Annotated in this window: 54 protein-coding genes, 1 tRNA gene and 1 riboswitch (1 of these 56 cut by a window edge); of the genes, 24 read left to right on the forward strand and 31 right to left on the reverse strand. The window is 63.1% G+C overall.

The genetic code is table 11. The features are described 5' to 3' along the window. Nucleotides 1–120: 120 nt before the first annotated feature. The 17 genes from nuoI to ACTJK6_RS13505 form a co-directional block, all read right to left on the reverse strand. Nucleotides 121–612: an NADH-quinone oxidoreductase subunit NuoI gene (gene nuoI, locus ACTJK6_RS13425; protein WP_003261939.1), complete on the reverse strand. Its 492-nt coding sequence runs from the start codon at nt 610–612 to the stop codon at nt 121–123. Nucleotides 613–632: 20 nt separating this feature from the next. Then, a complete protein-coding gene (nuoH, locus tag ACTJK6_RS13430; RefSeq protein WP_440839353.1) occupies nt 633–1,697 on the reverse strand; it encodes an NADH-quinone oxidoreductase subunit NuoH in 1,065 nt (354 codons plus the stop codon). Nucleotides 1,698–1,705: 8 nt separating this feature from the next. Further along, nucleotides 1,706–4,057: an NADH-quinone oxidoreductase subunit NuoG gene (nuoG, locus tag ACTJK6_RS13435; RefSeq protein WP_440839354.1), complete on the reverse strand. Its 2,352-nt coding sequence runs from the start codon at nt 4,055–4,057 to the stop codon at nt 1,706–1,708. A gap of 12 nt (nt 4,058–4,069) precedes the next feature. Next, entirely contained in the window at nt 4,070–5,365 is a 1,296-nt protein-coding gene (gene nuoF, locus ACTJK6_RS13440) for an NADH-quinone oxidoreductase subunit NuoF (protein WP_004630799.1), read from the reverse strand. Beyond that, nucleotides 5,366–5,869 carry an NADH-quinone oxidoreductase subunit NuoE gene (nuoE, locus tag ACTJK6_RS13445; protein ID WP_045206189.1) on the reverse strand — a complete coding sequence of 168 codons (504 nt, stop codon included), beginning with the start codon at nt 5,867–5,869 and terminating at the stop codon, nt 5,366–5,368. 113 nt (nt 5,870–5,982) lie between these two features. Next, entirely contained in the window at nt 5,983–7,236 is a 1,254-nt protein-coding gene (locus ACTJK6_RS13450) for an NADH-quinone oxidoreductase subunit D (protein WP_260801833.1), read from the reverse strand. Between the two features lie 22 nt (nt 7,237–7,258). Next, nucleotides 7,259–7,861: an NADH-quinone oxidoreductase subunit C gene (locus ACTJK6_RS13455; protein WP_232040464.1), complete on the reverse strand. Its 603-nt coding sequence runs from the start codon at nt 7,859–7,861 to the stop codon at nt 7,259–7,261. 1 nt (nt 7,862) lies between these two features. Next, complete coding sequence (locus tag ACTJK6_RS13460) at nt 7,863–8,345, reverse strand: NuoB/complex I 20 kDa subunit family protein (protein WP_004630808.1); 483 nt, start codon at nt 8,343–8,345, stop codon at nt 7,863–7,865. A gap of 6 nt (nt 8,346–8,351) precedes the next feature. Further along, nucleotides 8,352–8,711: an NADH-quinone oxidoreductase subunit A gene (locus ACTJK6_RS13465; RefSeq protein WP_440839355.1), complete on the reverse strand. Its 360-nt coding sequence runs from the start codon at nt 8,709–8,711 to the stop codon at nt 8,352–8,354. 163 nt (nt 8,712–8,874) lie between these two features. Continuing rightward, nucleotides 8,875–8,959 (reverse strand) — tRNA-Leu (locus tag ACTJK6_RS13470). Nucleotides 8,960–9,138: 179 nt separating this feature from the next. Next, a complete protein-coding gene (gene secG / locus ACTJK6_RS13475; protein WP_045206187.1) occupies nt 9,139–9,501 on the reverse strand; it encodes a preprotein translocase subunit SecG in 363 nt (120 codons plus the stop codon). Nucleotides 9,502–9,563: 62 nt separating this feature from the next. After that, complete coding sequence (gene tpiA / locus ACTJK6_RS13480) at nt 9,564–10,310, reverse strand: triose-phosphate isomerase (protein WP_440819145.1); 747 nt, start codon at nt 10,308–10,310, stop codon at nt 9,564–9,566. A gap of 79 nt (nt 10,311–10,389) precedes the next feature. Next, a complete protein-coding gene (locus ACTJK6_RS13485) occupies nt 10,390–11,394 on the reverse strand; it encodes an NAD(P)H-quinone oxidoreductase (RefSeq protein ID WP_440839356.1) in 1,005 nt (334 codons plus the stop codon). 39 nt (nt 11,395–11,433) lie between these two features. Further along, on the reverse strand, nt 11,434–12,387 hold the full coding sequence (locus tag ACTJK6_RS13490) for an HAD family hydrolase (RefSeq protein ID WP_440839357.1): 954 nt from the start codon (nt 12,385–12,387) through the stop codon (nt 11,434–11,436). A gap of 100 nt (nt 12,388–12,487) precedes the next feature. Then, the gene (gene pnp, locus ACTJK6_RS13495; RefSeq protein ID WP_232040469.1) at nt 12,488–14,656 is read right to left on the reverse strand and encodes a polyribonucleotide nucleotidyltransferase; all 2,169 of its coding nucleotides are present in this window, start codon (nt 14,654–14,656) and stop codon (nt 12,488–12,490) included. 329 nt (nt 14,657–14,985) lie between these two features. Then, nucleotides 14,986–15,255, reverse strand: a complete 270-nt coding sequence (gene rpsO, locus ACTJK6_RS13500; RefSeq protein WP_012436069.1) for a 30S ribosomal protein S15 — start codon at nt 15,253–15,255, stop codon at nt 14,986–14,988. 159 nt (nt 15,256–15,414) lie between these two features. Continuing rightward, nucleotides 15,415–16,674 carry a branched-chain amino acid ABC transporter substrate-binding protein gene (locus tag ACTJK6_RS13505; RefSeq protein ID WP_440839358.1) on the reverse strand — a complete coding sequence of 420 codons (1,260 nt, stop codon included), beginning with the start codon at nt 16,672–16,674 and terminating at the stop codon, nt 15,415–15,417. Between the two features lie 160 nt (nt 16,675–16,834). Between ACTJK6_RS13505 and ACTJK6_RS13510 the strand changes: the two genes are divergently transcribed. Further along, nucleotides 16,835–17,302 (forward strand): hypothetical protein, encoded by a 468-nt coding sequence (locus ACTJK6_RS13510; protein ID WP_440839620.1) that lies wholly within the window; start codon nt 16,835–16,837, stop codon nt 17,300–17,302. 244 nt (nt 17,303–17,546) lie between these two features. On the opposite strand, the gene ACTJK6_RS13515 is transcribed toward ACTJK6_RS13510, so the two are convergent. The 6 genes from ACTJK6_RS13515 to ACTJK6_RS13540 form a co-directional block, all read right to left on the reverse strand. Further along, nucleotides 17,547–19,088 carry a 2-isopropylmalate synthase gene (locus ACTJK6_RS13515; RefSeq protein ID WP_232040472.1) on the reverse strand — a complete coding sequence of 514 codons (1,542 nt, stop codon included), beginning with the start codon at nt 19,086–19,088 and terminating at the stop codon, nt 17,547–17,549. A gap of 318 nt (nt 19,089–19,406) precedes the next feature. Then, nucleotides 19,407–20,279 carry a CDP-diacylglycerol--serine O-phosphatidyltransferase gene (gene pssA / locus ACTJK6_RS13520; RefSeq protein WP_260801841.1) on the reverse strand — a complete coding sequence of 291 codons (873 nt, stop codon included), beginning with the start codon at nt 20,277–20,279 and terminating at the stop codon, nt 19,407–19,409. A 13-nt stretch (nt 20,280–20,292) separates the two neighbouring features. After that, entirely contained in the window at nt 20,293–20,940 is a 648-nt protein-coding gene (locus ACTJK6_RS13525; RefSeq protein ID WP_092969549.1) for a phosphatidylserine decarboxylase, read from the reverse strand. A 148-nt stretch (nt 20,941–21,088) separates the two neighbouring features. Continuing rightward, nucleotides 21,089–22,105 (reverse strand): ketol-acid reductoisomerase, encoded by a 1,017-nt coding sequence (gene ilvC / locus ACTJK6_RS13530; protein ID WP_004630832.1) that lies wholly within the window; start codon nt 22,103–22,105, stop codon nt 21,089–21,091. Nucleotides 22,106–22,180: 75 nt separating this feature from the next. Further along, entirely contained in the window at nt 22,181–22,672 is a 492-nt protein-coding gene (ilvN, locus tag ACTJK6_RS13535) for an acetolactate synthase small subunit (protein WP_004630835.1), read from the reverse strand. Beyond that, a complete protein-coding gene (locus tag ACTJK6_RS13540; RefSeq protein ID WP_045206179.1) occupies nt 22,672–24,429 on the reverse strand; it encodes an acetolactate synthase 3 catalytic subunit in 1,758 nt (585 codons plus the stop codon). Before ACTJK6_RS13540 ends, ilvN begins: the two co-directional genes overlap by 1 nt. Nucleotides 24,430–24,788: 359 nt before the next feature. Here ACTJK6_RS13540 and ACTJK6_RS13545 point away from each other — a divergent pair, with 359 nt between their 5' ends. The 10 genes from ACTJK6_RS13545 to ACTJK6_RS13590 all read left to right on the forward strand — a co-directional run bounded on the left by ACTJK6_RS13545 (nt 24,789) and on the right by ACTJK6_RS13590 (nt 32,553). Continuing rightward, complete coding sequence (locus tag ACTJK6_RS13545; RefSeq protein ID WP_232040474.1) at nt 24,789–25,355, forward strand: RNA polymerase sigma factor; 567 nt, start codon at nt 24,789–24,791, stop codon at nt 25,353–25,355. Next, on the forward strand, nt 25,352–25,792 hold the full coding sequence (locus ACTJK6_RS13550; RefSeq protein WP_232040475.1) for a DUF3619 family protein: 441 nt from the start codon (nt 25,352–25,354) through the stop codon (nt 25,790–25,792). The genes ACTJK6_RS13545 and ACTJK6_RS13550 overlap by 4 nt, the downstream gene beginning before the upstream one ends. A gap of 11 nt (nt 25,793–25,803) precedes the next feature. Next, nucleotides 25,804–26,643 (forward strand): DUF3106 domain-containing protein, encoded by an 840-nt coding sequence (locus ACTJK6_RS13555; protein ID WP_440839359.1) that lies wholly within the window; start codon nt 25,804–25,806, stop codon nt 26,641–26,643. Nucleotides 26,644–26,743: 100 nt separating this feature from the next. Further along, the gene (locus tag ACTJK6_RS13560; protein WP_433864768.1) at nt 26,744–27,268 is read left to right on the forward strand and encodes an RDD family protein; all 525 of its coding nucleotides are present in this window, start codon (nt 26,744–26,746) and stop codon (nt 27,266–27,268) included. A 30-nt stretch (nt 27,269–27,298) separates the two neighbouring features. Next, complete coding sequence (locus ACTJK6_RS13565; protein WP_440819141.1) at nt 27,299–28,315, forward strand: esterase/lipase family protein; 1,017 nt, start codon at nt 27,299–27,301, stop codon at nt 28,313–28,315. Nucleotides 28,316–28,558: 243 nt separating this feature from the next. Beyond that, nucleotides 28,559–29,509, forward strand: a complete 951-nt coding sequence (locus tag ACTJK6_RS13570) for a UDP-2,3-diacylglucosamine diphosphatase (RefSeq protein ID WP_232040479.1) — start codon at nt 28,559–28,561, stop codon at nt 29,507–29,509. A gap of 86 nt (nt 29,510–29,595) precedes the next feature. After that, a complete protein-coding gene (locus ACTJK6_RS13575; protein ID WP_232043025.1) occupies nt 29,596–30,639 on the forward strand; it encodes a glycosyltransferase family 4 protein in 1,044 nt (347 codons plus the stop codon). A gap of 12 nt (nt 30,640–30,651) precedes the next feature. Continuing rightward, nucleotides 30,652–31,116, forward strand: a complete 465-nt coding sequence (locus tag ACTJK6_RS13580) for a diacylglycerol kinase (RefSeq protein WP_232040480.1) — start codon at nt 30,652–30,654, stop codon at nt 31,114–31,116. A gap of 136 nt (nt 31,117–31,252) precedes the next feature. Beyond that, nucleotides 31,253–31,972 (forward strand): TetR/AcrR family transcriptional regulator, encoded by a 720-nt coding sequence (locus ACTJK6_RS13585; protein WP_232040481.1) that lies wholly within the window; start codon nt 31,253–31,255, stop codon nt 31,970–31,972. Then, nucleotides 31,969–32,553, forward strand: coding sequence for a TIGR00730 family Rossman fold protein (locus ACTJK6_RS13590; RefSeq protein WP_012762323.1), 585 nt, complete (start codon nt 31,969–31,971; stop codon nt 32,551–32,553). The genes ACTJK6_RS13585 and ACTJK6_RS13590 overlap by 4 nt, the downstream gene beginning before the upstream one ends. 12 nt (nt 32,554–32,565) lie before the next feature. Here ACTJK6_RS13590 and ACTJK6_RS13595 read toward each other — a convergent pair whose 3' ends face one another. From ACTJK6_RS13595 to ACTJK6_RS13610, 4 genes are read right to left on the reverse strand one after another with little or no spacing between them, the layout of a single operon-like run. After that, entirely contained in the window at nt 32,566–33,144 is a 579-nt protein-coding gene (locus tag ACTJK6_RS13595; RefSeq protein WP_260801845.1) for a DUF924 family protein, read from the reverse strand. A gap of 50 nt (nt 33,145–33,194) precedes the next feature. Continuing rightward, nucleotides 33,195–33,599, reverse strand: coding sequence for a group II truncated hemoglobin (locus ACTJK6_RS13600; protein ID WP_147214697.1), 405 nt, complete (start codon nt 33,597–33,599; stop codon nt 33,195–33,197). Between the two features lie 34 nt (nt 33,600–33,633). Then, the gene (locus tag ACTJK6_RS13605) at nt 33,634–36,168 is read right to left on the reverse strand and encodes an ABC transporter permease (protein WP_440839360.1); all 2,535 of its coding nucleotides are present in this window, start codon (nt 36,166–36,168) and stop codon (nt 33,634–33,636) included. Between the two features lie 56 nt (nt 36,169–36,224). Beyond that, nucleotides 36,225–37,325, reverse strand: coding sequence for a substrate-binding domain-containing protein (locus ACTJK6_RS13610; protein WP_260801847.1), 1,101 nt, complete (start codon nt 37,323–37,325; stop codon nt 36,225–36,227). A gap of 158 nt (nt 37,326–37,483) precedes the next feature. Between ACTJK6_RS13610 and ACTJK6_RS13615 the strand changes: the two genes are divergently transcribed. Next, nucleotides 37,484–38,332, forward strand: a complete 849-nt coding sequence (locus ACTJK6_RS13615; RefSeq protein ID WP_440839361.1) for a substrate-binding domain-containing protein — start codon at nt 37,484–37,486, stop codon at nt 38,330–38,332. Between the two features lie 39 nt (nt 38,333–38,371). Here ACTJK6_RS13615 and ACTJK6_RS13620 read toward each other — a convergent pair whose 3' ends face one another. After that, complete coding sequence (locus tag ACTJK6_RS13620) at nt 38,372–39,319, reverse strand: LysR substrate-binding domain-containing protein (protein WP_065858913.1); 948 nt, start codon at nt 39,317–39,319, stop codon at nt 38,372–38,374. 213 nt (nt 39,320–39,532) lie between these two features. On the opposite strand from ACTJK6_RS13620, the gene xdhA reads away from it, so the two are divergent. The 6 genes from xdhA to ACTJK6_RS13650 all read left to right on the forward strand — a co-directional run bounded on the left by xdhA (nt 39,533) and on the right by ACTJK6_RS13650 (nt 47,668). Then, nucleotides 39,533–41,047 (forward strand): xanthine dehydrogenase small subunit, encoded by a 1,515-nt coding sequence (gene xdhA / locus ACTJK6_RS13625; protein ID WP_440839362.1) that lies wholly within the window; start codon nt 39,533–39,535, stop codon nt 41,045–41,047. 4 nt (nt 41,048–41,051) lie between these two features. Continuing rightward, complete coding sequence (xdhB, locus tag ACTJK6_RS13630; RefSeq protein WP_440839363.1) at nt 41,052–43,418, forward strand: xanthine dehydrogenase molybdopterin binding subunit; 2,367 nt, start codon at nt 41,052–41,054, stop codon at nt 43,416–43,418. A gap of 13 nt (nt 43,419–43,431) precedes the next feature. After that, nucleotides 43,432–44,466, forward strand: a complete 1,035-nt coding sequence (gene xdhC, locus ACTJK6_RS13635; RefSeq protein ID WP_440839364.1) for a xanthine dehydrogenase accessory protein XdhC — start codon at nt 43,432–43,434, stop codon at nt 44,464–44,466. 2 nt (nt 44,467–44,468) lie between these two features. Beyond that, nucleotides 44,469–45,506 (forward strand): adenosine deaminase, encoded by a 1,038-nt coding sequence (locus ACTJK6_RS13640; RefSeq protein WP_440839365.1) that lies wholly within the window; start codon nt 44,469–44,471, stop codon nt 45,504–45,506. Nucleotides 45,507–45,523: 17 nt separating this feature from the next. After that, complete coding sequence (guaD, locus tag ACTJK6_RS13645; RefSeq protein ID WP_322017287.1) at nt 45,524–46,858, forward strand: guanine deaminase; 1,335 nt, start codon at nt 45,524–45,526, stop codon at nt 46,856–46,858. Between the two features lie 13 nt (nt 46,859–46,871). After that, nucleotides 46,872–47,041: riboswitch (yybP-ykoY riboswitch) on the forward strand. A gap of 54 nt (nt 47,042–47,095) precedes the next feature. After that, nucleotides 47,096–47,668, forward strand: coding sequence for a TMEM165/GDT1 family protein (locus ACTJK6_RS13650; protein ID WP_260801854.1), 573 nt, complete (start codon nt 47,096–47,098; stop codon nt 47,666–47,668). A 216-nt stretch (nt 47,669–47,884) separates the two neighbouring features. On the opposite strand, the gene ACTJK6_RS13655 is transcribed toward ACTJK6_RS13650, so the two are convergent. Both ACTJK6_RS13655 and uraH read right to left on the reverse strand, forming a co-directional pair. Further along, complete coding sequence (locus ACTJK6_RS13655; RefSeq protein ID WP_440839367.1) at nt 47,885–49,132, reverse strand: urate hydroxylase PuuD; 1,248 nt, start codon at nt 49,130–49,132, stop codon at nt 47,885–47,887. 14 nt (nt 49,133–49,146) lie between these two features. Next, the gene (gene uraH / locus ACTJK6_RS13660) at nt 49,147–49,500 is read right to left on the reverse strand and encodes a hydroxyisourate hydrolase (protein WP_232040494.1); all 354 of its coding nucleotides are present in this window, start codon (nt 49,498–49,500) and stop codon (nt 49,147–49,149) included. Between the two features lie 376 nt (nt 49,501–49,876). Here uraH and ACTJK6_RS13665 point away from each other — a divergent pair, with 376 nt between their 5' ends. The 6 genes from ACTJK6_RS13665 to ACTJK6_RS13690 all read left to right on the forward strand — a co-directional run bounded on the left by ACTJK6_RS13665 (nt 49,877) and on the right by ACTJK6_RS13690 (nt 56,377). Continuing rightward, the gene (locus ACTJK6_RS13665; RefSeq protein WP_232040495.1) at nt 49,877–50,635 is read left to right on the forward strand and encodes a GntR family transcriptional regulator; all 759 of its coding nucleotides are present in this window, start codon (nt 49,877–49,879) and stop codon (nt 50,633–50,635) included. A 92-nt stretch (nt 50,636–50,727) separates the two neighbouring features. Then, nucleotides 50,728–52,137 carry a nucleobase:cation symporter-2 family protein gene (locus ACTJK6_RS13670; RefSeq protein WP_260801855.1) on the forward strand — a complete coding sequence of 470 codons (1,410 nt, stop codon included), beginning with the start codon at nt 50,728–50,730 and terminating at the stop codon, nt 52,135–52,137. 4 nt (nt 52,138–52,141) lie between these two features. Beyond that, the gene (locus ACTJK6_RS13675) at nt 52,142–53,560 is read left to right on the forward strand and encodes an 8-oxoguanine deaminase (RefSeq protein ID WP_440839368.1); all 1,419 of its coding nucleotides are present in this window, start codon (nt 52,142–52,144) and stop codon (nt 53,558–53,560) included. A 111-nt stretch (nt 53,561–53,671) separates the two neighbouring features. After that, on the forward strand, nt 53,672–54,634 hold the full coding sequence (gene puuE, locus ACTJK6_RS13680; RefSeq protein WP_440839369.1) for an allantoinase PuuE: 963 nt from the start codon (nt 53,672–53,674) through the stop codon (nt 54,632–54,634). Then, nucleotides 54,631–55,155, forward strand: coding sequence for a 2-oxo-4-hydroxy-4-carboxy-5-ureidoimidazoline decarboxylase (uraD, locus tag ACTJK6_RS13685; protein ID WP_232040499.1), 525 nt, complete (start codon nt 54,631–54,633; stop codon nt 55,153–55,155). The genes puuE and uraD overlap by 4 nt, the downstream gene beginning before the upstream one ends. Nucleotides 55,156–55,306: 151 nt before the next feature. After that, nucleotides 55,307–56,377: a porin gene (locus ACTJK6_RS13690; protein WP_322017294.1), complete on the forward strand. Its 1,071-nt coding sequence runs from the start codon at nt 55,307–55,309 to the stop codon at nt 56,375–56,377. 98 nt (nt 56,378–56,475) lie between these two features. On the opposite strand, the gene ACTJK6_RS13695 is transcribed toward ACTJK6_RS13690, so the two are convergent. Continuing rightward, on the reverse strand, nt 56,476–56,730 hold the final stretch of the coding sequence (locus ACTJK6_RS13695) for an NADP-dependent malic enzyme (RefSeq protein ID WP_316878981.1). It continues 2,067 nt past the right edge of the window; only the last 255 of its 2,322 coding nucleotides appear in the window; the start codon falls outside the window, past its right edge; the stop codon is at nt 56,476–56,478.

The following is a 56,730-nucleotide window of genomic DNA, read 5'->3' on the forward strand; positions in this document are numbered from 1 at the left end:
ACGCGCTTGTCCAAAGCCGCGATGGCGTACCGCCACCGCAACTGGTTGGCTCTCAAAGAGCCGTTGTCCAACCGGGATGTCAACTGCACCGCCCGCCAACCGCACGGCGGACGTTCTGAATCAGCGGTACTTTGCGTCGGCCGCCTTATTGGCCGCAATTTCCGGCTCGAAGCGATCACCCACGGCCAGCAGCATGTCTTTGGTGAAATACAGGTCGCCGCGCTTTTCACCGTGGTATTCCAGGATGTGCGTCTCGACGATGGCGTCCACCGGGCAAGCCTCTTCGCAGAAGCCGCAGAAAATACACTTGGTCAGGTCGATGTCGTAGCGCGTGGTGCGGCGAGTGCCGTCGTCGCGCTGGTCTGACTCGATCGTGATGGCCAGAGCCGGGCATACGGCCTCGCACAGCTTGCAAGCGATGCAACGCTCCTCGCCGTTCGGATAGCGACGCAGTGCATGCAAACCGCGGAAGCGCGGCGACAGCGGCGTCTTCTCTTCCGGAAAGAGAACAGTGATCTTGCGCGCAAACAGGTAGCGCCCGGTCAGCGCCAGCCCCTTGAAGAGTTCCTTCAGGAGCAGGCTGTTAAAGAATTCCTTGATGGCAAGCAACATGGTGCCTTCCTATTGTCCCGTTACTTCCAGATGTTCCACGGCGACACCAACCAGATGGCGACGACGACAAGCCAGCCCACAGTGAGCGGAATGAAGACCTTCCAGCCCAGACGCATGATCTGGTCATAGCGATAACGCGGGAACGATGCACGCAGCCAGATGAACACCGACAGCAGCAGGAAAACCTTGATGAGCAGCCAGAAGAAGCCCGGAATCCAGTTGAGAACCGGTGCATCAATCGGCGAGGCCCAGCCGCCCAGGAACAGCGTTGCCGTCAGCGCTGAGATCACGATCATGTTGATGTACTCGGCCAGGAAGAACAGCGCGAACGCCATGCCCGAGTATTCGATCATGTGGCCAGCCACGATTTCCGATTCGCCTTCCACCACGTCGAACGGGTGGCGGTTGGTTTCTGCCACACCCGAGATGAAGTAGACGCCAAACATCGGCAGCAGCGGCAACCAGTTCCACGAGAGGATATTGATGCCGTGGCCAGCAAAGAAACCGCGGTTCTGCGAGTTGACGATGTCCGACAGATTCAGGCTGCCCGTCACCATCAGCACCGTCACGAGCGCGAAGCCCATGGCGATTTCGTACGAAATCATCTGCGCCGAGGCACGCATCGCACCCAGGAATGCGTACTTGGAGTTCGAAGCCCAGCCGGCCAGGATCACGCCGTACACGCCCACCGAGCTGATCGCCATCACGTACAGCAGGCCGGCGTTGATGTTCGACACCATGGCTTCGGCCTGGAACGGAATCACCGCCCAGATCGCCACGGCGGGCATCAGCACCATCAGCGGCGCGATGATGTACATGCCGCGGCTGACCGCGCTCGGCACCATGACTTCCTTGAGCAGCAGCTTGAGCACGTCGGCAATCGGCTGCAGCAGACCCATCGGGCCAACGCGGTTCGGGCCCAGACGCACGTGCATCCAGCCGATGAGCTTGCGCTCCCACAAGATCAGGTAGGCCACGCACAGCAGCAGCGGCAGAATGATGCAGACCGCGCGGACCAGCGTCCAGATCAGCGGCCACCACCCACCGAAGGTGGCGGTACCGAAAGAAGTAATCGACTCGATCATGTTGACCCTTACACCGTAGCCGCCAGCGCGGACGATTCAACCTTCTCAACGCTTACCGCGCCGAACATGGCACCCAGTTGTGCCGAAGCCTCGGTGGCGGCGGACACGCGGATCACACCGGAAGCCAGCGACTTGTCCAGCACGGCCGGCAGCACCACACTGCGCTGCCCCTGCGTCACGCGCACGGCGTCACCATCGACAAGGCCGAGTTGCGCATAGAGGTCAGCCGGCAAGCCAGCGCGCATTGCTGCGCGTGCTGCGGCCGTCAGCTGCAGCGAACCAGCGCGGCGTACGATCGGATCGGCGTGATAAATCGGCACATCGGCCAGACGTTCGATGCCGGCAGCGGAGGCAGCGGGAACGGCGGTCTGCGCGATCGTCGTATTCGACAGACGATCGGTGACCGGCTTGGTCAGCACTTCGTCGCGCACCACTTCCGAGCTGTCGTATTCGAAGCCCGACACGTTCAGCAGGTTGCCCAGCACGCGCAGGACCTTCCACGCCGGGCGCGAATCACCCAGGCTGCGCACAACGCCGTTGAAGCTTTGCGGCAGGCCTTCGCAGTTGACGAAGGTGCCCGAAGTTTCCGTGAACGGCGCGGTCGGCAGCAGCACATCGGCGTATTCGAGTGCAGCGCGAGAGGCAAACGGCGCCAACACGATCACCGTGTCAGCCTGATCCAGTGCCGCACGAGCCTGCACGGGATTCGCGCTATCGAATTCAGGTTCGGCGCCCAGGAGCACGTAAGCACGGCGCGGCTGCGCCAGCATAGCGGCGGCATCGAGGCCATTGCCTTGCGGCAGCGCACCAGCAATGTAGCCACCGACGGTGTTGGCCGCTTCCGTCAGGAAGCCCAGCGTCGCACCGGTCTGCTGCGCAACCCACTGAGCCAGCGCATGCAATTGCGAGAATTGCGGATGCGCTACAGCAGCGTTGCCGAGGAACACCGCCTTGCGTTCGCCCGAAGCGAGGCTTGCGGCGATGCGCTTAGCAACGTCACCGACTTCGATGCCATCCGTACCGCCCGGACGTGCAACGTTGTTGGCAGCAGCCACGGCCACCGCCACTTGCGACAGCAGCGACAGCCATTGCGACGGCGCGCCCAACAGTTGCGTGGCGGGCATCAGAAGGTCTTCGCCGCCGGCGCCGATCACATTCAGCTGACCACCCTTCTTGCCTGCCTGCCGCAGGCGCGCGGCCAGCAACGGATGATCCTTGCGCAGGAACGCGCCCACCACCAGCGTGCGCTGCAGCAGCGACACGTCGGCGATCGGCATGCCGAGCCACGGAGCGCCGGTCGGCTTGACCGAGAAATCGGATTGACGCAGACGGAAATCGACGTTGTCGCTGCCAATGCCACGCACCAGCTTTTGCAGCAAGAACAGCTCTTCCAGCGTGCTGTGGGGGCTGGCCAATGCACCGATCTGCTCAGCGCCATGGTCACGCTTGATTTCGTTCAGGCCGTTGGCAACGTATTCCAGTGCCGTGGTCCAGTCGACAGCTTTCCACTGACCGCCTTGCTTGAGCATCGGCTGCGTCAGACGATCGTCGCTGTTCACGCCTTCATAGGCGAAGCGGTCCTTGTCGGACAGCCAGCATTCATTGATGGCTTCGTTGTCCAGCGGCAGAACACGCATCACGCGCTGGTTCTTGGTCTGGACAATCACGTTGGCGCCGAGGCCATCGTGCGGCGACACCGACTTGCGGCGTGCCAGCTCCCACGTACGGGCCGAATAGCGGAACGGCTTGCTGGTCAGCGCGCCAACGGGGCACAGATCGATCATGTTGCCCGACAATTCGGAATCAACAGTCTGACCGACGAACGTCGTGATCTCGGAATGCTCGCCACGATTGAGCATGCCCAGTTCCATCACGCCGGCAATTTCCTGACCGAAGCGGACGCAACGCGTGCAGTGAATGCAGCGCGTCATCTCTTCCATGGAGATCAGCGGGCCCACGTTCTTGTGGAACACCACACGCTTTTCTTCCTGGTAGCGCGATTCCGACTTGCCGTAGCCCACAGCCAAGTCCTGCAACTGGCACTCGCCACCCTGATCGCAGATCGGGCAATCTAACGGGTGGTTGATCAGCAGGAATTCCATCACGGACTTCTGGGCCTTCACCGCCTTCTCGGAGTTGGTGAAGACCTTCATACCCGCGGTGACGGGCGTGGCGCAGGCCGGCAGCGCCTTGGGCGCCTTCTCGACCTCGACCAGGCACATCCGGCAGTTGGCCGCGACCGACAGTTTGCGGTGATAGCAGAAGTGAGGAATGTAGGTGCCCGTCTGGCGAGCAGCCTCCATCACCAGGCTGCCTTCGGCAACCTCAACCTTCTTGCCATCGATTTCGATTTCAACCATGTTCTGCCACGCTTAAATGTAGGTGGGCACCATGCACTGCTTGTGTTCGACGTGATACGCGAACTCATCCCAGTAGTGCTTGAGCATGCCGCGGACCGGCATCGCAGCGGCATCGCCGAGCGCGCAGATGGTCCGGCCCATGATGTTTTCTGCCACGTTGTTCAGCAGGTCCAGGTCTTCCTGGCGGCCCTTGCCGTGCTCGATGCGGTCGACCACGCGATACAGCCAGCCGGTGCCCTCACGGCACGGCGTGCACTGGCCGCACGACTCTTCGAAATAGAAGTACGAAAGGCGCAGCAGCGACTTCACCATGCAGCGCGTTTCGTCCATCACGATCACAGCGCCCGAGCCCAGCATCGAGCCCGCCTTGGCGATCGAGTCGTAGTCCATGTCGGAAGCCATCATCAGGTCGGCCGGCACCACCGGCGCCGACGAGCCACCCGGGATGACCGCCTTGAGTTTCTTGCCGCCGCGCATGCCGCCGGCCAGCTCCAACAGTTTGGAGAACGGCGTGCCGAGCGGAATCTCATAGTTGCCCGGACGCTCCACGTCGCCAGACACCGAGAAGATCTTTGAGCCGCCGTTGTTCGGCTTGCCCATCTTCAGATAATTGTCCGGACCGATGGCCAGCAGGAACGGCACAGCGGCAAAGGTTTCGGTGTTGTTGATGGTGGTCGGCTTGCCGTACAGGCCAAAGCTCGCCGGGAACGGCGGCTTGAAGCGCGGCTGGCCCTTCTTGCCTTCCAGCGACTCGAGCAGCGCGGTCTCTTCGCCGCAGATGTACGCGCCATAGCCATGGTGCGCATGCAGCTGGAAGTTGAAGCCGGAACCCAGAATGTTGTCACCGAGGAAGCCCGCAGCCCGAGCCTCTTCAAGCGCCTGCTCAAAAATCTTGTATTCGTTCCAGATCTCGCCGTGGATGTAGTTGTAGCCCACGGTAATGCCCATCGCGTAGCCGCCGATGGCCATGCCTTCGATCAGCGCGTGCGGGTTGTAACGGATGATGTCGCGATCTTTGAACGTACCCGGTTCGCCTTCGTCCGTGTTGCAGACCAGATACTTCTGGCCCGGAAACTGGCGCGGCATGAAGCTCCACTTCAAGCCGGTCGGGAAGCCTGCACCGCCACGGCCGCGCAGGCCTGACGCTTTCACGTCAGCAATGACCTGTTCGGGGGTGATCTTCTCGGTGAGGATGCGCTTGAGCTGTTGATAGCCGCCGCGCTTGACGTAATCTTCGAGGTGCCAGTTGTCGCCGTTCAAGCCGGCGAGAATCAACGGCTGGATATGTCGATCGTGCAGAGAGGTCATTTACTTGCCTGCTCCGGTGGTCGGCGCCTTCGACTGGAGGTCAGCGATCAGCGCGTCGAGCTTCTCGTTGCTCATGAAGCTGCACATGTGGGTGTTGTTGACGATCATGACCGGCGCATCACCGCACGCGCCCATGCACTCGCCTTCTTTCAGCGTGAAGTTGCCGTCGGCCGTGGTTTCGTTGAAACCGATGCCGAGCTTCTTTTTCAGGTAATCGGCCGCGCGCTCGCCACCCGACAACGCGCACGGCAAGTTCGTGCACACCGACAGCTTGAAGCGGCCCACCGGCTTGGTGTCGTACATGTTGTAGAACGTCGCCACTTCCTCGACCCACACCGGCGGCATTTCGAGGTACTCGGCCACGAACTGCATGACTTCGGGCGAGACCCAGCCTTTCTCGCTCTGCGCGACCGCCAGCGCCGCCATCACGGCGGACTGCTTCTGGTCGGCGGGATATTTTGCGACCGCCCGGTCGATTTCCTTGAGAGCTTCTGCTGATAGCATGTTCGTTGCGATTGGTGCGGGACGCGGGGCGTGCTACCTAGCAGCCATACCCCGGCGTGCGTCCTCGTTTCACAGCCGCGCTTGCCTGCGCGTCAAACCGTCGTTTCTTGGGTTCAGCGGTCGATCTCGCCAAACACAATGTCTTGCGTACCGATGATCGTCACCGCATCGGCAATCATGTGACCCTTCGCCATTTCGTCGAGCGCGGCCAGATGAACGAAGCCCGGCGCGCGGATCTTCAGACGGTACGGCTTGTTGGCGCCGTCGGAGATTGCATAGATGCCGAACTCGCCCTTTGGGTGCTCAACGGCGGCATACGCTTCGCCTTCGGGCACGTGCATACCTTCCGTGAAGAGCTTGAAGTGGTGAATCAGCTCTTCCATGTTGGTCTTCATGTCCACGCGCGACGGCGGCGCGACCTTGTGGTTATCCGTGATCACCGGACCCGGGTTTTTGCGCAGCCACTCGATGCACTGACGAATGATGCGATTGCTTTGGCGCATTTCTTCCACGCGCACCAGATAACGGTCGTAGCAATCGCCGTTCACGCCAACCGGAATGTCGAAATCGACGCGGTCGTACACTTCGTACGGCTGCTTCTTGCGCACATCCCATTCGATGCCCGAACCGCGCAGCATCGCACCGGAGAAGCCTTTGTTAAGGGCACGCTCGGGGGTCACCACGCCGATACCGACCAGGCGCTGCTTCCAAATCCGGTTGTCGGTCAGCAGCGTTTCGTACTCATCAACATACTTCGGGAAGCGGTTGGTGAAGTCTTCAATGAAGTCCAGCAACGAACCCGAACGCGTTTCGTTCAGGGCGGCCAGGGCCTTCTCGTTGCGCACCTTGGATGCCTTGTATTGCGGCATCGTGTCAGGCAGGTCGCGGTAGACGCCGCCTGGACGGTAGTAGGCTGCGTGCATGCGCGCGCCCGACACCGCCTCGTACATATCGAACAGGTCTTCACGTTCGCGGAAGGCGTACAGGAACACCGCCATGGCGCCCACGTCCAGCGCGTGCGAACCGATCCACATCAGGTGGTTCATGATCCGCGTAATTTCGTCGAACATGACGCGGATGTACTGCGCACGCAGCGGCACTTCCAGACCAAGCAGGCGCTCGATTGCCATCACGTAGGCGTGCTCATTGACCATCATCGACACGTAGTCGAGGCGGTCCATGTACGGCACGCTCTGAATCCAGGTCTTCTGCTCTGCGAGCTTTTCAGTCGCGCGGTGCAGCAGGCCGATGTGCGGGTCGGCACGTTGAATGACTTCGCCGTCCAGCTCGAGCACCAGGCGCAGCACGCCGTGTGCGGCCGGGTGTTGCGGACCGAAGTTCAGGGTGTAGTTTTTGATATCTGCCATAGTCGGGCGCCCTTCAGTGCCGTCAGTGCTTTAAGCCACCGTATTGATCCTCTCGGATCACACGCGGCGTAATCTCGCGCGGCTCGATGGTTACCGGCTGGTAGACCACGCGGCGCTGCACCGGGTCGTAGCGCATTTCAACGTAACCCGACACCGGGAAGTCTTTGCGGAACGGGTGGCCGATGAAGCCGTAGTCGGTCAGAATGCGGCGCAGGTCCGGGTGACCCTCGAACACCAGGCCGAACAGGTCGAATGCTTCGCGCTCGAACCAGTCAGCCGAATTCCAGATGGTCGTCACAGACGAGACCACCGGCAGGTCGTCGTCCGGCGCGAATACGCGGACGCGGACACGCCAGTTGTGCGTAATCGACAGCAGATGCGACACAGCGGCAAAACGCGGGCCGTTCCAGGCACCGTCGCCATAGTCGGCATAGTCGACGCCGCACAAATCGATCAGTTGTTCGAACTTGAGCGACGCGTCGTCGCGCAGCGTGCGCATGACGTCGAGATAATCGGCGGCCTTCACCACGAGGGTGAGCTCACCGACCGATTCGGTCAGGCTTTGAACACGATTACCCAGCGCCTTTTCCAGCGCGGCCTTCAGGGTGGCAAGCTTGTCGGTCATGTCAGGCCTTGCGCGCGATGGTGTTGGTGCGGCGGATCTTGGCCTGCAGCTGGATGATGCCGTAGATCAGCGCTTCAGCCGTTGGCGGGCAGCCCGGCACGTACACGTCGACCGGCACGATGCGATCACAGCCGCGCACGACAGAATATGAGTAGTGGTAGTAACCGCCACCGTTCGCGCACGAACCCATCGAAATGACCCAGCGAGGCTCGGCCATCTGGTCATACACCTTGCGCAGCGCGGGTGCCATCTTGTTGCACAGCGTGCCAGCCACGATCATCACGTCAGACTGACGCGGCGACGGGCGAAACACCACGCCGAAACGGTCCAGGTCATAACGCGATGCGCCGGCGTGCATCATTTCGACAGCACAGCAGGCCAAGCCGAATGTCATCGGCCAGAGTGACCCAGTACGGGTCCAGTTGATCAGCTTGTCAGCGGTGGTCGTGACAAAGCCTTCATTGAGTACGCCTTCGATCGCCATTTCACATCACTCCCAATCGAGCGCGCCTTTTTTCCAGATGTAGACGAAGCCCACGAGAAACTCGAGAAGAAACACACCCATCGCGAAGAACCCAGGCCAGCCGATCTCACGCAGCGCCACGCCCCAGGGGAAAAGGAACGCAGTCTCCAGATCGAACAGAATGAACAGGATGGCGATGAGGTAATAGCGCACGTCGAACTTCATGCGCGCGTCTTCGAATGCTTCGAAGCCGCACTCGTACGGCGAGAGCTTGTCAGGATCGGGATTGTTCGGACCGAGGACTCGGCCGATGGTCATCAGAGCAAGGCCAAGGCCAAGGCCGACAACGATGAACAACAGTACGGGGAAATAGGCTTCGAGGTTCAAGGGACGCCCGCCTTTTTGAATGGTTGCAACAGCACTGCCCGCAGGCGGCGCCTTGTCGCCCCATCGAAGGCGCCGGGTCCGCAGCCTTACGACGCTTCAACTGCGCGTCGTCTTGCGGAGGGGCCTGCGCGGAACATCCCGTTGAACAGACCCCGAATTTGATTGGTGCCGACGGCGAGACTCGAACTCGCACAGCTTTCGCCACTACCCCCTCAAGATAGCGTGTCTACCAATTTCACCACGTCGGCTGGGGGAAGAAACTTTATCAGGAAGCCGGTTGAGACTTAACGTCCTTGCCGTTCCCCGCGTTGTTTCAAGCCTTGCATTCTACCGCAAAGCAACGCTTTTGTTCAATGCACAAACAAAAATCTTATGCCTCGCGACACGCCGGAAAACCTCAACGGCACGCCGCGGTCATTACATCAAATTACTTGGGCACAGCCGGGGCCGAAGCAGCGCCCGGAGCGGCAGCAGGAGCCGAAGCGGCCGGGGCCGAGGCCGTGGACGTAACAGGCGCGACCGAACCCATCACACCTGCCGACACGCTGCCCTTGTTGGTGCCGATCAGCGTCAGCGCCAGCGTGGCAATAAAGAACACGGTGGCCAGCACGGCCGTCGTGCGCGACAGGAAGTTTGCCGAGCCGGTGGCCCCAAACAGGCTACCCGATGCGCCGGAGCCAAACGCCGCCCCCACGTCCGCACCCTTGCCGTGCTGCAAAAGCACCAGGCCGATCACGCCGAGCGCGCTCAGAATTTGCGCCACCAGCAGCAGAGTCTTCAGAATTGCCATTTCGTTTCTCTCAATAATATGTTGCAGTCGCACATGCGTAACATGGCGACTCGATCCGTCGTTTATGCGCGACCAATCGCCAGGAAATCTTCTGCCTTCAGCGATGCGCCGCCGATCAGGCCGCCATCGATGTCCGCCATTGCAAACAACTCGCCGGCATTGTCCGGCTTGACGCTGCCGCCGTACAGAATCGCCAGGCGCTGCGCCACACCTGCGTCGCGAGCAGCAACACGGGCGCGCAGGAATGCGTGCACAGCCTGCGCCTGCTCGCTGGTTGCCGTCTTGCCCGTGCCGATTGCCCAAACCGGCTCATACGCCACGACGATACGACCCAGTTGCTCAACCGACAGCGCTTCCAGCACCGCATCCAGCTGGCGGGCGACCACGTGCTCGGTCTCACCAGCTTCGCGCTGCGCGAGCGTTTCGCCCACACAGACGATCGGGGTGATGCCATGTTCCAGTGCCCGCAGCGCCTTGGTCGCCACTTGCACGTCGGTTTCGCCGTGGTACGAGCGACGCTCTGAGTGACCGACAATCACGTAGCCGCAGCCGAATTCTGACAACATCGACGCCGCCACCTCGCCGGTAAAGGCGCCTCGCGTTTCGGCCGACACATCCTGTGCACCCCAGCCCACCGCTGAACCGGCGAGCAAGGACTGGCACTGCGCCAGGTACGGGAATGGCGCACATACGGCCAGCGTGGCGTTGGTTTTGCCTGCCGCCTTGATCTGTTCAAGCAGCGCGGCGTTCGCGCTCAGGCTGCCATGCAGCTTCCAGTTGCCCACCACCAGCTTCGGTCTTGCGTTCACGTTTTGCCCGGTCGACTGTCAAATAAACCCGGCATTCTACCGTGGCGGCAAAAACAGGGTCAATTTTGACGTCTTGGAATCAATCCCAAACCAACATGATCTTGCCGATATGGGCGCTCGATTCCATCAACGCGTGCGCCTGCGCCGCTTGCGCGGCTGGCATGACCTCGTGGATGACCGGCTTGATGCGCCCCGAGGCCAGCAACGGCCAGACCGTTTCATACAGATTGGCCGCGATGGCCGCTTTGAATGCAACCGGACGCGGGCGCAACGTCGAGCCGGTCAGCGTAATGCGGCGGCGCAGGATATCACCCAGGGGCACCTCGGCTTTGGCGCCCCCGAGCAACGCGATCAATACGATGCGGCCGTCATCGGCGGTGCAGGCAATCTCGCGCCCAACATAGCTGCCGCCGACCATGTCGAGCACCACATCGGCGCCGCGCCCTGTCTCGGCCTTGACGATCTCGACGAAATCTTCGGTCTTGTAGTTGATGGCGCGCGTGGCCCCGAGGTCGATACAGGCCTTGCACTTGTCGGCGCTGCCCGCGGTGGCGAACACGCGGTGACCCAATGCAGAGGCGATCTGAATCGCGGTCGTGCCGATGCCGCTGGAGCCGCCCTGCACGAGCAGCGTTTCATCGGCGCCATGCGCGCCCTTCCCCAGCAAGCCGCGGTCGAACACATTCGACCACACGGTGAAATAGTTTTCGGGCAATGCAGCGGCTTCGACATCGGACAAGCCGGCCGGCACAGGCAGCACTTGGCCCAGCGGCGCTGTGCAGAACTCCGCATAGCCGCCGCCTTGCACCAGCGCGCAGACGCGATCGCCCACCTTCAAGCCGTAGCGATTATCGGCGTGCGCCAGATCGCCACTGACGATCTCACCAGCAACTTCAAGCCCTGGAATATCGGAGGCACCCGGCGGCACCGGATAGTTTCCCGTGCGCTGGAACACATCGGGCCGGTTCACGCCCGCTGCACGCACACGGATCAGCACCTCGCCGGACTTTGCCTCCGGCATTGGGCGCTCGCCAAGCTTCAGGACTTCAGGGCCACCGTATTGGGTGATTTCAATCGCTTTCATGGGAATCGGATCGATGAGGGTTACGACGCTGCGCGCGCGTTACGAGACGCTACGCTTCGGTTCGACAAAGTGCTGCGGAATGCCGCGCGTGGTTTCGCGCATGATTTCTTGTTTGCCGTGAACGATGCCATCGGCGATCTTGCCGATATGCAACTTCAGCCACATCTCCGTCGGCGAGCCGACCCGATAGTCGGCCGGGCCCAGCATGTCGACGCGATCATCGGCACGCAAGTTGTCGGCCTGCTCGAACGAGCGAGGGCTCTCGGGGTTGTAGACCGCATAGGTGCGGCCACCACCCTTGCGCGCGACAGAAAACGCCGGAATATCACTTGGCCCATCAGCCACGTAGATCATGTTGGCGAACGGCACGCGGCGCTCGTCCTCGGCAATCGACGAATTCACACTCACCGCTTCCGGGTGCTTGTTGACACCCTTGTTGATCTCGAACAGCGCGCGCGTCTTGGTGGTGTTGTCGATGGCGTAGATGACTTCCGAGATGACCCGCCGGCCGTCCGCGCTTCTGTCAGGCGCTTCCAGGAATTCGCAGCCCCACACGCCATCGATGTATGGAGCGATGGGCGAGCCCTTGATCATCTCCGTCAGGCCCGTGCTGACGATGTAGTGTTCGAGCTTGATGTCGAACGCCTGGTAGGCAGCGTTGTCGCGCACCCACGCTTTGCTGCGCTCGAAGAAATCGGTCACACCGGGAAAGAATTCGAGTTCGGCGCCCAGTTCGCGCAGCGTGGCGTTGTCGAGACCGCCCATGCGGCCGTCGCGCACATGGCGCAGCAGCACATTGAGGTAGAACGTTTCGTGGTTGACCTTCTGGCCGCGCGATTCGATTTCGCGCGAGCCCGCGGCCACTTCGTCCCAGAAAGCCTGCTCGGCGATGTTGAAGCGATCGAACAGCGGCACTTGCATGTAGCGCGGGATCAGTGTCTTGTCGAAATCCCAGACGATAGCGATGCGGTTTTGCTCGAACAGGCGGCTCATGATGGGGCGCGGAAGGGCAACGGGAGGAACTCGCGACGCAGTGTAAACAAAAAAACGGCTGGACATCGTCCAGCCGTTTTTCTTGGCGAAAACCGCTCGCTTACTGCTGTTGTTGCTGCTGCTGTTGCGAGGCAGCGTCGCCAGCACCCGGTGCTTGCGGTGCCGCAGCCGGCACGTCGCCTTCCTCAGCCTTGGCAGCCTTGATCGACAGACGCATGCGGCCCTTCTCGTCGGTGCTCAGCAGCTTCACGCGCACAGCCTGGCCTTCCTTCACATAGTCGGAAACCTGGTTCACGCGCTCGTTGGCGATTTCCGAGATGTGCAGCAGACCGTCCTTGCCCGGCAGGATGTTCACGATCGCGCCGAAGTCCAGCAGCTTGAGCACGGTGCCGTTGTAGATCTTGCCCACTTCGGCTTCTGCCGTGATGCCTTCGATGCGGCGCTTGGCTTCGGCCATGCCTTCCGACGACGTCGACGCGATGGTGATCGTGCCGTCTTCTTGGATGTCGATCGTGCAGCCGGTTTCCTTGGTCAGCGCCTGGATGGTCGAACCGCCCTTGCCGATCACGTCGCGGATCTTCTCCGGATTGATCTTGACGGTGATCATGCGCGGAGCGTGCTCCGACAGCTCGGTGCGTGCGCCGCCCATGGCAGCCTGCATCTTGCCCAGGATGTGCAGACGGCCTTCCTTGGCTTGCGCCAGTGCCACCTGCATGATTTCCTTGGTGATGCCCTGCACCTTGATGTCCATCTGCAGCGCGGTGATACCAGCGTCGGTACCAGCAACCTTGAAGTCCATGTCACCCAGGTGATCTTCGTCACCCAGGATGTCGGTCAGCACGGCGAACTTGTTGCCTTCCAGGATCAGGCCCATGGCCACGCCGGCCACGTGCGCCTTGATGGGCACGCCAGCGTCCATCAGCGACAGCGAGCCGCCGCACACCGAAGCCATCGACGACGAACCGTTCGACTCGGTGATTTCCGACACCAGACGAATCGTGTAAGCGAATTCATCGTCCTTCGGCAGCACCGGAATCAGCGCACGCTTGGCCAGACGGCCGTGGCCCACTTCGCGGCGCTTCGGGCTGCCCACGCGGCCGGTTTCACCCGTGGCAAACGGCGGCATGTTGTAGTGAAGCATGAAGCGGTCACGATACTCGCCTTGCAGCGCGTCGATGATCTGCTCGTCGCTCTTGGTGCCCAGGGTGGCCACCACCAGCGCTTGCGTTTCACCGCGCGTAAACAGGGCCGAGCCGTGCGCACGCGGCAGCACCGACGAACGGATCTCAATCGGGCGAACCGTACGGGTATCACGGCCGTCGATACGCGGTTCGCCGTTCAGGATCTGGCCGCGCACGATCTTCGCTTCCAACTCAAACAGGATATTGTCGATTTCCACGCCGTCGGCTTCCACGCCGGCTTCTGCCAGCTTGGCAGCAACCGACTTGTAGACTTCCTTCAGCTTCTGGCTGCGGGCCGACTTCTGGCGAAGTTGGTAAGCGGCTTGCAGATCGGCCAGGGCCAGCTCGGAAACCTTGGCGGTCAGCGTTTCGTTCTTCGGAGCCGCTTGCCAATCCCACTCAGGTTTGCCGCCGTCGCGCACCAGCTCGTGGATCGCGTTGATGGCGATCTGCATTTGCTCGTGGCCGTACACGACGGCGCCCAGCATGACTTCTTCCGACAGTTGCTGCGCTTCGGATTCGACCATCAGCACGGCACGCTCGGTACCGGCCACAACCAGGTCCAGATCCGAATGCGCGAGTTGGGCACGATTCGGGTTCAGCAGGTACTGGCCATCCTTGTAACCCACGCGGGCAGCGCCCACCGGGCCGTTGAACGGCAGACCCGACACAGCCAGCGCAGCCGAAGCTGCGACCAGCGCAGGGATATCGGCCGGCACTTCCGGGTTGATCGACAGCACGTGGATGACGACCTGAACTTCGTTGTAGAAGCCTTCCGGGAACAGCGGACGCAGCGGGCGATCGATCAGGCGCGAGGTCAGCGTTTCGTTTTCCGACGGACGGCCTTCACGCTTGAAGAAGCCACCCGGAATCTTGCCGGCAGCGTAGGTCTTCTCAAGGTAATCGACGGTCAGCGGGAAGAAGTCTTGACCCGGCTTCGGGTTCTTGGCACCCACAACGGTAGCGAGCACGACGGTGTCGTCCATGTCGAGCAACACAGCGCCGCTCGCCTGGCGGGCGATCTCACCCGTTTCCATGCGGACCTTATGGCCGCCCCATTGGAATTCTTTGACGATCTTGTTGAACATGTTTTCTCCTGTTCGGTATTCGCGGCACCGACGATTCAAAGTCGATTTCATTACGCCGCGACAAACACGTTCCGGAAGACGGTGCGGTTGCAGAGGTGTGTTTTATGCCATTCCAGTGCAACGCTGGCATCAACGCCGCGCTGGAATGACACAAGGTCCTGCTTCCTGCCGCCTCCGGTCCATGACAGCCGCTTCATTTTGAACTGGCCGGCTGCCATCAGTCGCCGGTTGCCCGGCGCGGCCACAAACGCGGCCGCCAAAAACAAAATGCCTGCATCAGCACGCTGACGCAGGCACTTTTCATCACGCGCAGTGCGTGATACCCACCATTACTTACGCAGACCCAGCTTCGCCACCAGCGCGGTGTAACGGTCAGCGTCCTTGCTCTTGAGGTAGTCCAGCAGACGGCGACGACGGCTCACCATGCGGAGCAGACCGCGACGGCTGTGGTGATCCTTCATGTGCGCCTTGAAGTGCGGCTGCAGTTCGTTGATGCGGGCGGTCAGCAGTGCAACTTGCACTTCCGGGCTACCCGTGTCGTTGGCGCTGCGGCCGTTATCTTTGACGATGTCTTGCTTCTTGATGTCAGCGACGGACATTTTGATTCCTTTGACTTGCGGACACTGCAGCGCCTGAATAGCCGCCGTTGGTGCCGTGTTGAACAATGATCTTACCGCCCCATCCGAAACCGGTCCGGACAGCAAGACCGCGATTATAGCCCAGAACGCCGCCCGGACGACAGTTCTGTGTCATCCCGCTCAATAGCGCACCATTTTGCAGATCGTAGGCAAAGCGGTTTGCGAAGCAGGAATCACTTTAAGCGTACGAAAACCGTAGTCGGAGCCCTCAATATCGAAGGGCACACCAAGCGTACCCGCTCGCTCCATCTGCGTGACGATAAGCGGTTGGATTGCCTGGTGATCCTCCGCCCGCAGCGTGATGCGATGGAAGCCGTTGTCGAGTGATGCGCCTTCCAGCGCACGTGCCACCGCGGTAGCTTCCGTGGTACCCGCCCGCTCTATGGCCGCGGCCAGCATGTCGACCATCATCTGGTCGCGCAGCAGCGGGTAATCGTCGGCGGGCGACGGGTAACGGGCGCGGAAGGCCTTGTAGAACGCATCGGACTTGGCGCCACCCAGGTTCGGGTGCCACTCCGCCACCGCCACTACACGACCGACACCTGCTTCGCCCATCGCGCCGGGTGCGCCGAGCGAGTTGCCGTAGAACGTAAAGAAGCGCGCCTTGAGCCCGGCATCCCGGGCGGCCTTGACCAGCAAGGTCAGATCGTTACCCCAGTTGCCGGTGATGACCGTATCCGCACCCGACGCGGCAATGCGCGCCACATACGGCGCAAAGTCCTTCACCTTGCCGATCGGGTGCAGAACCTCGCCAACGATCGTCACGTCCGGCCGCTTTTCGCTCAACTGCTGACGCGCCGATTGCGCCACTTGGCGACCGAACGTGTAGTCCTGCCCAATCAGGTAGACCTTTTTGATGGCCTTGTCCGTGCGGATCACTTCCGTCAGCGCGTGCATGCGCATGTCGGCCGACGCATCGAAGCGGAAATGCCAGAAGCTGCATGCCTCGTTGGTCAGCGCCGGATCGACGGCGGCGTAGTTCAGAAACAGCACCCGCGCGCCTGGATGACGGTCGTTGTAGCGCGAAATCGACGTCGACAATGCTGCCGCGGCCGCCGAACTGTTGCCCTGCAGAACGAAATGGATACCCGCATCCGTGGCAGCCTGCAATTGCAGCAACGATTCGTCGACGGTGTTCTTGCTATCGAATCGCACGAGAGCGAGCGGATGGCGGCCATCGGGCAACTTCACACCGCCGCGCGCATTCACATCCTCAATGGCCATGCGCAGATTGCGATCCACTGCCTCGCCCGCATTGGCAAACGGGCCCGACAACCCTTCAATCAGCGCCAACCGGATCGGTGCGGCTTCAGGCTGGGCAGTTGCCACGCCACACAACCCCACAGCCGCCAGCGCGGCCACAAACCAACGAAACACCATGGAAAATCTCCGTGAAGCGCGGATGGTAAAGCGCCGTTGCATGTCGACACAAGCCAGCACCACTCGCACGGGCTCCTACACTGAAAACCTCGGGAGAATCATTGTGAACATTCGATCGACGTGGCGGAGCGCTGCGCTTCTCGCTGTAACGCTGATATCAATGTGCGCGTGCACCGTGCTGGCGCCCGTGCAAACAGGCGAAGCACTGCTCGGCCAACCCGCTTCTGCCGTGGAGGCACGCTTTGGCAAACCACCCGAGCGATATCCGCATGCGGATGGCGGCATGCGCTGGCTATATCCGACGCAGCCCTATGGTCAATTCACGTATGCCGCGGACTTCGATGCGAGTGGCAAGCTCGTCTCGTTCCGGCAAATTCTGACCACGATGGACTTTGCGCAGATCCGTGTCGGCACGGCGACGCGGAATGATGTACTGCAAACCTTCGGCAAGCCCGAGGAAACCGCCTATTTCCGGCTGATGGATCGGCAGGTGTGGTCCTACCGCTTCAGGCACGAGGGTGTGTGGCCTTCGTTGATGAACTTCTATTTCGACCGCGACGGTATCGTGCGGCTCACGCAAGTCAGCCCGGACCCGATGTACGACCGCGATCACGATTCGAGCCGGTAAGCCAGCGCTCAACGCCAGAACAGCAACATCCACGCGAGGCGCGTCGCCTGGCGTGGACATTCGGGTCGGCCATGTCGTGGATCACACAGACATCGCTCTCAAAGACGGCTGGCATGGCGCACGCTCCTGACGTGTCCGGTGCCGCTGCACCCGCTTCGCGTTCCGGTGGATAACCGGTTGCGCGCTCAGTAGTGATCGTGTTGGGGTCTGGGCTGACTCCTGCGTGTGTTGGTAGTGCCCGAGATCAGATCTGCGGGTTGAGTTTTTCGCTGCTCTTGTCCTGCAACTTGTTCAGCGCGGCAAGGTAAGCCTTGGCCGAAGCCGCGACGATGTCGGGATCGGTACCCACACCGTTGACGATGCGGCCGGACTTGGACAGCCGCACCGTCACTTCACCCTGTGCCTGCGTGCCTGTCGTGATGGCGTTAACCGAATACAGCAGCTGTTCTGCACCACTCGCGACCTTGCTCTCAATCGCATTCAGCGTGGCGTCAACCGGGCCATTGCCCTCCGCCTCGCCCGTCACTTCCTTGCCGTCCGCAACGAAGACGACGCGCGCGTGCGGACGCTCGCCGGTTTCCGAACGCTGGGCCAGCGACACAAAACGGAAGTGCTCGCCCTCGCTGTGCTGTGCTTCGTTCGAAACGATGGCGACGATGTCCTCGTCGAAGATCTCGGCTTTCTGATCGGCCAGCTCCTTGAAGCGGGTGAAGGCAGCGTTCAGTTCGGCTTCCGAATCCAGCTCGATGCCCAATTCCTGCAGACGCTGCTTGAACGCATTGCGACCCGAGAGTTTGCCCAGAACGATCTTGTTGGCCGTCCAGCCCACGTCTTCGGCGCGCATGATTTCGTACGTGTCGCGCGCCTTGAGCACGCCATCCTGGTGGATGCCCGAAGCGTGCGCGAACGCATTGGCGCCCACGACAGCTTTGTTCGGCTGAACGACGAAACCGGTGATCTGCGAGACCAGCTTGGACGCCGGCACGATCTGCGTGGTATCAACACCAACGTCGAGGTTGAAGTAGTCGCGACGCGTCTTCACGGCCATCACCACCTCTTCGAGGCTGGTGTTGCCGGCACGCTCGCCCAGGCCGTTGATCGTGCATTCGATCTGGCGCGCGCCGCCCAGTTTGACAGCGGCCAGGGAGTTGGCGACCGCCATGCCCAGGTCGTTATGGCAATGCACCGACCAGACCGCCTTGTCGGAATTCGGAATGCGCTCGCGCACCGAGCGGATCAGCGCGGCGTAACCTTCCGGCACCGCGTAGCCCACCGTATCCGGCAGGTTGATGGTGGTTGCACCTTCGGCGATCACGCCTTCCAGCACGCGGCACAGGAAATCCATGTCGGAGCGGCTGCCATCTTCCGGCGAGAACTCAATGTCGTCGGTGAACTGGCGCGCGAAGCGCACCGCCAGGCGTGCCTGCTCGTACACCTGATCCGGCGACATGCGCAGCTTCTTCTCCATGTGCAACGCCGATGTGGCGATGAACGTATGGATACGGAACTGGCCGGCAGGCTTGAGCGCCTCGGCAGCGCGCGAGATATCGCGGTCGTTCGCACGGGCCAGCGAGCAAATGCGCGAATCCTTAACCGACTGCGCAATCGCGCGAATCGCTTCAAAGTCACCATTGGAGCTGGCCGCGAAGCCGGCTTCGATCACGTCCACCTTGAGTCGCTCAAGCTGCTTGGCAATGCGGATCTTCTCTTCCTTGGTCATCGACGCCCCAGGCGACTGCTCGCCGTCGCGCAAGGTGGTATCGAAAATGATGAGTTTGTCGCTCATGGCGGCTCCTTGGTGGGGGTGACGTTTTTGGCGTCGGTCTTAGTGGATGTCTCGAATGGTTTTTTTGCGGCGCAGAATGCAAAACGCCCCGGCGTGCATGGTTGCAGGCCGGGGCGCTGTGAATCCTGGTTCGCGAAAACTTGGCGGTTTCTGCTTGCCTTGTCTTGCGATTTCCTATGCGCGTGTCCCGACCTGACGACCTAGTAGGCCATCAATCGAGACTAGCGTAATCAGAATGGAAATCGGGCGCGAAAGCATGCGAACGACTATAGACGAATTCAAAAATCGGCGCAAGCGCACATTGGTGCAGCGCATCGGTCACTCATGCGAGTCACCCGATGCCTGTTTCGGCAAGCGCGGGCTGCCCTGTTGCCCGTGCAGCGCACGCCAGCCCCACAGCAGATAGCCCGATACCGCGTAACCAACAAACAGGCCAAACAGCGCGACCGGCGGATCGCTCGATATCACGACAAACAACACGAGCACGAGCACCATCACGCCAAATGGCACGCGGTGACGAACGTCGAGCGCCTTGCCACTGTAGAACGGCGCGTTCGACACCATCGACAGCCCTGCATACAGCGTCAGCCCGAAGGCCACCCACGGCATCCACAGCTCCTTGACCGGCAGCTTGTTGTCGATCGCCAGCCAGACAAAACCCGCGATGAGCGCTGCGGCTGCCGGGCTCGGCATGCCCTGGAAGAAGCGCTTGTCAACTGACCCGATGTTCGTATTGAAGCGCGCGAGACGCAATGCCGCGCCAGCGCAATACACGAACGCCGCGAGCCAGCCCCACTTGCCCAGGTCGCGCAGGATCCACTCGTACATGACCAACGCCGGTGCGACGCCGAACGACACCATGTCGGACAGCGAATCGTATTGCTCGCCGAACGCGCTTTGCGTGTTGGTGATGCGAGCGACGCGCCCATCCATGCCGTCAAGCACCATCGCCGCGAAAATGGCAATGGCAGCCGTCTCAAAGTTTAGGTTCATCGCCTGCACAATGGCGAAGAAGCCTGCGAACAGTGCGGCCGTCGTGAACGCGTTGGGCAGCAGGTAGATGCCGCGGCGGCGTGGACGTACGATCTCAAGGTCGTCGTCATCCGCACGTGGCTGGTTATGCCGCAGCGGACGCAGGTGCGTCACATTACCGGCGGTAAAGCGCTTCTTGCGTCGGTTGAACGCGGGCATGGTGACCTCCGGATCAGTCCAGCTCAGCAAGCACCGTAAGCGTGGCGGACACTTTCTCGCCAATGGTCACGCGCGGGCGTGCCGTCAGCGGCAGGTACACATCAACGCGGGAGCCAAAGCGGATGAAGCCGTAGCGTTGACCACGCGTGAGCGCTTCGCCTGCCTTGGTATAGCAAAGGATGCGCCGCGCGATCAAACCCGCTACCTGCACAGAAGTGACGAGCTGGCCATCAGCACGGCGCAGCACGATGGCGTTGCGCTCGTTCTCGAGCGACGCCTTGTCCAGGTCCGCATTGACGAACTTGCCTGGAAAGTACTGCACCTGTTGCACCGTGCCGTCGACCGGCGCGCGGTTCGAGTGCACGTTGAACACGTTCATGAACACGCTGATCTTCAGCGAGTCGCGATCGGCGTACGGGTCACGCACTTGCTCGACGGCGACGATGCGACCATCGGCCGGGGACAGAATCGCATTGGCCTGCGTGGGCACGACGCGCGCCGGATCGCGGAAAAACTGCAGCACAAACAGCGTCAGCACCCAGAACGGCCAAGCCCAGCCGAAGCCGGCGGCAGCCTGCACGATGAGCGTGACGATGAAAATCCCGCCCAGGTACGGCCAGCCCTCGCGGGCGATGATGGGATGCGGATACGTGTTGTTCAAATCAGACCTCGACAGCGTCTTGAAGGAAATGCGGCATTCTAGCCGACACGGGGCCGCGCCAGCACTTGAAACAATGGTTGGCGCCCCGGATTCAGCATAAAAAAAGCCAGCCCGGAGGCTGGCTTCTTCTCGCACAAGGCGCGAACAATCAGTTCTTCGTCTGGTCAACCAGCTTGTTCTTGGCGATCCACGGCATCATCGCACGCAGCTTGGCGCCCACTTGCTCGATCTGGTGCTCTTCGGTCAGGCGACGACGCGAGATCAGCGTCGGCTGGCCTGCCTTGTACTCCAGCAGGAAGCTCTTAGCGTATTCGCCGGTCTGGATGTCCTTCAGGCATTGCTTCATGGCCTTCTTGGTCTCTTCCGTCACGACGCGCGGGCCAGTGACGTACTCCCCGTATTCGGCGTTGTTCGAGATCGAGTAGTTCATGTTGGCGATGCCGCCTTCATAGATCAGGTCGACGATCAGCTTCAGTTCGTGCAGGCACTCGAAGTAGGCCATTTCCGGAGCGTAACCAGCCTCCACCAGCGTCTCGAAACCAGCCTTGATCAGTTCGACGGTACCGCCGCACAGCACGGCTTGCTCGCCGAACAGATCGGTTTCGGTTTCTTCGCGGAAGTTCGTCTCGATGATGCCGGCACGGCCGCCGCCGTTGGCGGTGGCGTACGACAGGGCGATATCACGCGCGGCGCCCGACTTGTCCTGGTGCACGGCAATCAGGTGCGGCACGCCGCCACCTTGGGTGTACGTGCCACGCACGGTATGGCCCGGAGCCTTCGGGGCAATCATGATGACGTCCAGGTCGGCGCGCGGGATCACGGCACCGTAGTGCACGTTGAAGCCGTGGGCGAATGCCAGTGCAGCGCCTTGCTTGATGTTGCCGTGCACTTCGTTCTTGTACACGTCGGCGATCTGCTCGTCCGGCAGCAGGATCATGACAACGTCGGCTTCCTTCACAGCCTCGGCCACTTCCTTGACCTGCAGGCCGGCGTTGACAGCCTTGTTCCACGACGCGCCATTCTTGCGCAGACCGACCGTCACCTTCACGCCCGAGTCGTTCAGGTTGAGGGCGTGGGCGTGGCCTTGCGAGCCATAGCCGATGATGGTGACGTTCTTGCCCTTGATCAGGGAGAGGTCGGCGTCCTTGTCGTAAAACACTTTCATGTTGATGTCCTAATTTTCAAATACTTCAATATCGATGGGGTCCGGCCGCAGTTACACGCTGGTGCAAGCGCCGGCTCAAACCTTCAGAATGCGCTCGCCGCGGCCGATGCCCGAGCCGCCCGTACGGACGGTCTCAAGAATGGCAGTGCGATCGATGGCATCGAGAAACGCGTCGAGCTTGCTGCCGTTGCCGGTCAGCTCGATCGTGTAGGTCTTCTCGGTCACGTCGATGATGCGGCCGCGGAAGATGTCCGCGGTACGCTTCATCTCCTCGCGCTCCTTGCCGACCGCGCGCACCTTCACGAGCATCAGCTCGCGCTCGATGTGCGCACCCTCGGTCAGGTCGACGACCTTGACGACTTCCACCAGGCGGTTCAGGTGCTTGGTGATCTGCTCGATGATGTCGTCCGAACCGGTCGTGACGATGGTCATGCGGGACAGCGAGGCATCTTCGGTCGGAGCGACCGTCAGCGTCTCGATGTTGTAGCCACGCGCAGAGAACAGGCCGACCACGCGCGACAACGCACCCGGTTCGTTTTCCAGCAGGACGGAAATGATGTGGCGCATTAGAGGTCCTCCGCGCCGAGCAGCATTTCAGAAATGCCCTTGCCTGCCTGGACCATCGGCCAGACGTTTTCGGTCGGGTCGGTCTGGAAGTCGAGGAACACGGTGCGATCCTTGAGTCGGAAGGCTTCGCGCAGCGCGGGCTCGACGTCAGACGTCTTCTCGATGCGCATGCCAACGTGGCCATACGATTCGGCCAGCTTTACGAAGTCGGGCAATGCCTGCATGTAGGAATGCGAGTAACGGTTGTCGTACTCGATTTCCTGCCACTGGCGCACCATGCCCAGGTAGCCGTTGTTGAGCGAGCAGATCTTCACCGGCGTGTCGTACTGCAGGCACGTCGACAGTTCCTGGATGCACATCTGGATCGAGCCTTCACCGGTGATGGTGACAACTTCCTTGTCCGGGAATGCCTTCTTGATGCCCATCGCGTACGGCAGACCCACGCCCATCGTGCCCAGGCCGCCGGAGTTGATCCAGCGGCGCGGCTCGTTGAACTTGTAGAACTGCGCGGCCCACATCTGGTGCTGACCGACGTCAGAGCAGACGAAAGCGTCGCCGTTGGTCAGTTCCCAGATCTTCTCGACCACGTACTGCGGCTTGATGATCTCGGAGGTACGGTCGTACTTCAGGCAATCGACGCTGCGCCACTGCTCGATCTGTTCCCACCACTTGGCCAGCGCCGTCTTGTTGGGCTTGGCTTCGCCAGACTGGATCTGGGCGATCATCTCCTGCAACACATCCTTGACGTTGCCGACGATGGGGATGTCGACCTTCACGCGTTTGGAAATGGACGACGGATCGATGTCGATGTGAATGATCTTGCGCGGCTGCGACGAGAAGTGCGCCGGGCTGCCGATCACTCGATCATCGAACCGCGCGCCGATGGCAATCAGAACGTCGCAGTTCTGCATCGCCATGTTGGCTTCGTAAGTGCCGTGCATGCCCAGCATGCCCACGAACTGCTTGCTGGTGCCTGGGAACGCGCCCAGGCCCATCAGCGTGTTCGTCACGGGGTACCCCGTCAGCGCAGCCAGTTGGCGCAACTCTTCGCTGGCCTCGGCAAGCACCACGCCGCCACCCGAATAGATGTACGGACGCTCGGCCTGCAGCAGCAGACTGACCGCCTTGCGGATCTGACCCGAATGGCCCTTGTTGACGGGGCTGTACGAGCGCATCTCGATGGTCTTCGGATACTCGTACTTGCAGAGTTCGCGCGAGACATCCTTGGGGATGTCCACCACCACCGGACCCGGACGGCCCGTTGCGGCGATGTAGAACGCCTTCTTGATGGTCGAGGCGAGATTGCGCACGTCCTTGACCAGGAAGTTGTGCTTGACGATCGGGCGGGTAATGCCGACGGTGTCGCACTCCTGGAATGCGTCCTGGCCGATGGCGTGCGTCGGCACGTTGCCGGTGATGATCACCATCGGGATCGAATCCAGGTAAGCGGTGGCGATGCCAGTCACGGCATTCGTCACGCCGGGGCCGGACGTCACGAGGGCGACACCGACCTTGCCCGTGGCACGCGCATAGCCGTCAGCCGCATGGACTGCCGCCTGTTCGTGGCGCACCAGGATGTGTTCGATCTTGTTTTGCTTGTAGAACGCGTCGTAGATATAGAGCACCGCGCCGCCGGGGTAACCCCAGACGAACTCGACGCCCTCTGCCGCGAGCGCATTGACGAGGATGTCAGCCCCCATCATGTCGGCAGATGAACCGCTATTGGCGTGGGAAAATTCCGCGCTTGGCATATTCATGTCAGTCCTTTGCAATTTTCGGCAAAAAATTGTTTGGATGCTCTCTACCGGGCTTGTGGCGCGGATTTGAGCGGTGCGCGTCTGCATGGATGGTCCGCCTGATGGGCGGCCAGATGAGACAAACCACAGATGTTGTGAACCGAGGATAATACTGCAATGCCGCATGGCGGTCCAGCGCCGGTGCGACTCCCCTCTCCTGGCGGCGCTCCCGGCCGCCGGACTGTCCGCGGAGCCGCATTTTTGCTAGCATCGCACCATTTTTCACGGCCAAGGCCGTTGACGCCACGCGGCGTGATCATCACATGCTGTGAATGTGAATTTTCGCGCGGCTGCCTCACAGGATTCGCACCCGCCGTTGTATGGCCTCTGAACAGGAACTGTCGGCCTTTCTTTTAAGCGTCGAAAAACGCGCCTTCAAGCAGGCGGTCTTCGCGGTCCGAGACGACGATTCCGCGCTCGACATCGTGCAGGACGCCATGATCAAGCTGGCCGAGAAATACGGCGACAAGCCGGGCGCCGAGCTGCCGCTGCTGTTCCAGCGCATTCTGCAGAACACGATTCACGACTGGTTTCGTCGCTCCAAGGTGCGCAACACCTGGGTGAGTCTGTTCTCGAGCTTCCGCACCGACGCCGAGGGCGACGACACCGACCCGCTTGAACTGATCGAAAGCGAAGCCGGCACCACAGCGGCTGAAAGCAGCGCCGACAAAGTCGAGCGCTCGCAAATGCTGGAAATCCTGGAACGCGAAATCGAGAAGCTGCCCACACGTCAACGGGAGGCCTTCCTGATGCGTTACTGGGAGGACATGGATGTTGCCGAGACAGCCCAGGCGATGGGCTGTTCCGAGGGCAGCGTAAAGACGCACTGCTCGCGGGCAACACACGCCCTGGCCCAAGCGCTGCGGGCGCGAGGGATCCGACTATGAACAAGGTAGAACTCCGAGAACGCCGTTTTGTGCATGCCGTCCGAACCGCTCTGAATGAGTCGGCTGGACAGTTGCCGCCCGACGTACGCGACCGCCTCGCAGCGGCGCGCCGGACGGCGCTTGCGCACAAGAAAGCGGAAGTGCCCAGCACGGTGCACTCGCCTGCCTTGGCGATGCCGGGCGTCGGCTCGATGTCTTTCGAGACGGAAGGTGAAACACCCTCCCCCCTGCAACGCGCCGCCGCAGTCCTGCGTCGCCTCGGCTTGCTCTGGCCGACCATCGCGCTGGTGGCCGGACTCGCAGGCATCTATCAGTGGCAACAGCAGCAACGCGTGGACGAACTCGCGGAGGTCGATGCCGCAATGCTGCTCGACGATCTGCCGCTGGCCGCTTACGCCGATCAAGGCTTCCATCAGTATCTGAAGCACGATCAGTGAAAGGCTGATCGATGAGCAACTTCCTGTACACCCACGGCCACACACCGCGAGGCGCAAAGACATTCTGCCTGCGCGCGGGCATCGTTACGTTGATCGGTGCCGCCGGTCTGATGGCAGGTCTTGCGATCGCGCAGGTTCCGAACACTTCGGCGCCTGCGGCGGCATCGGGCGTGACAGTCAATGCGCCGGTTGATCTGCCGACACCGCCCGCGACCAATCCGCTACCCGCCGTCCATCCGAACTGGGCCGAGCTGACCATCGTGCAGCAGCGCATCTTCGCGCCGCTGGCGCCGGAATGGAACGGCCTGCCGGAACTGGCGCGCCAAAAGTGGCTGCAGATCGCCCGGGCATATCCGAAGTACACGCCGGCTCAGCAGCAGCGCTTGCAAACACGCATGGCGGACTGGGTCAAGCTCACGCCGGAGCAACGCCACCGCGCGCGTGAGAATTTCCAGACCACTAAGTCGCTCCCGGTGCAAAAAAAGAGCGAGGCCTGGCAGAGCTACCAGCAACTGACTGAAGAGCAGAAAAAAGCGCTGGCTGCCGCGGCCAAGGCGCAAAAGCATCCGACAGCAGTGACGGCGCTGCCCGGCGGCGCACGCTTGGCGAAGGACGCGGCCAAATCGATCCATCACGGTGCGCGCACCAAACCGGGTACGACCAAGACGGTGCCGACGAGCAAGCCGACTGCCACGGCATCCGCGCCGGCCGCGACCCCTGCGCCCGAACCAGCCGCTGCCGCACCGGCACCTGCAAGTGCGCCGCTCACACCTGTGCACCCTGTTGCACCGCCGACCACCACCGGCGGGGAATCGGGCAATCCGCCGCCCTCCACGGTGCTGGGCGGCTGAGGCCAGCCAACCCTTTGGCATAATCCGAACCACGTGCCGCGCGCACCCTGCTCGCCGGCACATGAAGGACTGCGCTGACGGCGCGCTCACACTCTGTTCGATGGCCACTTCCGTTCCCTCGTCTTCCCCCGTTGCGGCGCCTGATCCGCTTGCCGCGCCCACGCTACGCCGCCGTCTTGCCGCGATGCTCTACGAGGGCTTGTTGCTGTTTGGCGTAATGTTTGGCGCCACGGCTGTCTTTCTGCTCCTGCGCCTGATCGTGCCGCCACTGGCGCGCACCGGCGATGTGGGGCTGCAGGTGTGGGGCTTTCTGGCGCTGGGTCTGTACTTCGTATGGTTTTGGCGCAAGCGCGGCCAGACGCTGGCGATGCAGACGTGGCGCATGCGCGTGGTCAACGCCGATGGATCGCGTATTTCGCTGGGCCGCGCCGTTGCACGCTATCTGCTCGCGTGGGTGTGGGTGGCCGCGGCAGTGGGCGTGATCCATCTGAGCGGGGCGTCCCGCTGGACCGGCGCCGGCGTCGCTCTGGCGTGCCTGCTGGCCTGGGGCGCGCTGGCGTGGCTCGATCCGCAGCGCCAGTTCCTGCACGATCGCCTGGCCGGCACGCGGCTGGTGCGCGACTGATCGGTTCCACGCTCGGCGGCAACCTCCACCATGACGCGCGCCGATCTGCCAACCTCGCCTGTTCCCCTCGCCTTCCTGACCGCAGCCACCGCGCGCCGCATCGCCGTGGCGCTGCAATGTGCGGCAACGCTGGCGGTTGGCTGGGCGGCGCATTACTGGGGCGGATGGAGCTGGCCGGCGGCAAGCCTGCTCGCGGGCGCGGCGCTGGTGCTGGGCTATCTCCTTTCGGTCGGATGGGCGTTCCTGGTGTCGCTGAAGAGTCTGGGCACCGCGATACCGGACGACCCCGTGTGGGACCGCATGCCCGTGCCGCGCGAACACCGCATCGGCATCAACGCCTTCATCGGGTGCTGGCTGCGCGAATGTGTGTCCGTGGCGTGGATGTTCAACGTGCTACAACCGTTCCGAGCGCGCGCCGCGTTCGATTTACCGGCGGGCGACGGCAAGCGCGTGCCTGTGCTGATGATCCACGGCTATGGCTGCAATCGCGCGGTATGGCTGCCCATGCAGAAGCATGTGGCTGCCGCAGGGCATCCGATCGACGCCATCGATCTCATGCCGCTGCTAGGCGACATCGACGACTACGCCCGCGACATTACTGCCGCTGTCGCACACCTGACGCACATGCATGGCCGTGCGCCCGTTCTGCTCTGCCACAGCATGGGCGGCCTCGCCGCACGAGCGCTGCTGCGCCAATCGGAATCCGGCCCCGTTGCCCACGTCATCACGCTCGGCACACCACATCGGGGCACGGCAATGGCGCGTAGCGGGCGCGGTCATAATGTTCGCCAGATGGCTTGGGCAAGCCCTTGGCTGCGGCAGCTTGCAGCATCCGAAACGCCGGCCGTGCGAGCCCGCATCACGTCGATTTTCTCGTGGCACGACTCCATCGTCGGCCCGGCTGGTGCTTCCTGGCTGGACGGCGCGCGGCACATCGCATTTGCGGGCATCGGCCATGTGTCGCTGCTATGCGACGCACGCGTGCGCGACGCTGTGCTAGCGGAACTCGCGCGCATCGAGGCCACCTCCGTGAGCCCATCTGGTTGAAACGCGCGCCCGGCGCAGGTCTTGGGCGCACCCCGCCCGCTTCTCGGCAAACACGTCATGTGACGGTCATGTTTCTGACACGGCGCTTTCATGCGGCGATGGCGAAATCCGTCCAACGCAGCCTCTGTTGCCGACATGGTCCTGCCCAAACTGCCATCGCGCCCTGGTTTCCTCCGCCGCCTCGCGCAACGCTTTCGCGCTGCTCCCCTCACCGGTTCCGACTGGAATGCTCCACCGCCTCTGATGCAAATGGCTGCCGGACTAGCCGCTGCCGGTGCGCTGGGCTCGGCTGTGCCGGCGGGCCGCGGCGATGTGCGCGAGCACGAAGCTCCCGTTGCCACGCCGGCTTCCACGTTGGCGCCAGAGCACTCGGCTGACACGGACACCGACCCGCCCGCCGAGAAGATCCAGCGCTATCGCACGATCTGGCTGTCGGATATCCACCTCGGCACGCCGGGCTGCCAGGCCGATTACCTGCTGGACTTTCTCAAGCACCACGAGTCCGACACCCTGTACCTCGTGGGAGACATCGTTGACGGCTGGCAACTGCGCAAGGGCTGGTACTGGCCCCAGGCACACAACGATGTGGTGCAGAAGGTGCTGCGCCGGGCGCGTAAAGGCACGCGCGTGGTGTTCATCCCGGGCAACCACGACGAGATGGCGCGCCAGTTCCACGGGCTGAATTTTGGCGATATCGAAGTCGCTGAAGACGCTGTGCACGTCACCGCCACGGGCAAACGCCTGTGGGTCGTGCACGGTGACCTGTTCGACGGCGTGATGCAGCATGCGCGCTGGCTGGCCTACGTCGGCGACTCGCTCTACACCTTCATCCTGGCGATGAACCGGCACTTCAACCGCATCCGCGTGCGGCTGGGTTTTCCGTACTGGTCGCTGTCGCAATACCTGAAGCACCAGGTCAAGAACGCGGTGAACTTCATCAATTCGTTCGAGCGTGTGATGACGGACGAAGCGCGCCGCCGTGGCTGCGACGGCGTGGTCTGCGGGCATATCCACAAGGCCGAAATCCGCGAGATCGACGGCCAGCTTTACTGCAACGACGGCGACTGGGTGGAGAGCCTCTCTGCCCTGGTCGAAACCATGGAAGGCGAACTGCAGATCGTCTACTGGACGCATCTGCTCGATGCGCCGCGCACCTCCCGCCGCGCACGCCGTGCCGCTGCGGCCGCCGCCTGATGGAAGCCTCTATGACCCACACCAGCATCGACCTCGTTCAGCCCGCTGCCGCCCACCCTACCCCCCAAGGAGAGCCCGTGAAAGTCATGATCGTCACCGATGCCTGGGAACCGCAGGTCAACGGCGTCGTCCGCACCCTCACCCAGACGCGCCGCGAGCTGGAGGCCATGGGGCACATCGTCGACATGATCACGCCGCTGGAATTCAAGACGGTGCCGTGCCCGACGTATCCGGAAATCCGCCTTTCGATCCTGCCGGCCAAGCGCGTGCGTGCGCGCATCGAGAAGTTCGCCCCGCAGGCCCTGCACATCGCCACCGAAGGCCCGCTCGGCCTGGCCGCACGCGCCTATGCGCTGCGCCACAAGCTGCCCTATACGACGGCGTATCACACGCGTTTTCCGGAGTACGTGCAGGCGCGCTTCGGCATTCCGCTGGCGTGGACGTATCGCTTCCTGCGCTGGTTCCACAGCCCCGCCCAGGCCGTGATGGCACCGACGCCCGTGGTGCTGAAAGACCTTGCCGACTACGGCATTACCAACGGCGTGCTGTGGACGCGCGGCGTCGATCTGGACATCTTCACCGCACAGCGCAGCAACGTGCTCAACACGGCGCATCCGATCTTCCTGTACGTCGGCCGTGTGGCCGTGGAGAAGAACGTCGAAGCCTTCCTGGAGCTGGATCTGCCGGGCTCGAAATGGGTTGTGGGTGAAGGCCCGGCACTGGCCGGGTTGAAAGCCAAGTACCCGAACGCCAGCTACCTCGGCGTGCTCAAGCAACCGGAGCTGGCCAAGGTGTATGCCTCAGCCGATGTGTTCGTCTTTCCGAGCCGCACCGACACGTTCGGCCTGGTCCTGCTGGAGGCACTGGCCAGCGGCCTGCCGGTTGCCGCATATCCGGTGACAGGCCCCATCGACGTGCTGGGCGATTCGCCGGCTGGTGCGTTGCGCGAAGACCTGCGCGAAGCCTGCCTGGAAGCGTTGCGTATCGACCGCGCCACGGCGCGTGCGCACGCCGAGAAGTTCTCGTGGCGCGCGGCCTCGGAACAATTCCTCGCGCACCTGCGCCCGATGCCCGCCGCGCCGGCCGGCAACACCAAGGCCGCCGAACCATCCACCGCCGCGGGTGCCTGAGCCTTGCGTTCCATGAAACCCACCACCCCGCCGGACCGGCGCCTGGAAAATCCGCCCGCACCGCCGGCGGCCGGCGCCTATTCGCCGGCCGACAACCCGCATAAGGGCAATCGCGGCATCACGCGGGCATGGTTTGCGCTCAAGAACTCCATCAGCGGCATCCGCTTCGCCATCGACGAGGAAAGCGCCTTCCGCCAGGAGCTGACGCTGTGCGCGATCCTGCTGCCGTGTGCATTCGTTATTCCTGCCACGGTGGTCGAGCGCATTCTGATGCTCGGCACGCTGGTGCTGGTGCTGATTGTCGAGCTGCTCAATTCGAGCGTGGAAGCGGCGGTCGACCGTATCTCGCTGGAGCAGCACGGGCTGTCCAAGCGCGCCAAGGATTTCGGCAGCGCGGCCGTCATGCTGGCCCTGCTGCTGTGTGTGGGGACGTGGGTGGCGATTGCCTGGCCGTGGGTAGCGTCGCTGTTGCATTAGGAACACCAGCGAAAAACCGGTGACAACGTTTGGTAATGCCTGCCCACAGCATGTAGGGGTCGTTGCACGGGCACGATCTCTTATAATCCGGGCACCAATACGCCACGGAGACAGGGCCACCGGCCTTGGCAGTTCAATGGAAACCAAGCAGCATTCCACCGGCCCACGCCGCACGCGTGATCGCATCCTCGAAGTGTCGCTGCGCCTGTTCAACGAACTGGGCGAGCCCAACGTCACCACCACGACGATCGCCGAAGAGCTGGAGATCAGCCCTGGCAATCTGTACTACCACTTCCGCAACAAAGACGACATCATCAACTCGATCTTTGTGCAGTTCGAGCAGGAGATCGCGCGTCGCCTGAAGCTGCCGGATGACCACAAGGCCACACTCGATGAGACCTGGGGCTACCTGCAGTACATGTCGGAGTTTCTTTGGAACTACCGCTTCCTGTACCGCGACATCAACGATCTGCTCGCGCGCAACCGCATGCTTGAACTGAACTTCAAGCGCATCGTCGAGCAAAAGCGCCACTTCGCCATGGACATCTGCCACCAGTTCATCGAAGACGGCGAGATGGAAGCCACGGCCGAGCAAGTCGACGTCATCTGCACCAATATCGTCGTGATCGCCACCTATTGGTTGTCGTTCCAGTTCGTGCAGCACCCGCGTCAGTACAACGACCAGAACGCGATCCGCGACCACCTGCACGGCGCGAGCTACCACATCCTGTCGATCCTCGCGCCTTACCTGCGCGGCAAGCCGCGGCGGGCGTTCGATTTGCTGGCGGTGAGCCGCAGCAACGATCCGCCTATCGGCACCGCGGGCACTCCAAGCAACAACACCCCTGCTAAATGAAATCGATCTGCGTTTACTGCGGCTCCAGCCCGGGCGAGCGCCCGGAATACAAAGCCAATGCCATCGCGCTGGGCAACGAGATGGTCAAGCGTGACCTCACGCTCGTCTACGGCGGCGGCAACGTCGGCCTGATGGGCGTGGTGGCCGATGCGGTGCTGCACGGCGGCAGCCCGGTCATTGGCATCATCCCGAAATCGCTGGTGCGCAAGGAGGTCGGGCATAAAGAGCTGACCGAGCTGCACATCGTCGACAGCATGCATCAGCGCAAGCAGATGATGGCTGACCGTGCAGATGCCTTCATCGCCATGCCCGGCGGCGTCGGCACCTACGAAGAGCTGTTCGAGACGTTCACGTGGCTGCAGCTGGGCTATCACAACAAGCCGATCGGCCTGCTGAACGTGGCGGGCTTCTACGACAAGCTGCTGGCCTTCATCGACCACGCCGTGCAGGAAGGCTTCCTCAAGCGCCACCACGCCGATCTGCTGCACGTGAGCGACGACCCTGCCGCGTTGATCGACATGCTGGCGCGTGCGCCTCGCGAAACGGTCGACAAGTGGTCGGAGCGCCGCGAGCGCACGTAAGCACCGCCAGCGCTAAAACGACGACCCCGGCTGCGTCAGAAACTCAGCTTCCTCGGGTGTGGAAACGCGCCCGAGGGCATCGTTGCGATGCGGGAAGCGCCCGAAGCGCGCCACGATCTCGCGGTGTTTCTCCGCCCAGATGAGCGGGTCCGCATCACCTTCCTGGTCACGCAGGCATGTGTAGAGGCGAATCGATTCGTCCTGCGCAGACAGCGCCTCGCTATGCTCGAACGGCAGGTAGCAGAACATGCGGTGATGGCGCGTCGGTAATTGCGCATCCCACCCTGCTGCCACGACGATCTGCGCGGTGTGCAGCGCAGCCGCGTCGCTGGCAAATGCGCGAGCACTGCCGCGAAACATGTTGCGAGGGAACTGGTCGAGCACGACGATGCGCGCGATGGCGTCGAGCGGCGTATCCATCCAGGTGTCGGCGTCTCCCGTGGAAAGCGCTTCCCACAGGGGCAAGAAGCGCGCGCGGATCTCGGCATCAAATGCGTCAGATTTGGTGAACCACTCCGGGCGTGCGTCAATCAGCGGCGCATTGCCGAACCAGAACGCGAGCACGTCGTCGGCGGTGGGCAAACCGATCATCGGGGTCTCCTTGAATCTGCTTTTTGTACGGTGCGCTTTAGCGCGGCACCTTAGCGCTGCACGTTCCGCATCCAGTCGGCGGTTTGCCAGAACGCCTGCATCAGTCGCATCTGCAGGGCTTCGTCCAAGCCAATATCTTGCATGGCGAGTGCCATGCAGCGCATCCACTGATCACGCTCCTGCGTGCCGATCTCGAACGGCATATGCCGCGCGCGCAGGCGCGGGTGGCCAAAGCGCTCGATGAAATGATTTGGGCCGCCCAGCCAGCCGCACAGGAACCAAAACAGCTTGTCGCGCGACCCATCCAGGCTTTGCGGATGCAGTGCGCGCAGCACAGCAAATTCGGGCTCCAGATCCATCAGGTCGTAGAAGCGGTCAACGAGTTCGCGCACGCGCGCTTCGCCGCCAATCAGGTCAAAAGCCAGGGCTTCCTGGCCAGAAGTTGCGTCAGTCATACAGCGTCAGTCACATCAGAAATTTCAGGCGTCGTCATGCGTCACGAAGCGTTGCCATGGCCGGGCGACGCAGCACGTCGCGCAACCCCAACCAGCCGCCAACAAAGGCGCACGCCATACCGCTCACGATGCCCACCGGCAGGATCGCCGGGTTGAAACGATACGGAAAATCGAACACGTGCGCCGAGAGCACCCAGCCGATGGCGATTGCGCCTACCCCTGCCATCAGCCCAGCCAGGCCGCCCACGATCAGTACTTCTGCATACTGGGTCTGACGTACCACGGCGGAGCCCGCTCCGAGCGCCCGTAACACGCCGGCATCGCGCAAGCGCTCGTCACGCGAGCCGGAGAGCGCGGCATACAACACCAGCACACCTGCCGCCAGCGTAAAGACGAAGAGGAATTCCACCGCCGCCGTCACCTGATCCAGCACGCCCTGCACTTGTTGCAGGATCAGCTCGGTGTCGACGACCGTCAGGTTTGGAAACTCACGCACGAGCTTGGCCGGCAGATCAGCCTGCCCGGTGGGAATGCGGAACGCGGTCACGTACGTCTGCGGCATGTCGTGCAACGCCACGGGCGGCAGGATCACGAAAAAGTTCACGCGCATCGAGCTCCAGTCGAGCTTGCGCAATGACGTGATGGGCGCATCCACCGTCTGCCCGGCGACGTCGAAACGCAGCACGTCACCCAGGTGCAGGTTGAGCGTCTTGGCGATGCCCTCTTCCACCGAGGCCTCGGGCTTCTGCCCGCTGAACCATCGGCCGGCGACGATGCGATTTTCAGGCGGCTGCGCCGTGGCGTACGACAGGTTGAATTCGCGTTCGACCAGATTGCGGGCGCGCGATTCAGCATAGGTCTGGCGGTCGATCACCTGGCCATTCACCTGCGTCAGGCGCCCGCGCACCATGGGGTAGAGCTTCGGGTCGGCCACGCCGGCATGGGCTAGGGCTTGCGCCACGGGCGTCACCTGATCGGGCTGGATATTGATGATGAAACGGTTGGGCGCGTCGGCCGGGGTGGCGTTGTGCCACGAGCGGATCAGGTCATTGCGCGTCATGGCAAGCAACAGCAGCGCCATCAGGCCGACCGCAAGCGCCACGGTTTGCAGCACGCTCACGCCACGACGGCGCTCCAGTACGGCCAGCGCAAAGCGCCAACCCACGCTGAGCGCGCGACCACGCCCCAGCGACACCGCCAGCGCGCGCAATCCGCCGGCAGCCAGTAGCGCAAACACGACGATTGCGCCGGCAAACCCGGCGGCGGTGAGCGCACCAAGTTTTACGTCGCGCGCAGACACTACAAGCAGCGCAAAGAACGCCGCTGCACCCAGCGCATAACCGATCCATGCAGCAACGGCGCGCTCGGCCACATCGCGCCGCAGTACTCGCAGCGGCGCCACGCGCACGAGGCTCAGCAACGGCGGCACGGCAAAGCCGATCAGCAGCACCAGCCCCGCCGTCACGCCCACGACTGCCGGCCAGACGGATGGCGCGGGCAATGTCACCGTGACCAGGTCGCCGAGCGATGCCAGCAACAACCAATGCGCCCCATAACCCAGTGCCACGCCCACCGCCGAACCGATCACGCCGATCAGCAAAAACTCCAGCGCAAACGTGCCGAGAATCTGCCCCTGCTTGAGGCCCAGGCATTTGATGACGGCCACCGCATCGGTATGCCGCGTGGTGTAGCGGCGCGCGGCCATGGTGATCGCCACTGCGGCAATCATCGCGGCGAGCAAGGCGACGAGCGAGAGGAAGCGCTCGGCGCGGTCCAGCGTTTCGCGCATCTGCGGCTGGCCGTTCTGCAGCGATTCAACGCGCACGCCACGCAACTGGCGCGTCTTCGCTTCGTTCTCTGCCCAGGTGCGGAACGCGCTGGCAGCGGCATCGGGGCCAGCCACCAGCAGGCGATACGTGACCCGGCTGCCGTAGGTGACAAGCCCCGTCGAACCCAGATCCGACATGGGCAGCATCACCCTGGGGGCGAAATTCATGAAGCCGGCGCCGCGATCAAGTTCCTGGGTGATGACATGGGCGACCTTGAACGTGCGCGTGCCCAGGCGGAGCGCATCGCCCACGCGCATGCCGAGCGCTTCGAGCAGCGGTGCGTCCACCCACACCGTGCCTGCAGCAGGAATGCCCTGGATGGGCGCGCCCACGGTATCGCGCCCGTCATCGCTCACCTTGAGGGTGCCGCGCAGCGGGTAGCCCACGTCGACGGCCTTGATGGCAGCGAGTTGCGATACGGGTTCGCCCGAGGCGCCCTTTGCCAACGTGCTTGCCATGCTGGGGAAGGTGGCGGTGTGCGTGACTTGCAGGCCGCTCGCGCGCGCATGCGCCTCGATGTCGGGTGGCAACGGCTGGTCGGACACGATCAGGACATCCGCGCCGATCAGCTGGCGCGCGTCGCGCTCCAGCCCCGCATGCATGCGGTCGGCCAGGAAACTGACGGACGCCAGCGCTGCCACGGCCAACACCAGCGCGACGAGCAGGAGGTTCAGCTCACCGGCGCGCCAGTCGCGGCGCAGCATGCGCAGGGCTTGGGTCCAGACGGAGAAACGTGACATGGGCAGAACATTGACGGGGCGCTCGATCGCGCGAACCCCGCCATGTTCGCACGACTTCAGCGGGCCAGCGTGCGAGCCTCGTCAGCGTGCCAGGGCAGCGCCTGCTCTGCGGTCAGCAGCGAAACGTGCTCGGTCGGCCGGTAGCCTGCGAGGTGGCCAAGGCCTTCGCGGAAGGCGGGCTGACCGATGCGCTCGATCAGCTCGCGCACCCAGGGCGACAGCGCATCGTTGCGGCGCACCGCCAGGTAATACGTTTCGCGCGTCAGCGGAACAAAGTGCAGGCCGTGGGCTTCGGCGCCCGGGCGCAGGCCGAAGCCCACGTCCGCCCGTCCTTCCTGCACGGCCACGGCGACCTTGTCGCTGGAGAACTCCTGCTCGTCATACCCGTTGATCTGGTCGGGGTACAGCCCCGCGGCCACCAGCAACTGATCGAACAGCAAACGCGTGCCCGAACTGCGCTGGCGGTTGATGAAGCGCGCTTGCGTGCGCGCCAAGTCCCCCAGCGACTGCACCCGCCCGGCCCATTCCGCCGACATCATCAGCCCCTGCTCGCGATCAGCCAGGGCGATCAGGCGCACCGCGGTCGGGCGCAACCACTTGCGCAGTGTCTGGTGCGCGATCGAGCCCGCACCCTGCTGCGGGGCCACATAAAAGCCGGCCACTTCGCATTGTTTTTCCTGCAGGCAGATCAGCCCTTCAACGGCGCTGCAGAACACCGTATCGATGTGTGCCCCGTGGCTTTGCCGCGCAAACGTCTCAGCCAACACTTCCACGGCCGGGTCATGGCTGCCCGAGAATCGGATGCGCGCCTGCGACTGGGATGCGTCTTCCAGCTCCGACAGGAACTGGCCCATGGCTTGGTGGAGCGCCGGATCGAGCTGCTCGCGCAGGCGCATCTCGGCGCGGAGCATGCGCTCGCCAAAGAGCGTAAGCGACGCACCCCGGCCGCGCTCCATGTCGAGCAGCGAGCGGCCGAGCATTTCTTCCCACGCGCGCATCACCCCCCAGGCGTGCCGGTACGACAGGCCCACCTGTTTGGCCGCCCTGTGCAGCGACCCCGTCTCGCGCACCGCCCGCAGCAACTGAAACACCTTGCCATTGGCGCGCGGGTTGTCGTCCGGCCCCACCACCGGAAATACCTCGAACTGGAATGTCATTATGTTTATGGTTTCCTATTTACTTCCGCCGGGACCCAGGAGAACAATTCTGCTCATCCTCGGGGCAGGCTTATCGTGGCCGCTGGCTGCCCCTGACGTTGCCGACATCATGCAGCATCCGACATAAAGCGTCCACGCCTTCCCGCACCCCCCACAACATGCCTGGATTGTCCCAAACCCTTCGGCTATCTGCAGTCATCTGCATGACACTCGTGGTCGCCACCGCTGCATATGCTGGCGATCTCCGCATGGCCACCACCACCAGCACTGAAAATTCCGGCCTACTGAAAGTCCTGTTACCGAAGTTCGAAGCGGCCACTGGCATCCATGTGCAGGTGATTGCCGTTGGCACCGGCAAGGCGGTCAAGCTGGGCGAATCGGGGGATGTGGATGTGGTGCTCGTGCACGCCCGCCAACTGGAAGACGCCTTCGTCGCCTCAGGCGGCGGCATCGACCGGCGCGACGTGATGTACAACGATTTCCTCCTCGTCGGCCCCGAGACAGACCCGGCTCACGTGCGCGGCCAGAAGAACGTCATCCAGGGGATGGAGACCATTGCCGCGGCGGGCGAAAAAGCCGGCGCCAGGTTCATCTCGCGCGGTGACAACTCCGGCACCGACGTCATGGAAAAGGCTTACTGGAAGACAGCCAACATCGACCCGAAGGGCAAGCCGTGGTACGTCAGCGCGGGGCTCGGCATGGGCGAAGTGCTGAACATGGCCGCGCAGATGAACGCCTACACGCTTTCGGACCGCGCAACCTACGGTGCCTACCGTGCCAAGACGGGCCTCGACATCGTGCTGGCCGGAGACCCGCGCATGTTCAATCCCTACGGCATCATCGCGGTCAACCCGAAGAAATACCCCAGCGTCAACTACACCGATGCGACCAAGCTGATCGAATGGATCACGTCACCAGCCGGTCAGCAGGTGATTGCCAGCTTCAAGGTCAACGGGGAACAGGTGTTTTTCCCTGATTACGGGAAAGCGGTCGCAAGCGGAAAGTAACGCCGCGCGGCGGCATGGCAAAGCAGCGGCGGTGCAGCCTCAAGCCACCGCCGATTCCAACTGCGAATGCTGCGGCAACTCTGCCGCCACCTCGCCGATCATCCGGCGCAACCACATCACATCGGGCGCTGCGTGGCTGCGCTCATGCCAGAGTTGGTAAAAGCGCATCTTCGGGAACGCCATAGGCGGCGGGAGGATGCGAATCGGCAAATATTGGGCGCAGTGTGCGGCGAACTGGCGGCCGGTGGTGAAGACCAGATCGGTGCGCATCAGCACATATGGCACCAGCCCGAAATACGGCAGCGACACCTGGATCTGGCGCTTGAGCCCCTGCTCCGCAAGTGCCTGATCGATCATGCTGCGCTGCATGACGGCATACGGCGCGGGCGCCAGGTGGGGCATCTCCACATAGTGCTTGAGCGAAATGCCCTTGCGCGCGAGCGGGTGTTGCGCCCCCAACATGCAGACGACTTCATCGTCGAACAGCGGTGAAATGTGCAGATGTTCGGGCGGCGACAGCCAGTTGCCGATCACGAGGTCCATGCCGCCCTGCTCCAGTGCGGCCAGGTAATCGACGCCGGCATTGAGCGGATGCACCACCAGCTTGGCTTGCGGGGCCTGTTTGCGCAGACGCTCGACGATGTTGGGCAGGAAAAAGGCATCGAGATAATCCGGCGCACCGAGGTGAAACGTGCGGGTGGTGTTGCCGGGGTCGAATTCCTGCGACGGGCGGGCGATGCGCTCCATCGCCTCCAGGCTCTGCTGGGCGAGCGCCAGCAGATCATGGCCGCGCTCGGTCGGCACCATGCCGTTCTTGCCACGCACCAGGATGGCGTCGCCGGTGATCTCGCGCAGGCGCTTGAGCGTGTTGCTGATGGCCGGCTGTGACTGGCCGAGCTTGACCGCCGTGCGCGTCACGCTCTGCTCGGTGAGCAGCGTGTAGAGAACGCGCAGGAGGTAGGTATCGAGGTGATCTTTGCCGTGCATCTGGAGGCGGGTAACGGCTGCGCCGACCCTTCTAAAAGAAGTGCTTGGGGACGCTGTCAGTGTATGTCACCTGCACGCCGCGCCGCCAGACCGCTACCGGCGGGTATACCCCGGATTTTGGCTTTCCGATGCGGGTTATCACATGGGCCAAATATTGCATTCCTGGCCCGGTGCTATGGTTCCGTTACACACACAAACAGGCGTAGAACCCCCATGGAGACTCAGCCCATCCGCTTCTTCCACCGCGGCCAGGTCCGCACCGTCACGGACGCCCCGATCACTCGGACGGTGCTTCAATACCTGCGTGAGGACGCACACTGCACCGGCACCAAGGAAGGTTGCGCCGAAGGCGATTGCGGTGCATGCACCGTGGTGCTCGGCGAGCTGCAGGAAGATGGCAGCGTCGGCCTGAAGGCCGTCAACGCGTGTATCCAGTTCCTGCCCACGCTGGACGGCAAGGCGCTGTTCACCGTGGAAGACGTGCGCGGCAAGGACGGCACGCTGCACCCCGTGCAAGAGGCCATGGTGGAGTGCCACGGATCCCAGTGCGGCTTCTGCACGCCTGGCTTCGTGATGTCGCTCTACGCGTTGTACGAAAACACCGGCAACCAGGCGCCGATCCCATCGCGCCAGACCATCTGCGATTCGCTGACCGGCAACCTGTGCCGCTGCACCGGCTACCGCCCGATCATCGACGCTGGCGAACGCATGTTCGAACTGCCCGCGCCGACAGGCATCGACCGCACGCAGTTGGCCGACACGCTGCGCAAGCTGCAGCGCAAGGACACCTTCAGCTATGCACCCGTCGGCACCGAGAACGCACCGCGCTTCTACGCGCCGCGCACCGCATCGGCCTTTGCCGCCATCAAGGCCGCGCATCCGAACATCCGCATCCTGGCCGGCAGCACCGACGTCGGCCTGTGGGTCACCAAGCAGTTCCGCGATCTGGGCGACATCCTGTACATCGGCCAGGTAGCCGACTTGTACGCACTGGAAAAGCGTGACGGCTGGATCGAGATTGGCGCGGCCGTCTCGCTGGAAAAGGCGTACGAATTCCTGGCCGCCGACTACCCCGAGACGACCGAGTTGTGGAAGCGCTTTGCCTCGCTGCCGATCCGCAATGCGGGCACGCTCGGCGGCAACATCGCCAACGGCTCGCCGATCGGCGACTCGGCACCCGCGCTGATCGCCATCGGCACGCGCGTCGTCCTGCAGCGTGGCGAAGTCCGCCGCGAATTACCGCTCGAAGACCTCTACCTCGCCTATCAGAAGAACGCGATGGAAGAAGGCGAGTTTGTTGCCGGCCTGCGCATCCCCGCGCGTGAGGGCCGCGATGCTTTGCGCTTCCGTACGTACAAGCTGTCCAAGCGCTTTGACGAAGACATCTCTGCCGTGTGCGCGGCGCTGGCCATCGAGCTGGACGGTGACATGGTGCGCAGCGCACGCATCGCTTACGGCGGCATGGCAGCAACTTCCAAGCGCGCCGCTGAAACCGAAGCCGCCATCGTCGGCCAGCCGTGGAACGAAGCAACGGTGCGCGCTGCCATGGCAGCCATGTCGCGCGATTACACCCCACTGACCGACATGCGCGCGACCGACAACTACCGCCGCATATCGGCCGCCAACACGGTGTACCGCTTCTGGCTGGAAACCCGCCCCGATGCGCCGCTTGCGCCCGAACAGATAAATGTGCGCGCGGTCGAATTGAATACCCTCACAGCAGCGTAAGAACATGAACAAGCAAACCGAAGCCTTCCTGCTGGCGGAAGCCGATATTGCTGCCGCCATGCCTGATCAGCGCGGTGCTGTGGTGGGCATTTCGCGCCCGCATGAGTCTGCGCACCTGCATGTCGCGGGCACTGCCACGTACACCGACGACATTCCTGAGCTGGCCGGCACGCTGCACGCGGCGCTCGGCATGAGCACGCAGGCGCATGCGCGCATCGTCAACATGGATCTGGATCGCGTGAAGGCCGCGCCCGGCGTGGTGGCGGTATTCACGTCGGCTGACATTCCTGGCACGAACGATTGCGGCCCCATCATCCACGACGACCCCATCTTGGCGACCGACACGGTGCACTTCATCGGCCAGCCGATGTTCATCGTGGTGGCCACGTCGCACGATGCGGCCCGCCGTGCGGCGCGTCTGGGCAATATCGAATACGAAGTCCTGCCCCCGCTGCTGACGCCTGAAGAAGCGCGTGCCGCCGGCAAGTCCGTGCTGCCGCCAATGCACCTCAAGCGTGGCGAGCCGACCGACCGCATCGCTGCCGCGCCGCACTCGGAAGCCGGCAAGATGTCGTTGGGTGGGCAGGAGCAGTTCTACCTCGAAAGCCAGATCTCGTACGCCGTGCCCAAGGAAGACAACGGCATGCACGTGTGGTGCTCGACGCAGCATCCGACCGAGATGCAGCACATGGTGTCGCACATGCTGGGCTGGCATGCCAACCAGGTGCTGGTCGAATGCCGCCGCATGGGCGGTGGTTTCGGCGGCAAGGAATCGCAATCCGGTCTGTTTGCCTGTTGCGCTTCGCTGGCGGCGTGGAAACTCGCCTGCCCCGTCAAGCTGCGTCCGGACCGCGACGACGACATGATGATCACCGGCAAGCGGCACGACTTCCGCTTCGCCTACGAAGCCGGCTACGACGACGACGGGCGCATCCAGGGCGTCAAGGTCGACATGACCTCGCGCGCCGGTTTCTCGGCCGACCTGTCTGGCCCCGTGATGACGCGCGCCATCTGCCACTTCGACAACGCCTATTGGCTGCCCGAGGTGGAAATCGACGGCTTCTGCGCGCGCACCAACACGCAGTCGAACACCGCATTCCGCGGCTTCGGCGGCCCGCAGGGCGCGTTTGCCATCGAGTACATCATGGACAACATCGCGCGCTCGGTCGGCAAGGATGCCCTCGACGTGCGCCGCGCCAATTTGTACGGCAAGGACAAGAACAACGTCACGCCGTACGGGCAGACCGTGGAAGACAACGTCATCCATGAACTGCTCGACGAACTGGAGACGACGTCCGACTACCGCGCCCGCCGCGAAGCGATTCGCGCGTTCAATGCGACCAGCCCGGTCCTCAAGCGCGGCTTGGCGCTGACGCCGGTGAAGTTCGGCATCTCGTTCAACGTGAAGCACTTCAACCAGGCCGGCGCACTTGTGCACGTCTACAACGACGGTTCGATCCTCGTAAACCATGGCGGCACCGAAATGGGCCAGGGCCTGAACACGAAGGTCGCGCAGGTCGTCGCGCATGAACTGGGCGTGTCGTTCACGCGCATCCGCGTGACAGCCACCGACACCAGCAAGGTGGCCAACACGTCCGCCACGGCGGCATCCACAGGCAGCGACCTGAACGGAAAGGCCGCGCAAGACGCCGCACGCCAGATCCGCGAGCGCCTGATCGCGTTTGCCGCCGAGCATTACGAAGCGCCCATCGAAACGGTGGCGATCGTGGGCGACCATCTGGAAATCGGTGCACGCCGCGTGCCGTTCAACGAACTGATCGGCAAGGCCTACGTTGCGCGCGTGCAGTTGTGGTCCGACGGCTTCTACGCCACGCCCAAGCTGCACTGGGATCAAGCCAAGCTCAAGGGCCGGCCGTTCTACTACTACGCCTATGGCGCGGCGGTCTCGGAAGTGGTGGTCGATACGCTCACGGGCGAATGGCGGCTGCTGCGCTCCGACGTGCTGCACGACGCCGGTCGCTCGATCAATCCGGCCATCGACATCGGCCAGGTGGAAGGCGCGTTCATCCAGGGCATGGGTTGGCTGACGACCGAAGAGCTTTGGTGGAACAAGAACGGCAAGCTGATGACGCACGCGCCGTCCACCTACAAGATCCCGACGGTCAACGACTGCCCGCCGGACTTCCGCGTGAACCTGTTCAACAACGCCAACGTGGAAGACAGCATCCACCGTTCCAAGGCGCTGGGTGAGCCGCCGCTGCTGCTGCCGTTCTCGGTGTTCTTCGCCATTCGCGATGCAGTGGCTGCGGTTGGCGATGGCCGCACGAACCCGCCGCTGAATGCGCCGGCCACCAGCGAGGAAATCCTCAAGGCCGTGGATGCGATCCGCAGCGCCCCGCTGACCGCCTGAGTTGGGAGACACCATGGACCACACGCAACTGCGCCCATTCCGCTTCGCCGATGTGCTTGCCACCGTGCAGGCCGGGCAGCCATGCGTGCTGGTCACGGTGACGGACGTGCAAGGCTCTGCGCCGCGAGAACCGGGCACGCTCATGCTGGTGGGCACCGACGGCTTCTTCGGCACCATCGGCGGCGGCCACCTGGAATGGCGCGCGATGGAAATTGCGCAGGCGATGATGGACGTGCCCGAAGCCACCGGCGAAGCGCGCCGTCAGTTCGTACGCATTCCGCTTGGGCCGGCACTCGGCCAATGCTGCGGCGGCGTGGTCCGTCTGTCGTTAGAGCGCCTCGACGCGCGTGATGTGGACTGGATCGCCCTGGCCGATGACGCCATGCGCCAACGCCGCAGCCTGCGCCGCTTTGTCTCCGCTGATCCTGCGGTAGCGGTTGAAGCAAGCGTGGGCGACGCAGCTGCGGCCGGCGTGCAATTCGACGCCTGCGGATTCACCCAAACCGTGCTGCCGCCCGACATGTCGATTGTGCTGTGCGGCGCGGGCCATGTCGGGCACGCGATCGTGCGCGCGCTGGCGCATCTGCCCTGCCGCGTGACATGGGTGGACGAGCGCGATGCGATGTTCCCGTTTCCAGCGGAAGTGCCGCCGAACGTCGTCATCGAATCCACCGATACGCCGGAAGCCGTGATAGATCACGCGCCCGGCGGCAGCTACTTCCTGGTCATGACGCACAACCATGCGTTGGATCTCGCGCTGTGCGAACGCATCATGCGCCGCACGGACTTTGCCTACTTCGGCCTGATCGGCTCCAAGACCAAGCGCGCGCGCTTCGAGCACCGCATGGTCGAGCACGGAGTGGACCCGGCACGCCTGCCGGAAATGGTGTGTCCCATTGGCGTGGCGGGCATCGTGGACAAGGCGCCGGATATCATTGCGGTATCCGTCGTCGCGCAACTTCTGCAGGTGCGAGAGCTGCAACAGCACGCGCTCACCAGCGCCAGCAGCGGCGCGGCGGTTCCTTACCGAGTCCCCACGCCTGTCTAATCATGCCGATCTCCACCGCGCTTGCAGAACGCATCGCCACCAGCCCGAAAGCTGAACTGCACATCCACATCGAAGGCTCGCTCGAACCCGAACTGATGTTCGCGCTGGCTGAGCGCAACGGTGTGAAGCTGCCGTATGCGTCGGTCGAGGAAGTGCGCACCGCCTACGCCTTCGACGATCTGCAGTCGTTCCTCGACCTGTATTACGCCGGCGCCAGCGTGCTGCTTACCGAGCAGGATTTCTACGACATGACGGCGGCGTACGTGGCACGCGCACTTGCCGACAACGTCCACCACGCCGAAATCTTCTTCGATCCGCAGACGCACACCGCGCGCAACGTGCCCATGCATGTCGTCATCCACGGCATCGTCCGCGCATTGGACGACGCCGAGCGCGAGCACGGTTTTTCCAGCGCGCTGATCCTCTGCTTCCTGCGCCATCTGAGCGAGGAAGACGCATTCGACACGCTCGAAGCGGCCCTGCCCTACATCCAGGACCCGGCCAACCGCATCATCGGTGTGGGGCTGGATTCATCCGAGCGTGGCAATCCGCCGGAGAAGTTCGCGCGCGTATTCGCGCGCTGCAAGGAGCTGGGCCTACACCTGGTGGCCCACGCCGGCGAGGAAGGCCCGGCGCAATACGTGATCGACGCCCTCGACATCCTCAAGGTTGAGCGCATCGATCACGGCGTACGCGCCATCGACGATGCCGCACTCGTCAAGCGCCTCGCCGCCGAACGTATCGCGCTGACGGTCTGCCCGCTCTCGAACGAGAAACTGAAGGTCTATCCGGACCTGCGCGACCACTCGCTCAAACAACTGCTGGACGCGGGCTGCGCTGTGACGCTGCACTCCGATGATCCGGCCTACTTTGGTGGTTACATGAACACCAACTGGCTCGCCACCTTCAATGCCCTCGACCTGTCTGCGGCCGATGCGCACACGCTCGCACGCAACAGCTTCGAGGCGTCCTTCCTGCCCGAACAGGACAAAGCCCTGTGGCTTGCCAAGGTCGACGACCACTGGAAAGCCGCACACTAAAAATCTACGAAACGACGATGACCACGATGCCCCCGACTTCCAACAACGTTCACGCTTACCGCGGCCGCGTGCTGCATTTCCTGCACGATCCGCAGTATCGCGAGCGCGATGCCTATGAGTACTGGGAAGACGGCCTGCTCGTGGTCACGGACGGCAAGGTCGTGCAGGCCGGCGACTACGCCGCACTGCGCGAGAACCTGCCCGCCGGCACGCAACTGCACGATTACAGCGGCAAGCTGATCGTCCCGGGGTTCATCGATACGCACATCCACTTCCCGCAGACGGACATCATTGCGTCGCCGTCGCCTGGCCTGCTGCACTGGCTGGAGACATACACCTTCCCCGAAGAGCGCCGCTTCGAGAGCGAGCAGTACGCCGCTGGCGTCGCATCGTTCTTCCTCGACGAACTGCTGCGCAACGGCACGACCAGCGCCATGGTGTGGAGCACCGTGCACCGCAGCTCGGCCGAGACGCTGTTCACGCAGGCCCAGCAACGCGGCATGCGCATGATCACCGGCAAGGTGATGATGGACCGCAACTGCCCGGAATATCTGCGTGACACGGCCGAATCCGGCGCCCGCGACACGGCTGACCTGATCTCCCGCTGGCACGGCAAGGACCGTCTGGCCTACGCCATCACACCGCGCTTTGCGCCCACGTCGAGCGAAGCGCAACTGCAAGCGTGCGCAGAGCTCGCCAAGCAATACAAGGACGTCTTCATCCAGACGCACGTCGCAGAAAATCCCGACGAAGTGAAATGGGTGGCCGACCTGTTCCCGAACGCACGCAGCTACCTGGACGTCTACGACCGCTACGGCCTGCTTCGCAAAGGCGCCTTTTACGGCCACGCCATCTGGCTGGACGACGGCGACCGCCAACGCATGGCCGAATCCGGTGCAGCCGTGGCGCACTGCCCCACGTCCAACCTGTTCCTGGGCAGCGGCCTGTACAACTTCCACAAGAACGACGCTCACCGCCTGGCGCTCACGCTGGCCACTGACGTTGGCGGCGGCAGTTCGTTCTCGATGCTGCGCACGATGGGCACGGCGCATAAGGTCGCGCGCATGGGCGGCTATCACCTGACCGCCCTGAGGATGTTCTACCTGGCCACGCGCGGCGCCGCTGAAGCGCTGGGCTGGGAAGACCGCATCGGCAGCTTCGTGCCGGGCGCGGAAGCCGACTTCATCGTGCTGGACCCGGCAGCGACGCCGCTGCTGGCCCGCCGCAATGCACGCTCGGAAACGCTGGAAGAGCTGCTGTTCTCGCTGGCACTGCTGGGCGAAGACCGTGCCGTATCCGCCACTTACATCCAGGGTGAGCCGGCCAAATTCGCGGTTGGCGCCAACGCCTGATGCACTTATAATCTTGCCTTCCATTGGGGAGTAGCCGCCCGGGGTCGATACCCCGGGGGCCACGTCAACAGACTTGACCGCCGTCGCAATGACAGGTGGTTATGGCGTGGTCAGCCGCACTCAGGGTGCCACCCCGGCACCCGGTGACGCGCCTGGCGAGACCGATGACAACCCACTGCGGACAGGGCCGGCAGTGGCGCGTCATTGGTTCGCACACGGCCCGGACACCACAACAACATGGAAGCCTTTCTCGTCTCCACCGGCATCGTCGCGCTCGCAGAAATCGGCGACAAGACGCAACTGCTGTCGATCTTGCTGGCTGCACGTTTTCGCAAGCCGGTGCCGATCATCCTCGGTATCTTCATCTCCACCCTTGTCAACCACGCACTGGCCGGCGCTGTCGGTGGCTGGATCACACATGTACTTGGCGAGAACGTCCTGCGGTGGATCCTGGGGGTGGGCTTTATCGCCATGGCCGGGTGGATGCTGATCCCGGACAAGCTCGACGACGAAGAGGCGCCCTCCACAGCCCAGCGCGGTCTGGGCATTCTCGGCACCACCATCGTCGCCTTCTTCTTTGCCGAAATGGGCGACAAGACGCAGATCGCGACCGTGGCACTGGCAGCGCGCTTTAACGACGTGTTCTCGGTCGTGGCTGGCACCACCGTCGGCATGCTGCTGGCGAACGTGCCAGCCGTGCTGATGGGCAACAAGTTCGCTGCGCGCATGCCGATCACGCTGGTGCATCGGATTGCGGCGCTGATCTTCCTGGTGCTGGGTGTGCTGGCGTTGCTGGGCGTCGGGAAGTAAGCCGTCAATTAGAGGCTCTGGGGCTGCCCTGTCGGCGCCCCTTGCGGCCGGTGAGGCAGCGGTGAATCGCGCCCGGCCAAGGACACATCGCTGCAGACGCTTCAAGCGAAAAAAAAACGGGGCCGTAGCCCCGTTCAACCCTCACCGGTCATGCCACCCGCTAGGGAACGAATGGCATGCTCCGATAAACCTTTCTGTTGTTGCTCAGCGTGCGCCTCAGTTCGTCTTGGCGCCGTCCTCAAACCACTTGGCGATGATCGCGCGCTCGTCATCGGTGATCTGCGTCACGTTGCCCAGCGGCATCAGCTTCTGCTGCACGACTTGCTGGTAGACGAGCTGCGCATGCTTGCCCAGCTCTTCCGGCGTATCGAGCAACACGCCCTTGGCCGGCGAAGGCATCAGGGTAGGATGAGCCGAGTGACATTGGTAGCACCGTGCGGTAACGACTGCCTGTACTTTGGCGAAGTCCGAGCCGCCAGCGGCTGTCGGGGTGGCCGCTGCGGCCGTACCCGTCGCTGCCGCAGCAGGCGTGCTTTCGGCGCTAGGCGCTGCCGGACGCGACACCGGAGCGAGCCACACCGCCACACCCAACAGCACGGCCACGCCTGCTGCCGGATAACCCCAGTTCACCACGCCCTTGTGCTTGAGGATGAAGAACTGACGGATCAGCACGCCAGCCAGCATGATCAGCACCAGCACGGCCCAGTTGTACTTGGCGGCGTACGTCATGCTGTAGTGGTTCGACAGCATCGCAAACAGCACCGGCAGCGTGAAGTATGTGTTGTGCACGCTGCGCTGCTTGCCGCGCTTGCCGTGAATCGGGTCCGGCTTCTCGCCAGCCTTAAGCGAGGCCACCACCTTGCGTTGCCCCGGAATGATCCAGAAGAACACGTTGGCACTCATGATGGTCGCGATCATCGCGCCGATCAGCAGGAACGCCGCCCGGCCCGAGAACAGGTGCGTCGCTGCAAAGGCCGCGATCACCACGTAGATCGCCACCAGAATGCCGACCACGCGGTCGTTCTTGCCAAACACGCGGCAGATGGTGTCGTACACGATCCAGCCGACCACCAGGAAGCCTAGCGCCAGCAGCACGGCCGTCGTCGCCGTCATGTCGAACACGCTGCGATCGATCATGTAGACGTTGGCGTTGAACAGGTACACCACCGTCAGCAGCGCGAAGCCCGACATCCAGGTGGAGTACGACTCCCAGTAGAACCAGTGCAGATGATCGGGCAGCTGCTTCGGCGCCAGCAGGTACTTCTGCGGGTTGTAGAACCCGCCGCCGTGCACGGCCCACAGCTCGCCGTCGACGCCCTTGTCCTTCAGATCCGGCGCGGTCGGCTTGGTGAGGCTGTTATCGAGCCAGACGAAGTAGAACGACGACCCGATCCACGCGATCGCAACGATCACGTGCAGCCAACGCAAGAGCAAGTTGGCCCAGTCGAGGATATAGCCTTCCATGATTGCCCCGCTCCTTAGCTACCGCGATAGGTCGAATACGACCACGGCGACACCAGCAGCGGCACGTGGTAGTGCGCGCTCGTATCGGCCACGCCAAAGCGCAGCGTCACCACGTCCAGGAACGCGGGCTCGGGGAGTCTGACGCCGGCGGCGCGGTAGTACTCGCCCACGCCGAAGTCCAGCTCGTACACGCCGGTTTGCAGCGCGTCGCCTTCAAGCAGCGGCGCATCGCAACGGCCATCGTGATTGGTGCGAACCGATTTGATCGGTTGCCGCTGATTGTCGACAATTTTGAACAGTGCAATCGCCAGGTTTTGACCCGGCGTGCCTGCAGCGGTGTCGAGCACATGGGTGGTCAAGCGTCCCATTTGTCTTCCTCTGTAGTTCGAATTTTCAGAAGCGCCGCTGCCTCCACTTGCACCTCGCGCCAAACCCTTGTGGGACAAGGGCTGGCGTCGGGGCCCGCTCGGTACGTGCTGTGCACGCATCCCGGCGCGCGTCCAGCCGGTTTACGCCTGCCGTCCATCGGGGGAAGACATGCCAAACCGGCAAAGCCGTCGCTCGTTCTGGGCCCGACTCCTTGTCTTCGCCGTGTCTCTAGACCAGGCTCCAAACAGGGATTTCCCTAGTTTGTCGGATTCCCGAACGCATTTTGTTGACAATATTGAAGGCGGCCACGAATAATTGTCAACAGATTTTCGCAGTGGCTGATGCCGCGGCGCACTAATGAAAGGCAGGTCTGCCATGTCCAAGAATCTCAAGCTGGTCTCCACGGAAGCGGTGTCGAAGTCGGGCGCCAAAGCATCGGGGGCAACACGCATGTCGGTCGAAGAACGGATGTATCACGAGATCTACGACGCGATCATGGAACACCGCCTGCCCCCGCGCACGAAGCTGACGGAGCATGCGCTTTGCGAAATCTATGCCACCGCCCGGCATACGGTGCGCAAGGTTTTCTCCCAACTGGCCGCTGATGGCCTGGTTGACCTGGAGCCGAACCGCGGTGCGTTCATCGCCGCACCCTCCATCGACGAGGCCCACGCCATGTTCGAGCTGCGCCAGATCCTGGAGCGCGCGGTGCTCGACAAGGTGGGCCACAGCAGCAACCCCAAGGCGGCCATCGCGCCGCTGATGGAACTCGTCAAGCAGGAGCGCCAGGCATTTGTCACGCACGATCGTCCGCGCTGGATTCGCCTGTCTGCGGAATTTCACGTGGCGCTGGCCGAGCAATCCGGCAACCCACTGGTGGTCGAGATGATGCGCCGGCTGGTGTCGCGCACCACGCTGATGATCGCCAGCGTCGAGGCCCCGGGCAACAACGCCTGCTCGTTCGACGAACACCTCGACATCCTCAATGCCCTTGAGCGCGGCGACGCCAGCGCTGCCCAGGCCCACATGGCCCAGCACTTGCAATGTTGCGCCGATCGCGTGCGCCCCGAAGCGCCCGCTGATTTCGATCTGCGTTCGGTATTGGGCCCGCGCGGCGGGAAGGACAAAGTCTAGGACCGGTTTAGCTGTATCGGGCGAGCCGGCACGACAGAGGCCAGCCGCCACAAGCCGGACGCCGTCCGGCTTACCACCCAAAGGAGACCTTTATGGCAAGCAGCACCATCGCCGCCCCCACGGCGGATCTGACCAATGAGCGCGTGGCGTATGGACGCCTGCTCGCATTGGGCCTTCAACATGTATTGGTGATGTATGCAGGCACCGTGGCAGTGCCTCTGATTGTGGGCGGTGCACTGCATCTGCCCAAGGAACAGCTTGCGTTCCTGATCAACGCAGATCTCTTTGCCGCCGGCCTTGCCACACTTATCCAGGCCTTCGGTGTGTGGAAGTTCGGCATCCGCATGCCGGTCATGATGGGCGTGACCTTCGCGTCGGTGGGCCCGATGATCGCCATTGGCACCGACCCGAGCATCGGCCTGCTGGGCATCTACGGCGCTGTGATTGCGGCGGGGTTGTTCGGCATCATCGTCGCGCCGCTCATGGGGCGCGTGCTTGGGCTCTTCCCGCCGGTCGTAACCGGCACCGTCATCACGCTGATCGGCATGTCACTGATGGGCGTGGGGATCAACTGGGCTGCGGGTGGCCAGCCGACCATGAAGACGATGGTGGACGGCGTGCTCAAGACCGTGCCCAATCCGGCCTACGGCGACCTGAGCGGCTTGGGCATCGCGCTGGCAGTGCTCGTCATCATCCTGTTGCTGACGAAGTATGGCCGCGGCCTGATCGGCAATATCGCCGTGCTGCTGGGCATCGTGATCGGCACGTTCATCGCCATGGCGTTCGGCAAGGTCAGCTTTGCCGGCATCACCGACGCCGATTGGGTGGCCGTGATCACGCCGCTGCACTTCGGCATGCCGACCTTCCACTTCGGCGCCATCGCTTCGATGTGCATCGTGATGTTGATCACGCTGGTGGAATCGACCGGCATGTTCCTGGCGCTGGCCGAAATTACCGGCAAGAAGCTTTCCACCGATGACCTCACCCGTGGCCTGCGGGCTGACGGTCTTGGCACGGTGATCGGCGGCTTGTTCAACACGTTCCCGTACACCTCGTTCTCGCAGAACGTGGGGCTGGTGACGGTCACGGGTGTGCGCTCGCGCTTCGTGGCAGCCATGGGCGGCCTGATTCTGATTGCGCTGGGCCTGTTCCCGAAGATGGCCCACATCGTGGCGTCCGTCCCGTCCTTCGTGCTGGGTGGCGCGGGCATCGTGATGTTCGGCATGGTGGCCGCCACGGGTGTGCGCATTCTCGGCTCGATCGATTTCAACAAGTACCGCCACAACCTCTTCATCGTGGCGATCTCGATCGGCTTCGGCATGATCCCGACGCTGGCACCGACCTTCTTCCAGTATCTGCCGCATTGGCTGGAGCCGGTCACGCACAGCGGCATCGTGCTGGGCACGCTGGTCGCCGTCATCCTGAACCTTTACTACAACGGCATGCAGTCCGCCGAGCACGCAATGCGCGACGCTGCCGCCAACACCCACGGCACGGAGTAATTGCATGACCGCCACTGTCGCGCACAACGACCCGCTTCTGATCGCCCGTCATGCCGACGTGCTGGTCACCATGGATGCGCAACGCCGCGAGATCCCCGACGGCGCACTGGTTGCGCGCGGTGGCGTGATCGAATGGATCGGCGCCACGGCGGATCTGCCCTCGCAGTATCGCGACGCCATCGGTCAGCCGAATGTGCGTGTGATGGAGCTGCGCGACCACGTGGTCACGCCGGGCTTCGTCAACACGCACCATCACATGTATCAGAGCCTGACGCGCGCCCTGCCGGCCGCCCAGGACGCCGAACTGTTCGGCTGGCTGACCAACCTGTATCCGGTGTGGGCAGGTCTCACGCCGGAAATGGTGCGCGTGTCGACGCTCACGGCGATGGCCGAACTGCTGCTGTCGGGTTGCACGACCTCCAGCGATCACCTGTATCTCTACCCGAACGGCAGCCGGCTCGATGACTCGATCGAAGCCGCACAGCAGATCGGCATGCGTTTTCACGCGGCGCGCGGCAGCATGAGCGTCGGCCGCAGCCAGGGCGGTTTGCCGCCGGACCGCGTGGTCGAAGGCGAAGAGGCCATCCTGAAGGAAACGCAGCGGCTGATCGAAACGTGGCACAACGCCGACCGCCATTCGATGCTGCGGGTGGTGGTGGCACCGTGCTCGCCGTTCTCGGTCTCGCGTGACCTGATGCGCGAATCGGCCAAGCTCGCGCGCAGCTACGGCGTGTCGATGCACACACACCTGGCCGAGAACGATAACGACATCGCTTACTCGCGCGAGAAGTTCGGCCTGACGCCCGCCGAGTACGCAGAAGACCTCGGCTGGGTCGGCCGCGACGTCTGGCATGCGCACTGCGTCAAGCTCGACGCCCACGGCATCGATGTGTTCGCACGCACCGGCACCGGCGTTGCGCATTGCCCGTGCTCGAACATGCGACTGGCTTCCGGCATCGCCCCGATCCGCACCATGCGCGACGCCGGCGTGCCGGTTGGCCTGGGCGTGGACGGCAGCGCGTCGAACGATGGCGCGCACATGCTGGGCGAGACGCGCCAGGCCATGCTGCTCGCGCGTGTCGGCTTTGGCCCCGCGGCGATGAGCGCGCGCGAGGCGCTGGAGATCGCCACGCTTGGCGGTGCGCGCGTGCTCAACCGCGACGACATCGGCGCGCTCGCACCCGGCATGTCGGCCGACTTTGTCAGCTTCGATCGTCATCAGGTCGGTTTTGCCGGCGCCGACCACGACCCGGTTGCGGCGCTGGTGTTCTGCGCCCCGTCCAACGTGGCGCACAGCGTGATCAACGGGCGCGTGGTCGTCGAAGACGGCCGCCTGACCACGCTGGAACTCGACGCCCATCTCACGGTTCACCGGAAGCTCGCGCTGGAACTGGCGCAGGCTGCCCGGGCAGTCCCGGCCTGACGCGATGGCGCTTTGCCTTGTTCATGACGCCGCTGTGATGTCGTGAATTTGGAAAGCTGCATTCCACTGTCTGACCGGTGTTGTATGAAGTCTCCTCGACATGAAAAAACCATGACAAACAATAACTATCCGCGCGATCTCATCGGTTACGGCAAGAACCCGCCCAACGCCAATTGGCCGGGCGGCGCGCGCGTAGCACTGCAGTTCGTCCTCAACTACGAGGAAGGCGGTGAAAACTGCGTCTTGCACGGCGACGCCGGCTCCGAGCAGTTCCTCTCCGAAATCATTGGCGCTGCGGCCTACCCCGACCGCCACATGAGCATGGAGGGCATCTACGAATACGGCTCGCGTGCAGGCGTGTGGCGCATCCTGCGCGAGTTTGAAAAGCGCGGCCTGCCGCTGACGATCTTCGGTGTGTCGATGGCCCTGCAGCGCCATCCGGACCTGACCCAAGCCTTCGTTGACCTGGGCCACGAAATCGCCTGCCACGGCTGGCGCTGGATTCACTACCAGAACATCGACGAAGCCACCGAGCGCGAGCACATGCGCATTGGCGTCGAAATCATCCACGAGCTGACCGGCAACGCGCCGCTGGGCTGGTACACCGGCCGCGACAGCCCCAACACGCGCCGCCTGGTGGTCGAGCACGGCGGCTTTGCCTACGACGCCGACTACTACGGCGACGACCTGCCGTTCTGGACCGAAGTGCAAACCTCGTCGGGCGAGAGCAAGCCGCACCTGGTCGTGCCGTACACGCTCGACACCAACGACATGCGCTTTGCCAGCCCGCAAGGCTTCAATACAGCCGACCACTTCTACCAGTACCTGAAGGACGCCTTCGACGTGCTGTACGAAGAAGGCGATCCCAACGGCCTCGCACAGCCGAAGATGCTGTCGATCGGCATGCACTGCCGGCTGCTGGGCCGCCCCGCGCGCTTCCGTGCGCTGCAGCGCTTCCTTGACTACGTGCAATCGCACGACAAGGTGTGGATCTGCCGGCGCATCGACATCGCCCAGCACTGGATCCAAAACCATCCGTATGCCAAGCAACCCGTTTTGAGCACCGCAGCATGAGCCAGACCACCTATACCCTCTCGCAACTCAACGGCATGGACGCATCGCAGTTCGTGCAAGTCCTGGGTGGCATCTACGAGCACTCGCCCTGGGTTGCTGAACAGGCCGCCACGCAACGCCCGTTTGCTTCGGCGGAGGCGCTCGCGGCTGCCATGCGCAATGTCGTCGACACCGCGGGCATCGAGCCGCAGCTCAAACTCGTGCGCGCCCATCCGGAGTTGGCGGGCAAGGCCGCCGTGCGTGGTGAGCTGACCGCCGAGTCGACGCGCGAACAAAGCGGCGCGGGCCTGAACCTGTGCACGCCGGAAGAATTTGCACGCCTGCAGGCACTCAACGCCCAGTACAACGAGAAGTTCGGCTTCCCGTTCATCCTGGCGGTGCGCGGCTATGACCGCCACGGAATCATCGAGAACTTCAGCCAGCGCGTTGAGAACGACCGCGATACCGAGCTGCGTGCGTCGCTCGAACAGATTCATCGCATCGCGGGTTTCCGCTTGGCCGATTTGATTGCAGCACACTGATTTTTCAGGTTCATCAGCAAAAACAACGCTGTGGGCACGGTGTCATGGGGCATGGGACACCGATCGGCATGGAGCCTGACCAGCCGGCCTGTGACCGCATCAAAGAATGCGGCGCAACCCGCAGTGATCTTCAACAACAAAGGAGGTAGCAATGCAGTCGAAATTCAAGCGTGGCGTGGCCGCGCTGGCAGTGGCATCGGCACTGGGGGCAGCAAGTGCCGGTGCGCAAGCGCAATCGTCCGTCACGCTGTACGGCCAGGTGGATGCCTGGGCGGGCGCCACCAAGAGTCTGGGCGCATCGGATCGCGCCTGGGGGGTCAACTCGGGCGGGATGTCGACCTCGTACTGGGGTATGAAGGGCAGCGAAGATCTGGGCAACGGCCTGAAGGCGATCTTCACGCTGGAAGCGTTCTTCCGCCCGGACACCGGCAAGTCCGGCCGTTTTGACGGCGATACGTTCTTCGCCCGCAACTCGTTCGTGGGCCTGCAATCGAGCACGTGGGGCTCGATCAAGCTCGGCCGCCTGACGCCACCGTACTTTGTCTCGACGATCCTGTTCAACCCGTTCATCGATTCGTACACGTTCTCGCCGATGGTGTTCCACACGTACCTCGGCAACGGCCTGAGCGGCCCCGGCGGCATCTCGGGCCTGGTTGGCGATTCGGGCTGGAACAACTCGATCATGTACTCCACGCCGGACTTCAACGGCCTGACCGCCAACTTCATCTACGGCGCGGGTGAGCAAGCCGGCCATAACGGCCAGAACAAGTGGGGCGGCAACTTCCTGTACTTCCATGGCAACTTCGCGGCCACGGCAGCCTTCCAGCAAGTGCGCTTCGACGGTGCGCCGGGTGACCTGAACGCGCTGGTGGCAGGCTTCTCGCGCCAGTCGGCGGCGCAACTGGGCGCCACGTACGACTTTGGCGTGGCCAAGGTCTACGGCCAGTACCAGTACATCAAGAACGCCATCAACTCGGGCGATGCGAAGAGCAACGGCGGCCAACTGGGCGTGTCGGTGCCTGTGGGCCCGGGCAGCGTCCTGGCGTCGTACGCGTACACGAAGACCTCGGGTGCGGCTGACGTGAAGCGCAACACGTGGGCAGTCGGCTACGACTACTCGCTGTCCAAGCGCACCGATGTGTACGCCGCGTACATGCGCGACAAGGTGACGAACCTGAGCTCGGCCGACACCTTCGGCGTGGGCATCCGCGCAAAGTTCTAAGCAGTCGGCAGCAAAGAAAAACGGCGCCTGGATTTTCCCCAGGCGCCGTTTTCTTTTGGGCCGCCAACCTTCAGCGGCCCAAATACCGGATCAAACGATCAACGCGTAGCCGACACGTCTGCCACCGCCAGCGCCGTCATGTTGACGATGCGGCGCGATGTGGCCGACGGGTTCAGGATGTGCACCGGCTTGGCCGCGCCCAGCAGGATCGGGCCCACCGTCACGCCCTGCCCGCCCGTGATCTTGAGCAGGTTGAACGCGATGTTGGCGGCATCGAGCGACGGCATCACCAGCAGGTTGGCGCTGCCCGAGAAGGCGCTCTTCGGCAGGAAGTGGTGGCGGATATCTTCCGA

This window comes from Ralstonia sp. 22086, from assembly GCF_052045975.1.
Taxonomy (GTDB): Bacteria; Pseudomonadota; Gammaproteobacteria; order Burkholderiales; family Burkholderiaceae; genus Ralstonia; species Ralstonia wenshanensis.

Excerpts from the sequence above, each read along its gene's own strand:
- nuoI (WP_003261939.1), bottom strand. The coding sequence starts at position 612 with ATGTTGCTTGCCATCAAGGAATTCTTTAACAGCCTGCTCCTGAAGGAA.
- nuoH (WP_440839353.1), bottom strand. The coding sequence starts at position 1,697 with ATGATCGAGTCGATTACTTCTTTCGGTACCGCCACCTTCGGTGGGTGG.
- nuoG (WP_440839354.1), bottom strand. The coding sequence starts at position 4,057 with ATGGTTGAAATCGAAATCGATGGCAAGAAGGTTGAGGTTGCCGAAGGC.
- nuoF (WP_004630799.1), bottom strand. The coding sequence starts at position 5,365 with ATGACCTCTCTGCACGATCGACATATCCAGCCGTTGATTCTCGCCGGC.
- nuoE (WP_045206189.1), bottom strand. The coding sequence starts at position 5,869 with ATGCTATCAGCAGAAGCTCTCAAGGAAATCGACCGGGCGGTCGCAAAA.
- ACTJK6_RS13450 (WP_260801833.1), bottom strand. The coding sequence starts at position 7,236 with ATGGCAGATATCAAAAACTACACCCTGAACTTCGGTCCGCAACACCCG.
- ACTJK6_RS13455 (WP_232040464.1), bottom strand. The coding sequence starts at position 7,861 with ATGACCGACAAGCTTGCCACCCTGAAGGCCGCGCTGGAAAAGGCGCTG.
- ACTJK6_RS13460 (WP_004630808.1), bottom strand. The coding sequence starts at position 8,345 with ATGGCGATCGAAGGCGTACTCAATGAAGGCTTTGTCACGACCACCGCT.
- secG (WP_045206187.1), bottom strand. The coding sequence starts at position 9,501 with ATGGCAATTCTGAAGACTCTGCTGCTGGTGGCGCAAATTCTGAGCGCG.
- ACTJK6_RS13485 (WP_440839356.1), bottom strand. The coding sequence starts at position 11,394 with ATGAAAGCGATTGAAATCACCCAATACGGTGGCCCTGAAGTCCTGAAG.
- ACTJK6_RS13490 (WP_440839357.1), bottom strand. The coding sequence starts at position 12,387 with ATGAGCCGCCTGTTCGAGCAAAACCGCATCGCTATCGTCTGGGATTTC.
- pnp (WP_232040469.1), bottom strand. The coding sequence starts at position 14,656 with ATGTTCAACAAGATCGTCAAAGAATTCCAATGGGGCGGCCATAAGGTC.
- rpsO (WP_012436069.1), bottom strand. The coding sequence starts at position 15,255 with ATGTCCGTCGCTGACATCAAGAAGCAAGACATCGTCAAAGATAACGGC.
- ACTJK6_RS13505 (WP_440839358.1), bottom strand. The coding sequence starts at position 16,674 with ATGGTGTTTCGTTGGTTTGTGGCCGCGCTGGCGGCTGTGGGGTTGTGT.
- ACTJK6_RS13510 (WP_440839620.1), top strand. The coding sequence starts at position 16,835 with ATGTGCGCGTGCACCGTGCTGGCGCCCGTGCAAACAGGCGAAGCACTG.
- ACTJK6_RS13515 (WP_232040472.1), bottom strand. The coding sequence starts at position 19,088 with ATGAGCGACAAACTCATCATTTTCGATACCACCTTGCGCGACGGCGAG.
- pssA (WP_260801841.1), bottom strand. The coding sequence starts at position 20,279 with ATGCCCGCGTTCAACCGACGCAAGAAGCGCTTTACCGCCGGTAATGTG.
- ilvC (WP_004630832.1), bottom strand. The coding sequence starts at position 22,105 with ATGAAAGTGTTTTACGACAAGGACGCCGACCTCTCCCTGATCAAGGGC.
- ilvN (WP_004630835.1), bottom strand. The coding sequence starts at position 22,672 with ATGCGCCACATCATTTCCGTCCTGCTGGAAAACGAACCGGGTGCGTTG.
- ACTJK6_RS13540 (WP_045206179.1), bottom strand. The coding sequence starts at position 24,429 with ATGAATATGCCAAGCGCGGAATTTTCCCACGCCAATAGCGGTTCATCT.
- ACTJK6_RS13545 (WP_232040474.1), top strand. The coding sequence starts at position 24,789 with ATGGCCTCTGAACAGGAACTGTCGGCCTTTCTTTTAAGCGTCGAAAAA.
- ACTJK6_RS13550 (WP_232040475.1), top strand. The coding sequence starts at position 25,352 with ATGAACAAGGTAGAACTCCGAGAACGCCGTTTTGTGCATGCCGTCCGA.
- ACTJK6_RS13555 (WP_440839359.1), top strand. The coding sequence starts at position 25,804 with ATGAGCAACTTCCTGTACACCCACGGCCACACACCGCGAGGCGCAAAG.
- ACTJK6_RS13560 (WP_433864768.1), top strand. The coding sequence starts at position 26,744 with ATGGCCACTTCCGTTCCCTCGTCTTCCCCCGTTGCGGCGCCTGATCCG.
- ACTJK6_RS13565 (WP_440819141.1), top strand. The coding sequence starts at position 27,299 with ATGACGCGCGCCGATCTGCCAACCTCGCCTGTTCCCCTCGCCTTCCTG.
- ACTJK6_RS13570 (WP_232040479.1), top strand. The coding sequence starts at position 28,559 with ATGCAAATGGCTGCCGGACTAGCCGCTGCCGGTGCGCTGGGCTCGGCT.
- ACTJK6_RS13575 (WP_232043025.1), top strand. The coding sequence starts at position 29,596 with ATGATCGTCACCGATGCCTGGGAACCGCAGGTCAACGGCGTCGTCCGC.
- ACTJK6_RS13580 (WP_232040480.1), top strand. The coding sequence starts at position 30,652 with ATGAAACCCACCACCCCGCCGGACCGGCGCCTGGAAAATCCGCCCGCA.
- ACTJK6_RS13585 (WP_232040481.1), top strand. The coding sequence starts at position 31,253 with ATGGAAACCAAGCAGCATTCCACCGGCCCACGCCGCACGCGTGATCGC.
- ACTJK6_RS13590 (WP_012762323.1), top strand. The coding sequence starts at position 31,969 with ATGAAATCGATCTGCGTTTACTGCGGCTCCAGCCCGGGCGAGCGCCCG.
- ACTJK6_RS13595 (WP_260801845.1), bottom strand. The coding sequence starts at position 33,144 with ATGATCGGTTTGCCCACCGCCGACGACGTGCTCGCGTTCTGGTTCGGC.
- ACTJK6_RS13600 (WP_147214697.1), bottom strand. The coding sequence starts at position 33,599 with ATGACTGACGCAACTTCTGGCCAGGAAGCCCTGGCTTTTGACCTGATT.
- ACTJK6_RS13605 (WP_440839360.1), bottom strand. The coding sequence starts at position 36,168 with ATGTCACGTTTCTCCGTCTGGACCCAAGCCCTGCGCATGCTGCGCCGC.
- ACTJK6_RS13610 (WP_260801847.1), bottom strand. The coding sequence starts at position 37,325 with ATGACATTCCAGTTCGAGGTATTTCCGGTGGTGGGGCCGGACGACAAC.
- ACTJK6_RS13615 (WP_440839361.1), top strand. The coding sequence starts at position 37,484 with ATGCCTGGATTGTCCCAAACCCTTCGGCTATCTGCAGTCATCTGCATG.
- ACTJK6_RS13620 (WP_065858913.1), bottom strand. The coding sequence starts at position 39,319 with ATGCACGGCAAAGATCACCTCGATACCTACCTCCTGCGCGTTCTCTAC.
- xdhA (WP_440839362.1), top strand. The coding sequence starts at position 39,533 with ATGGAGACTCAGCCCATCCGCTTCTTCCACCGCGGCCAGGTCCGCACC.
- xdhB (WP_440839363.1), top strand. The coding sequence starts at position 41,052 with ATGAACAAGCAAACCGAAGCCTTCCTGCTGGCGGAAGCCGATATTGCT.
- xdhC (WP_440839364.1), top strand. The coding sequence starts at position 43,432 with ATGGACCACACGCAACTGCGCCCATTCCGCTTCGCCGATGTGCTTGCC.
- ACTJK6_RS13640 (WP_440839365.1), top strand. The coding sequence starts at position 44,469 with ATGCCGATCTCCACCGCGCTTGCAGAACGCATCGCCACCAGCCCGAAA.
- guaD (WP_322017287.1), top strand. The coding sequence starts at position 45,524 with ATGACCACGATGCCCCCGACTTCCAACAACGTTCACGCTTACCGCGGC.
- ACTJK6_RS13650 (WP_260801854.1), top strand. The coding sequence starts at position 47,096 with ATGGAAGCCTTTCTCGTCTCCACCGGCATCGTCGCGCTCGCAGAAATC.
- ACTJK6_RS13655 (WP_440839367.1), bottom strand. The coding sequence starts at position 49,132 with ATGGAAGGCTATATCCTCGACTGGGCCAACTTGCTCTTGCGTTGGCTG.
- uraH (WP_232040494.1), bottom strand. The coding sequence starts at position 49,500 with ATGGGACGCTTGACCACCCATGTGCTCGACACCGCTGCAGGCACGCCG.
- ACTJK6_RS13665 (WP_232040495.1), top strand. The coding sequence starts at position 49,877 with ATGTCCAAGAATCTCAAGCTGGTCTCCACGGAAGCGGTGTCGAAGTCG.
- ACTJK6_RS13670 (WP_260801855.1), top strand. The coding sequence starts at position 50,728 with ATGGCAAGCAGCACCATCGCCGCCCCCACGGCGGATCTGACCAATGAG.
- ACTJK6_RS13675 (WP_440839368.1), top strand. The coding sequence starts at position 52,142 with ATGACCGCCACTGTCGCGCACAACGACCCGCTTCTGATCGCCCGTCAT.
- puuE (WP_440839369.1), top strand. The coding sequence starts at position 53,672 with ATGACAAACAATAACTATCCGCGCGATCTCATCGGTTACGGCAAGAAC.
- uraD (WP_232040499.1), top strand. The coding sequence starts at position 54,631 with ATGAGCCAGACCACCTATACCCTCTCGCAACTCAACGGCATGGACGCA.
- ACTJK6_RS13690 (WP_322017294.1), top strand. The coding sequence starts at position 55,307 with ATGCAGTCGAAATTCAAGCGTGGCGTGGCCGCGCTGGCAGTGGCATCG.